Origin of the sequence: Pseudooceanicola spongiae (assembly GCF_014899185.1) — a bacterium.
Lineage (GTDB): Bacteria > Pseudomonadota > Alphaproteobacteria > Rhodobacterales > Rhodobacteraceae > Pseudooceanicola > Pseudooceanicola spongiae.
The window spans coordinates 3,449,227-3,505,137 of record NZ_CP045201.1; the positions used below are offsets into that span (position 1 = coordinate 3,449,227).

At 65.4% G+C, this 55,911-nt stretch carries 56 protein-coding genes (2 of these 56 cut by a window edge); 28 read left to right on the plus strand and 28 right to left on the minus strand.

Going from position 1 to position 55,911, the window contains the following annotated elements:
• Positions 1–596: the 5' portion of an aldehyde dehydrogenase family protein gene (locus tag F3W81_RS16220; protein WP_193080247.1), read on the minus strand. 850 nt of this gene lie to the left of the window's left edge; only the first 596 of its 1,446 coding nucleotides appear in the window; its start codon is at positions 594–596; its stop codon lies off the left edge, out of view.
• A 265-nt stretch (positions 597–861) separates the two neighbouring features.
• On the opposite strand from F3W81_RS16220, the gene F3W81_RS16225 reads away from it, so the two are divergent.
• The 3 genes from F3W81_RS16225 (at position 862) to F3W81_RS16235 (ending at position 3,585) form a co-directional block, all read left to right on the plus strand.
• Entirely contained in the window at positions 862–1,515 is a 654-nt protein-coding gene (locus tag F3W81_RS16225) for a peroxiredoxin (protein ID WP_193080249.1), read from the plus strand.
• Between the two features lie 77 nt (positions 1,516–1,592).
• Positions 1,593–2,723 carry a capsular polysaccharide export protein, LipB/KpsS family gene (locus F3W81_RS16230; RefSeq protein ID WP_193080251.1) on the plus strand — a complete coding sequence of 377 codons (1,131 nt, stop codon included), beginning with the start codon at positions 1,593–1,595 and terminating at the stop codon, positions 2,721–2,723.
• Complete coding sequence (locus tag F3W81_RS16235; protein WP_193080253.1) at positions 2,716–3,585, plus strand: glycosyltransferase family 8 protein; 870 nt, start codon at positions 2,716–2,718, stop codon at positions 3,583–3,585. Before F3W81_RS16230 ends, F3W81_RS16235 begins: the two co-directional genes overlap by 8 nt.
• Here the strand turns inward: F3W81_RS16235 and F3W81_RS16240 are convergent.
• The 7 genes from F3W81_RS16240 to dapB form a co-directional block, all read right to left on the minus strand.
• Complete coding sequence (locus F3W81_RS16240) at positions 3,582–4,661, minus strand: rhamnan synthesis F family protein (protein ID WP_193080254.1); 1,080 nt, start codon at positions 4,659–4,661, stop codon at positions 3,582–3,584. The genes F3W81_RS16235 and F3W81_RS16240 overlap by 4 nt on opposite strands.
• 122 nt (positions 4,662–4,783) lie before the next feature.
• A complete protein-coding gene (gene pnp / locus F3W81_RS16245; protein ID WP_193080256.1) occupies positions 4,784–6,913 on the minus strand; it encodes a polyribonucleotide nucleotidyltransferase in 2,130 nt (709 codons plus the stop codon).
• A 413-nt stretch (positions 6,914–7,326) separates the two neighbouring features.
• Positions 7,327–7,596 (minus strand): 30S ribosomal protein S15, encoded by a 270-nt coding sequence (rpsO, locus tag F3W81_RS16250; RefSeq protein ID WP_193080258.1) that lies wholly within the window; start codon positions 7,594–7,596, stop codon positions 7,327–7,329.
• A gap of 214 nt (positions 7,597–7,810) precedes the next feature.
• On the minus strand, positions 7,811–8,323 hold the full coding sequence (locus F3W81_RS16255) for a DUF1643 domain-containing protein (protein ID WP_407692486.1): 513 nt from the start codon (positions 8,321–8,323) through the stop codon (positions 7,811–7,813).
• Between the two features lie 11 nt (positions 8,324–8,334).
• Positions 8,335–9,249, minus strand: coding sequence for a tRNA pseudouridine(55) synthase TruB (gene truB / locus F3W81_RS16260; protein WP_193080262.1), 915 nt, complete (start codon positions 9,247–9,249; stop codon positions 8,335–8,337).
• Between the two features lie 128 nt (positions 9,250–9,377).
• A complete protein-coding gene (locus F3W81_RS16265; protein ID WP_226941714.1) occupies positions 9,378–9,782 on the minus strand; it encodes a dihydrodipicolinate reductase in 405 nt (134 codons plus the stop codon).
• 216 nt (positions 9,783–9,998) lie between these two features.
• A complete protein-coding gene (gene dapB / locus F3W81_RS16270; RefSeq protein WP_193080264.1) occupies positions 9,999–10,829 on the minus strand; it encodes a 4-hydroxy-tetrahydrodipicolinate reductase in 831 nt (276 codons plus the stop codon).
• Between the two features lie 154 nt (positions 10,830–10,983).
• Between dapB and rbfA the strand changes: the two genes are divergently transcribed.
• Together rbfA and F3W81_RS16280 are read left to right on the plus strand one after the other, a co-directional pair.
• Positions 10,984–11,406 (plus strand): 30S ribosome-binding factor RbfA, encoded by a 423-nt coding sequence (gene rbfA, locus F3W81_RS16275; RefSeq protein ID WP_193080266.1) that lies wholly within the window; start codon positions 10,984–10,986, stop codon positions 11,404–11,406.
• An 8-nt stretch (positions 11,407–11,414) separates the two neighbouring features.
• A complete protein-coding gene (locus F3W81_RS16280; protein ID WP_193083962.1) occupies positions 11,415–12,173 on the plus strand; it encodes a phosphodiester glycosidase family protein in 759 nt (252 codons plus the stop codon).
• A gap of 50 nt (positions 12,174–12,223) precedes the next feature.
• Here F3W81_RS16280 and F3W81_RS16285 read toward each other — a convergent pair whose 3' ends face one another.
• Complete coding sequence (locus F3W81_RS16285) at positions 12,224–12,436, minus strand: DUF1674 domain-containing protein (protein ID WP_193080268.1); 213 nt, start codon at positions 12,434–12,436, stop codon at positions 12,224–12,226.
• Between the two features lie 63 nt (positions 12,437–12,499).
• Between F3W81_RS16285 and F3W81_RS16290 the strand changes: the two genes are divergently transcribed.
• The 7 genes from F3W81_RS16290 (at position 12,500) to F3W81_RS16320 (ending at position 21,280) form a co-directional block, all read left to right on the plus strand.
• Positions 12,500–13,867, plus strand: a complete 1,368-nt coding sequence (locus F3W81_RS16290; protein ID WP_193080270.1) for an RsmB/NOP family class I SAM-dependent RNA methyltransferase — start codon at positions 12,500–12,502, stop codon at positions 13,865–13,867.
• Between the two features lie 118 nt (positions 13,868–13,985).
• Complete coding sequence (locus tag F3W81_RS16295) at positions 13,986–15,731, plus strand: heparinase II/III family protein (protein WP_193080272.1); 1,746 nt, start codon at positions 13,986–13,988, stop codon at positions 15,729–15,731.
• Positions 15,732–15,756: 25 nt separating this feature from the next.
• Positions 15,757–17,355 carry a bifunctional phosphoribosylaminoimidazolecarboxamide formyltransferase/IMP cyclohydrolase gene (gene purH / locus F3W81_RS16300; RefSeq protein WP_193080274.1) on the plus strand — a complete coding sequence of 533 codons (1,599 nt, stop codon included), beginning with the start codon at positions 15,757–15,759 and terminating at the stop codon, positions 17,353–17,355.
• Between the two features lie 8 nt (positions 17,356–17,363).
• Entirely contained in the window at positions 17,364–17,834 is a 471-nt protein-coding gene (lspA, locus tag F3W81_RS16305) for a signal peptidase II (RefSeq protein ID WP_193083963.1), read from the plus strand.
• A 53-nt stretch (positions 17,835–17,887) separates the two neighbouring features.
• Positions 17,888–18,400 (plus strand): DUF3035 domain-containing protein, encoded by a 513-nt coding sequence (locus F3W81_RS16310; RefSeq protein ID WP_193080276.1) that lies wholly within the window; start codon positions 17,888–17,890, stop codon positions 18,398–18,400.
• A 223-nt stretch (positions 18,401–18,623) separates the two neighbouring features.
• Positions 18,624–19,973: a M16 family metallopeptidase gene (locus F3W81_RS16315; protein ID WP_193080277.1), complete on the plus strand. Its 1,350-nt coding sequence runs from the start codon at positions 18,624–18,626 to the stop codon at positions 19,971–19,973.
• Entirely contained in the window at positions 19,970–21,280 is a 1,311-nt protein-coding gene (locus tag F3W81_RS16320) for a M16 family metallopeptidase (protein ID WP_193080279.1), read from the plus strand. The genes F3W81_RS16315 and F3W81_RS16320 overlap by 4 nt, the downstream gene beginning before the upstream one ends.
• A 60-nt stretch (positions 21,281–21,340) precedes the next feature.
• Here the strand turns inward: F3W81_RS16320 and F3W81_RS16325 are convergent, their stop codons facing one another.
• A complete protein-coding gene (locus F3W81_RS16325; RefSeq protein ID WP_193080280.1) occupies positions 21,341–22,339 on the minus strand; it encodes an asparaginase in 999 nt (332 codons plus the stop codon).
• Positions 22,340–22,501: 162 nt separating this feature from the next.
• On the opposite strand from F3W81_RS16325, the gene F3W81_RS16330 reads away from it, so the two are divergent.
• Both F3W81_RS16330 and rlmN read left to right on the plus strand, forming a co-directional pair.
• On the plus strand, positions 22,502–23,035 hold the full coding sequence (locus tag F3W81_RS16330) for an invasion associated locus B family protein (RefSeq protein ID WP_193080282.1): 534 nt from the start codon (positions 22,502–22,504) through the stop codon (positions 23,033–23,035).
• A gap of 225 nt (positions 23,036–23,260) precedes the next feature.
• Positions 23,261–24,403 (plus strand): 23S rRNA (adenine(2503)-C(2))-methyltransferase RlmN, encoded by a 1,143-nt coding sequence (gene rlmN, locus F3W81_RS16335; protein ID WP_226941985.1) that lies wholly within the window; start codon positions 23,261–23,263, stop codon positions 24,401–24,403.
• A gap of 75 nt (positions 24,404–24,478) precedes the next feature.
• Here the strand turns inward: rlmN and arsB are convergent, their stop codons facing one another.
• From arsB to F3W81_RS16365, 6 genes are read right to left on the minus strand one after another with little or no spacing between them, the layout of a single operon-like run.
• Positions 24,479–25,537: an ACR3 family arsenite efflux transporter gene (gene arsB, locus F3W81_RS16340; protein WP_193080286.1), complete on the minus strand. Its 1,059-nt coding sequence runs from the start codon at positions 25,535–25,537 to the stop codon at positions 24,479–24,481.
• The gene (gene arsJ, locus F3W81_RS16345; protein ID WP_193083965.1) at positions 25,534–26,730 is read right to left on the minus strand and encodes an organoarsenical effux MFS transporter ArsJ; all 1,197 of its coding nucleotides are present in this window, start codon (positions 26,728–26,730) and stop codon (positions 25,534–25,536) included. Before arsJ ends, arsB begins: the two co-directional genes overlap by 4 nt.
• Positions 26,731–26,783: 53 nt before the next feature.
• On the minus strand, positions 26,784–27,782 hold the full coding sequence (locus F3W81_RS16350; protein ID WP_193080287.1) for an ArsJ-associated glyceraldehyde-3-phosphate dehydrogenase: 999 nt from the start codon (positions 27,780–27,782) through the stop codon (positions 26,784–26,786).
• Positions 27,779–28,549 carry an arsenate reductase/protein-tyrosine-phosphatase family protein gene (locus F3W81_RS16355; protein WP_193080289.1) on the minus strand — a complete coding sequence of 257 codons (771 nt, stop codon included), beginning with the start codon at positions 28,547–28,549 and terminating at the stop codon, positions 27,779–27,781. Before F3W81_RS16355 ends, F3W81_RS16350 begins: the two co-directional genes overlap by 4 nt.
• A gap of 55 nt (positions 28,550–28,604) precedes the next feature.
• Positions 28,605–29,243, minus strand: a complete 639-nt coding sequence (locus F3W81_RS16360; protein ID WP_193080291.1) for a ChrR family anti-sigma-E factor — start codon at positions 29,241–29,243, stop codon at positions 28,605–28,607.
• Positions 29,243–29,806, minus strand: a complete 564-nt coding sequence (locus tag F3W81_RS16365) for a sigma-70 family RNA polymerase sigma factor (protein WP_319022267.1) — start codon at positions 29,804–29,806, stop codon at positions 29,243–29,245. Before F3W81_RS16365 ends, F3W81_RS16360 begins: the two co-directional genes overlap by 1 nt.
• Before the next feature lie 208 nt (positions 29,807–30,014).
• Between F3W81_RS16365 and F3W81_RS16370 the strand changes: the two genes are divergently transcribed.
• The 7 genes from F3W81_RS16370 (at position 30,015) to F3W81_RS16400 (ending at position 37,118) form a co-directional block, all read left to right on the plus strand.
• Entirely contained in the window at positions 30,015–31,307 is a 1,293-nt protein-coding gene (locus F3W81_RS16370; protein WP_193080293.1) for an NAD(P)/FAD-dependent oxidoreductase, read from the plus strand.
• Positions 31,304–32,062: a DUF1365 domain-containing protein gene (locus tag F3W81_RS16375; RefSeq protein ID WP_193080295.1), complete on the plus strand. Its 759-nt coding sequence runs from the start codon at positions 31,304–31,306 to the stop codon at positions 32,060–32,062. Before F3W81_RS16370 ends, F3W81_RS16375 begins: the two co-directional genes overlap by 4 nt.
• Positions 32,062–33,216, plus strand: a complete 1,155-nt coding sequence (locus F3W81_RS16380) for an SAM-dependent methyltransferase (protein WP_193080297.1) — start codon at positions 32,062–32,064, stop codon at positions 33,214–33,216. Before F3W81_RS16375 ends, F3W81_RS16380 begins: the two co-directional genes overlap by 1 nt.
• Positions 33,209–33,721 carry a chalcone isomerase family protein gene (locus tag F3W81_RS16385; RefSeq protein ID WP_193080299.1) on the plus strand — a complete coding sequence of 171 codons (513 nt, stop codon included), beginning with the start codon at positions 33,209–33,211 and terminating at the stop codon, positions 33,719–33,721. Before F3W81_RS16380 ends, F3W81_RS16385 begins: the two co-directional genes overlap by 8 nt.
• A 6-nt stretch (positions 33,722–33,727) precedes the next feature.
• Positions 33,728–34,963 carry an MFS transporter gene (locus F3W81_RS16390; RefSeq protein WP_193080300.1) on the plus strand — a complete coding sequence of 412 codons (1,236 nt, stop codon included), beginning with the start codon at positions 33,728–33,730 and terminating at the stop codon, positions 34,961–34,963.
• Between the two features lie 54 nt (positions 34,964–35,017).
• Entirely contained in the window at positions 35,018–35,761 is a 744-nt protein-coding gene (locus F3W81_RS16395; protein ID WP_193080302.1) for an SDR family NAD(P)-dependent oxidoreductase, read from the plus strand.
• A gap of 214 nt (positions 35,762–35,975) precedes the next feature.
• Positions 35,976–37,118 carry an MFS transporter gene (locus tag F3W81_RS16400; RefSeq protein ID WP_193080303.1) on the plus strand — a complete coding sequence of 381 codons (1,143 nt, stop codon included), beginning with the start codon at positions 35,976–35,978 and terminating at the stop codon, positions 37,116–37,118.
• Between the two features lie 5 nt (positions 37,119–37,123).
• Here the strand turns inward: F3W81_RS16400 and F3W81_RS16405 are convergent, their stop codons facing one another.
• The 6 genes from F3W81_RS16405 to F3W81_RS16430 are packed head-to-tail and all read right to left on the minus strand — an operon-like array spanning position 37,124 to position 43,530.
• Positions 37,124–37,900, minus strand: a complete 777-nt coding sequence (locus F3W81_RS16405; RefSeq protein WP_193080305.1) for a maleate cis-trans isomerase family protein — start codon at positions 37,898–37,900, stop codon at positions 37,124–37,126.
• Positions 37,891–39,201 carry a TRAP transporter large permease gene (locus F3W81_RS16410; RefSeq protein ID WP_193080306.1) on the minus strand — a complete coding sequence of 437 codons (1,311 nt, stop codon included), beginning with the start codon at positions 39,199–39,201 and terminating at the stop codon, positions 37,891–37,893. Before F3W81_RS16410 ends, F3W81_RS16405 begins: the two co-directional genes overlap by 10 nt.
• 7 nt (positions 39,202–39,208) lie before the next feature.
• Complete coding sequence (locus tag F3W81_RS16415) at positions 39,209–39,760, minus strand: TRAP transporter small permease (RefSeq protein WP_193080308.1); 552 nt, start codon at positions 39,758–39,760, stop codon at positions 39,209–39,211.
• Between the two features lie 11 nt (positions 39,761–39,771).
• Positions 39,772–40,785: a TRAP transporter substrate-binding protein gene (locus F3W81_RS16420; protein ID WP_193080310.1), complete on the minus strand. Its 1,014-nt coding sequence runs from the start codon at positions 40,783–40,785 to the stop codon at positions 39,772–39,774.
• A gap of 38 nt (positions 40,786–40,823) precedes the next feature.
• A complete protein-coding gene (locus F3W81_RS16425; protein WP_193080312.1) occupies positions 40,824–42,323 on the minus strand; it encodes an aldehyde dehydrogenase in 1,500 nt (499 codons plus the stop codon).
• Positions 42,324–42,357: 34 nt separating this feature from the next.
• On the minus strand, positions 42,358–43,530 hold the full coding sequence (locus F3W81_RS16430) for an FAD-dependent oxidoreductase (protein WP_193080314.1): 1,173 nt from the start codon (positions 43,528–43,530) through the stop codon (positions 42,358–42,360).
• Positions 43,531–43,676: 146 nt separating this feature from the next.
• On the opposite strand from F3W81_RS16430, the gene F3W81_RS16435 reads away from it, so the two are divergent.
• Both F3W81_RS16435 and F3W81_RS16440 read left to right on the plus strand, forming a co-directional pair.
• On the plus strand, positions 43,677–44,507 hold the full coding sequence (locus tag F3W81_RS16435) for a GntR family transcriptional regulator (RefSeq protein ID WP_193080316.1): 831 nt from the start codon (positions 43,677–43,679) through the stop codon (positions 44,505–44,507).
• A gap of 18 nt (positions 44,508–44,525) precedes the next feature.
• Entirely contained in the window at positions 44,526–45,137 is a 612-nt protein-coding gene (locus F3W81_RS16440; protein ID WP_193080318.1) for a cysteine hydrolase family protein, read from the plus strand.
• 20 nt (positions 45,138–45,157) lie between these two features.
• On the opposite strand, the gene F3W81_RS16445 is transcribed toward F3W81_RS16440, so the two are convergent.
• Together F3W81_RS16445 and F3W81_RS16450 are read right to left on the minus strand one after the other, a co-directional pair.
• On the minus strand, positions 45,158–46,018 hold the full coding sequence (locus F3W81_RS16445) for an isocitrate lyase/PEP mutase family protein (RefSeq protein ID WP_193080320.1): 861 nt from the start codon (positions 46,016–46,018) through the stop codon (positions 45,158–45,160).
• On the minus strand, positions 46,015–46,827 hold the full coding sequence (locus tag F3W81_RS16450; protein WP_193080322.1) for a GntR family transcriptional regulator: 813 nt from the start codon (positions 46,825–46,827) through the stop codon (positions 46,015–46,017). Before F3W81_RS16450 ends, F3W81_RS16445 begins: the two co-directional genes overlap by 4 nt.
• 151 nt (positions 46,828–46,978) lie before the next feature.
• Between F3W81_RS16450 and F3W81_RS16455 the strand changes: the two genes are divergently transcribed.
• The 5 genes from F3W81_RS16455 (at position 46,979) to leuD (ending at position 52,089) form a co-directional block, all read left to right on the plus strand.
• On the plus strand, positions 46,979–48,007 hold the full coding sequence (locus tag F3W81_RS16455; protein WP_193080323.1) for a Bug family tripartite tricarboxylate transporter substrate binding protein: 1,029 nt from the start codon (positions 46,979–46,981) through the stop codon (positions 48,005–48,007).
• A gap of 74 nt (positions 48,008–48,081) precedes the next feature.
• Positions 48,082–48,558: a tripartite tricarboxylate transporter TctB family protein gene (locus F3W81_RS16460; protein WP_193080324.1), complete on the plus strand. Its 477-nt coding sequence runs from the start codon at positions 48,082–48,084 to the stop codon at positions 48,556–48,558.
• Positions 48,559–48,579: 21 nt separating this feature from the next.
• The gene (locus tag F3W81_RS16465; RefSeq protein WP_193080326.1) at positions 48,580–50,079 is read left to right on the plus strand and encodes a tripartite tricarboxylate transporter permease; all 1,500 of its coding nucleotides are present in this window, start codon (positions 48,580–48,582) and stop codon (positions 50,077–50,079) included.
• 13 nt (positions 50,080–50,092) lie between these two features.
• Positions 50,093–51,463 (plus strand): 3-isopropylmalate dehydratase large subunit, encoded by a 1,371-nt coding sequence (gene leuC / locus F3W81_RS16470; protein WP_193080327.1) that lies wholly within the window; start codon positions 50,093–50,095, stop codon positions 51,461–51,463.
• On the plus strand, positions 51,460–52,089 hold the full coding sequence (gene leuD / locus F3W81_RS16475) for a 3-isopropylmalate dehydratase small subunit (protein ID WP_193080328.1): 630 nt from the start codon (positions 51,460–51,462) through the stop codon (positions 52,087–52,089). The genes leuC and leuD overlap by 4 nt, the downstream gene beginning before the upstream one ends.
• A 33-nt stretch (positions 52,090–52,122) precedes the next feature.
• Here the strand turns inward: leuD and ugpC are convergent, their stop codons facing one another.
• The 4 genes from ugpC to ugpB all read right to left on the minus strand — a co-directional run.
• Positions 52,123–53,169 (minus strand): sn-glycerol-3-phosphate ABC transporter ATP-binding protein UgpC, encoded by a 1,047-nt coding sequence (gene ugpC / locus F3W81_RS16480; RefSeq protein ID WP_193080329.1) that lies wholly within the window; start codon positions 53,167–53,169, stop codon positions 52,123–52,125.
• 2 nt (positions 53,170–53,171) lie between these two features.
• On the minus strand, positions 53,172–54,020 hold the full coding sequence (gene ugpE / locus F3W81_RS16485; RefSeq protein ID WP_193080330.1) for a sn-glycerol-3-phosphate ABC transporter permease UgpE: 849 nt from the start codon (positions 54,018–54,020) through the stop codon (positions 53,172–53,174).
• A 13-nt stretch (positions 54,021–54,033) separates the two neighbouring features.
• A complete protein-coding gene (gene ugpA / locus F3W81_RS16490; protein ID WP_193080331.1) occupies positions 54,034–54,918 on the minus strand; it encodes a sn-glycerol-3-phosphate ABC transporter permease UgpA in 885 nt (294 codons plus the stop codon).
• A gap of 102 nt (positions 54,919–55,020) precedes the next feature.
• Positions 55,021–55,911 carry the 3' portion of a sn-glycerol-3-phosphate ABC transporter substrate-binding protein UgpB gene (gene ugpB, locus F3W81_RS16495; RefSeq protein ID WP_193080332.1) on the minus strand. Its footprint extends 429 nt past the window's final position, so 891 of the gene's 1,320 nt are visible here — the last part of the coding sequence; its start codon lies off the right edge, out of view; the stop codon is at positions 55,021–55,023.

Sequence of the window (55,911 nt, forward strand, 5' to 3'; positions counted from 1 at the left end):
ACACCGGCGGGGATCCCCGCCTCGTGCATCATCTCGGCAAAGAGCATGGCGTTGAGGGGGCTTTCCTCGGAGGGTTTCAGCACCATCGTGCAGCCTGCGATCAGGGCCGCGATGACCTTGAGCGTGATCTGGTTCATCGGCCAGTTCCAGGGCGTGATCAGCGCGCAGACACCGACGCCTTCATAGACGATGCGGTCGTTGGGGGCGTGATCGCCGAGCGGGCGGATGAACTGGAAATTTTTCGCCGCCGTCAGGAAGTTCTTGGTGTGGCTGTAGCCCGCGCCCCATTGCGAGGCGGTGGCCATGTCGATGGGCGCGCCCATCTCGGTCGAGATCGCCTCGGCCATGTCACCCTGGCGGGCCTTGTAGATCTCAAGAAACTTTTCGACCAGCGCGATACGCTCGGCCGGGTCACGGCGCATCCAGGTGGGGAAGGCGGCCTTGGCGGCGGCGACGGCGGCATCGACATCGGCAGCAGAGCCGAGCGAGATCACACCGCAGGGTTCCTCGGTCGAAGGGTCGATGACGGCGCGGTCATTGGCGTGCACCGGGTCAACCCAGGTGCCGTTGATGTAGAACTGGCGTTTCTCGATCATGGTCATACTCCGATCATAATGCGGCACAAATTCCGCCATGCGGGCGTCAATTTCGTGCGATCGCAGTTAATGTGGCACCGCCGGGGAAAAAGGGCAAGCTGTGCCGCAGGTCTTTGAGGCCTGCGTCGATGCACAGCCGCCCCGGCGCAGGCGACGTAGGGGCACGCTTGGCCATCGGGGTGCGGGCCGGGCCTCAGGACAGGGGGTGCAAAGGGGCACCGGAGGGCCTAGGTATGGATCAACCGCATTTAAACCGGAGGATATCATGGCTCTGCGTATCAATGACATTGTACCTGACTTTACCGCTGAAACCGATCAGGGGACGATCCATTTCCACGACTGGATCGGCGACAGCTGGGCGATCCTGTTTTCCCACCCGAAGGACTTCACGCCCGTCTGCACCACCGAATTCGGGGCCGTGGCGCAGCTGGCGCCGGAGTGGGAAAAGCGCGGCACCAAGGTGATCGGCATCTCCGTCGACAGCGCCGAGCAGCACAAGAAATGGAAGCGCGACATCGAGGCCTTTGCCAGTGTCCCGGCCAATTTCCCGATCATCGCGGATGAGGGGCTGGAGGTCAGCAAGGCCTTCGACATGCTGCCCGCCGATGCCTATCTGCCCGATGGGCGGACCCCGGCGCATTCGGCCACGGTGCGCAGCGTCTTCATCATCAGCCCGGACAAGAAGCTGCAGCTGAGCATGACCTATCCGATGTCGGTCGGGCGCAATTTTGCCGAAGTTCTGCGCGCGCTCGATGGCCTGCAAAAGACCTATGGCGCGCCGGTGGCGACGCCTGCTAACTGGCAGGTCGGTCAGGACGTGATCGTGGCGCTGTCGCTGGATGACGCTGCGGCGACCGAGAAATACGGTACCCTCGACAAGAAACTGCCCTATCTGCGGTTTGCCAAGGACAAGAGCTGATCACACGCGCCAGACGTTCCGCTCAGGGGTGTCAGCCATAAGGGGGGCGGGCCAGGATTGGCCCGCCGGGGACTTGAATGTTCGTAAAACTCGACACTGGCGTCGTGCGCCATTTCGACACGGCCCTTGCGGGCGAGGTGGACAGCATTGCGACCTCCAGCCGCGAGGTCTATCGCCGCCTTGCCGCGCTGAAGGGGGCTGCGTTTGCCCGCCGCGCGTTGTGGCAGGCGCTGACGGCTGACAAGTCCGATATCCGTCCGCTGATCGAAGGCAATCTGACGCGCAAGCGAATCCGCTTGCCAAAGGTGTTCGGCAATCCGGTGATCGGGGGCATTTACGGGGCCATCAAGCGGGTGCAGGCGCATCTGCTGCGCAGCTTGCTGCGGGCCGAGTTCGAGACGGTGCGGCAGGATCGCGTGGCGATTGTCTATAACGGTTCGAACTACCCCGAGTCGGTGCTGGCAGAGGTGACGGCGGGCCATCCGCGGGTTTTTGTCGAGGCGGGGTTCTTTCCCGGCACGCTGCAGATTGATCCCCGCGGCCTGAACGGTGCCAATTCGGTTCCGCGCGACGCGGCCTTCTACCTTGAGAGCGATCAGGATTTTGCGGCGGGTGGTCTGCCGGAGGCGGTGAACAACCGCCCCTCCAAGGGCAAGTTCGCGCCGGTCGACTTGCAGCCCGGGTTTGTGTTCGTGCCATTTCAGGTGCCCTCGGACATGCAGGTGACGCTGCATTCGCCGATGGTGCGCGATATGGAACAGTTTCTGGATGTGGTGATCGCCGCCGCCGAGGCGAACCCGGATGAGACCTTTGTCATCAAGGAACACCCGAGCTTCAAGCGCTCGGTCATCGGGGCGCGGCCCGAACATCCTCGGGTGATCTTCGCCAATGGCAATGTCACCTCAGAGATGATCGCGCAGGCGCGGGCGGTGCTGACGCTGAACTCTACCGTGGGGATCGAGGCGCTGCTGCTGGACAAGCCGGTGATTACGCTGGGCGCGGCCTGCTACAACATCGACGGGCTGGTGCTGCATGCCGAGGGGGCTGAGGCGCTGAACGCGGCGCTGGCGCGGCGCGACTGGCGGCCCGATGGGCGGCTGCGGCGGCAGTTCATCGGTTACCTGTGGAACCACTACCTTGTGCATGGGCGCTACGATGATCTGCCGGTCGATCTGGCGGCGCAGCTGGAAAGAATCGCCCGTGGCTGAGCCTGTGCAGATCGCGCTGGCGTCGGATCGCAACATGATCGACGCGGCGCTCGTGGTGATCGGAACGGCGGCGCGCCATGCTTCGGTGCCGCTACGGGTACACTTCATGGGGCGCGGGCTGAGCCCGCAGGACTGGGCGCGCATCGCCCGCATCTGCGAGGTTGGCGGCGCCGAGCTGGTGCGCCATGAGCTGAGCGATGCGATGCTGACGGGCGCGGTCCAGCGCAAGGCCGAGATTTCGCTGGTCGCCATGGCGCGGCTGTTTCTGCCGGGGCTGGTGCGTGGCCGTGTGCTCTACCTCGATTGCGATGTGCGGGTCGCGGCGGATATCGCGACGCTGGTCGTGCAGCCGTTGAACGGCGCACTGATGGGGGTGGTGCGGGACTTTCTGGTGCTCGACCGGGTGCGCCAGCAGGGCGCGGAGAGCCCCAGACTGCGCGACCATTTCAAGGTCATGGGCGAGGTGCCGGTGACCGAGTACTTCAATTCGGGCGTGCTGGTGATGGACTGCGATGCGATCAACGCGCAACCGGGGCTGGCCGGGGAGATGACGGATGTGGCGCGCGCCAGTACGTTTCCGCTGTCCGATCAGGATTATCTGAACCTGCTGTTCGCCGGACGGACGCAGTTCCTGCCGCTGGGCTGGAACGCGATCTGGGGGCGCAATGCCTATCACGCGAAGGCCGTGCGCCAGATGGACTGGCTGCCCGAGGCCGAGCGTGACACGCGCGCCCGCATCATCCACTACACGGGGCCGAAAAAGCCGTGGAAGCCGGTGACGCTTTCGGCGGTTCTGCGGGGCCGGGGGCTCGAGACGCTGCGCTACCGGCAGGCGGCGCGACAGGTTTTGCGCCAGCTCTAGGCTTTGTCCCAGCCCAGCACTTCGCGCTGAATGACGGGGTCAAGCTCGGCCAGGATCTCGGGGCTTTCGCGCAGGATGGCGCGCTGGCGAATGAATTCCGGCTCTCGGATCTTCTTGAGGATCGGCATCCGCATGGTCTGGATGCAGAGCAGCGGATGGTCATCGACCAGCCGGGTGACGAAGGACTGCGATTTCAGCACCTCGCGGGCGTGATCGCGAAAGGCCGCGTCTTCCATGTCGCCGCCGAGCAGCGCGTTCAGGCTGTCACTGCCACGGCTGGGCTTTTCCAGATGCAGGCGCAGAACGGTGCGGAAGTCGGCGGTGGGCAGGGCGAGCAGCGCCTCGATCACGCTGGCGGGGCGATAGGCGGCATTGATCGCCGCGCCATGCGCCACGAAATATTCGCTGAGGCCGATTTCAAAACGGCGCACCACGAGGCGCTTGTTCTGATAGAGCGGCAGCTTTTCCCAAAAGCCGCGGAAATCGGCGGAATTCAGCAGGCTGCCGGAAAAGCGATAGAAATAGGACTGAATGTGGGTCCGGTGTTTCTTGAACTGGTTCTGATACATGAACAGGCCAAAGATTTCTTCGGGCGCGCTGCGGGCATCTTCAATAAGCGTGCAATCGGGCAGGGTGGGAAACCAGATGGAATCGTTCAGCACGAATAGCGTATTGACCGGTGCGACATTATTCAGAACCCAAAGAACACCTTCGCGATAACCGCCAAAATCATAACCCAGATTGGGGCGTTCGATCAGGGTCATGCAGAGCGGCTTGAGCCGCGCAAAATCGCTTGGGTCAAAGCAGTGGTTGGCCACGAGAACGGTGGAAATGCCACGGCTTTTCAGATGCTCAAGCGTCAGGAACAGCGAGTCGAGCAAACCGTCGGGCTGATAGATCAGGACAACGGCGCATTCGTCGGTCGCGACAACCTCACCGGCAAAGACGTGAACATTCCCGGCCCGGCGCAGATCGTGATAGCGCCGCCGCCACGGGGCAATTGCGTGTTGCAGATAGTTGCGGATCGACAGCGGAATGCGCCTGATTTCGCGCTTAATTTTCCAGCCCGGTACCATATTGAGTTTTCGCTCCGCCAAAGTCGTATCGTGCAAAAGAACTTTATGCTTTTAATACCGCGGTTCGAAAAAAGTAAGGGGCCTTGCGGCCCCCTACAAAATCACAGGAGAAGTGTTGCCGATTACTCGGTAACTTCTTCCGCAGATTCTTCGCCGGTGGTCTGATCGACCATTTTCATCGACAGGCGCACCTTGCCGCGATCGTCAAAGCCAACCAGCTTGACCCAGACGTCCTGACCTTCTTTGAGGACATCGGACGGGTGGTTCAGGCGACGGTTCTCGATTTGCGAGACGTGCACGAGGCCGTCACGCTTGCCGAAGAAGTTCACGAAAACGCCGAAGTCGACGATCTTCACGACCTTGCCTTTGTAGATCTTGCCTTCTTCCGGCTCGGCCACGATCGAATAGATCATGTCGTAGGCCTTCTGGATGGCTTCACCGTTGGCGGAGGCGATCTTGATCACGCCATCGTCGTTGATGTCGACCTTGGCACCCGACAGCTCGACGATTTCGCGGATGACCTTGCCGCCGGACCCGATGACTTCACGGATCTTGTCGGTCGGGATCTGCATGGTTTCGATCCGCGGTGCGTGCACCGAGAATTCGCCCACGCCGGACAGCGCCTTGTTCATCTCGCCCAGGATATGCAGACGGCCGGCTTTGGCTTGCGCCAGGGCTTTCTGCATGATCGCGGGGGTGATGCCCTGCACTTTGATGTCCATCTGCAGCGACGTGATACCGTCTTCGGTACCGGCCACTTTGAAGTCCATGTCGCCGAGGTGATCTTCGTCGCCCAGGATGTCGGTCAGGATGGCGTAGGAGCCGTCGTCTTCCATGACCAGACCCATGGCCACACCGGCAACCGGTGCTTTCAGGGGAACGCCTGCATCCATCATCGACAGCGAACCGCCGCAGACCGACGCCATCGAGGAGGAGCCGTTGGATTCAGTGATCTCTGACACGATGCGGATCGTGTAGGGGAAATCGGTCGAGGCGGGCAGAACGGCCTGAAGGGCGCGCCATGCCAGTTTGCCGTGGCCGATTTCACGACGACCGGGCGAACCCACGCGGCCAACTTCGCCAACCGAATACGGCGGGAAGTTGTAGTGCAGCATGAAGTTGGATTTGAAGTTGCCGTGCAGCGCGTCGATGAACTGCTCGTCATCGCCGGTGCCCAGAGTGGTCACGACGAGGCCCTGGGTTTCCCCACGGGTGAACAGAGCCGAACCGTGCGTGCGCGGCAGGATGCCGGTTTCGGCAACGATATCGCGGACCTGATCGGTGGCGCGGCCATCGATACGGCGGCCGTGCTTGACGACATCCCCGCGCAGAACGCCGGATTCCAGCTTCTTCAGAGCGGAGGGCAGGTTGCCATCCGCCAGCTGCTCTTCCGAGAGCGTCGCCTTGATCGCGTCCTTGGCAGCGGCAACAGCGGTTGTGCGCTCCTGCTTGTCGAGGATCGCATAGGCCGAGCGCATCTTGTCTTCGCCAGCGGCTTTCACGGCGTTGTAGAGCGCCGAGTAATCCGGGGGGGTGAAGTCGAAGGGCTCTTTCGCGCAGTCTTCGGCCAGGTCGATGATCATGTCGATCACGGGCTGGATCTGTTCATGCGCGAAGGTCACGGCGCCGAGCATCTCTTCTTCGCTCAGCTCGTAGGCTTCGGATTCGACCATCATGACGGCGTCTTTGGTGCCGGCGACAACCAGATCGAGACGCTGCTCGGGGTTGTTGCGCAGGCCCTGCATGTCGTCGACACTCGGGTTCAGCTTGTATTCGCCGTTGGAGAAACCAACGCGGCAGCCAGCGATCGGGCCCATGAAGGGGGCGCCAGAGATCGTCAGCGCGGCCGAGGCAGCGATCATGGCAACGACGTCGGGGTCATTTTCCAGGTCGTGGCTCAGGACGGTGCACATCACCAGGACTTCGTTCTTGAAGCCGGGGACGAACAGGGGGCGGATCGGACGGTCGATCAGACGCGCAGTCAGCGTCTCTTTCTCGGTGGGACGGGCTTCGCGTTTGAAGAAGCCGCCCGGCACTTTACCGGCCGCATAATATTTCTCTTGGTAGTGCACAGTGAGGGGGAAGAAATCCTGGCCCTCTTTCTGTTTCTTGGCGAAAGTCACGTTGGCCATGACCGACGTTTCGCCCAGGGTGGCGATGACCGAGCCATCCGCCTGACGAGCAACCTTGCCCGTTTCCAGTGTCAGCGTCTCGTCGCCCCACTGAATTGATTTCGTCGTAACGTTGAACATCAGCGTATCCTAACTGGAAGCACTCCCGGGCCCTCCCGGGTCTTCCGTTTTGCATGGCGGCCCCATTGCCGCCGACCCCAATCATCCTTCGCTTCACGGCGCGGGGGTCTTCGCACCACGTCTCAGATGTTGCGCGCATACACGGGATTGCAGCTTTTGGGAACCAAAATTCTCGTGCCCCACAGTCCTCAGCGCCTTATTTCTTATGGCCCGAAGCCGGATCGGGCGCCCGCGCGGCAGGGACGCCCCACAGGCCCTCAGGCGTGTGGCGCGGTTTCGCAGCACTCGCTCAGGGGTGTCCGGGGTGCGCCGCCCCCGCCCGCAAACGAAAACGCCCGCCTCCTGAGAGACGGGCGTCGGGTCGTTCAGCCCGCACGGGATCCCCGAAGGTACCCCGGCGCGGCCCTGTCCGCTTAGCGGCGCAGGCCCAAGCGTTGGATGAGGTCGGTATAGCGCGCCTCGTCCTTGCCTTTCAGGTAATCCAGCAGTTTGCGGCGCAGAGCGACCATTTTCAGAAGGCCACGGCGACCGTGGTTATCTTTCTTGTGGATCTTGAAGTGCTCTGTCAGCGTGGCAATGCGCGACGACAGGATGGCAACCTGGACTTCGGGCGAACCGGTGTCGCCTTCCTTGGTTGCGTATTCCTTCATCAGGCGGTTCTTGTCTTCGACGGTGATCGACATCGGGATCTCCTTGATTAAGGGTGGGGGCTCAAGCCGGGATGTCGTCCAGCAGGGTCCATGGAGGCATCACCCGACCCCCGGCAGAAACCGGACCTCGGGCGATTGCGCGCAGATAAAGGATTCGCCCCCCGATAGGAAGCCTTTTCTGCGCCGCGCCCCAGCCTGCAAGCGCGCCCTGCATGTTTCCCTGTCGGAAATATCCCCGCCGGAGGCATCACCGCCAGTCCAGCAGCGCCTGCGCATAAGCGACGTAAAGCGGATGCCGCGGGTGCCCGTCTTTCGTCAGCCCGAGGTGGCGCAACGCCACTCCGCTGCCGCGCAGCATCCCGGCCACCTCCGCGCCGCGCCCCAGATGCGCGCCGTGCACACCCCAACCACACAGGATCACGCCGCTCTCGCCCACCCACGCCGCGCCTTCCAGCAGAGCGGCGTCATTGGCCGGCCCCACCGGGGCCGTGGCGCGTTTCAGCAGGGCGGGCGAGGTCTCGCGCCAGCCGAACAGGTTGCAGACCCGAAACCCGCCGAAGCCGAGCGCGCGGGCGCGCCGTTCGCAGCGCTCGACGGTGGGATCGTTCTGCGCCTCGGTGGCTTTCGACGGATTGAGCATCACGTAGAGGATACGCGGCCCCGCCGCCCATTGCCGCGTCAGCGCGTAGCGGTAGCCCTCGCAGGGCGAATAGAGCGCTGCGCTCAGGGTCTCACCTGCCTGCGCGCGGCGCTCGATCAGCCCGTCAGCTCTCATCCCTGCGTCAGATTGAAGACGCGGGTCGGGTGCAGCTCTCCGGCGCGATAGGTGCCGACGGCGACGGGGGTGCCCTCGAAGCTCGCCCAGCATTCATCGCCGAACTCGACGGAGGAGGTCAGCACCATGCCGGGATTGCCGTGGCGCAGACGGGCCGCGCCCTCGGCTGTGGCGCGAACCTCGGGCAGATCGGTCAGGCCCAGCTGCAGCGGCAGCAGATGCGCGTCCAGTTCGGGCGTGCGGGCATTGGCCTCGATATGGGCAAAGGTCACACTGTCGTCGACATCGAAGGGCCCGGACCAGGTGCGGCGCAATTCGCGCACATGGCCATAACAGCCGAGCGCTTCGCCGAGGTCACGGGCGATGGCGCGCACGTAACCGCCCTTGCCGCAGACCATCTCAAGCGTGACGTGATCTGCGTCGGGGCGCTCAAGGAAAACGAGGCTGTCGACGAACAGGGGACGGGCCGCAATCTCCATCTCCTCGCCCTCGCGGGCCAGCTTATAGGCGCGCTGGCCGTCGATCTTGACGGCCGAGAACTGCGGCGGCACCTGCATGATGTCGCCGATGAAGGGCGCCAGCGCGGCCTCGATTTCAGCGTCCGTCGGGCGCAGGTCGCTGGTGGCGGTGATCTCGCCTTCGGTGTCGTCGGTGTTGGTGGCCTGGCCGAGGCGCACGGTAAAGACATAGGCCTTCAGCGCGTCGGTGATATAGGGCACGGTCTTTGTCGCCTCGCCCAGAGCCACGGCGAGAACGCCGGTTGCTTCGGGGTCGAGGGTGCCGGCGTGCCCGGCCTTGTTGGCGTCAAAGGCCCAGCGGACCTTGTTGACGACGGCGTTGGAAGTGATCCCGGCGGGTTTGTCGATCACCAGCCAGCCGGAGATATCGCGACCTTTGCGTTTGCGTGCCATGTCGCCCGTCCTTGTGCCTGCTGCGAATGCTGTCGAAGGCCGGTCAGGTAAAGGGCGCGGCGCAGGACGTCAAGATTTCTGAGCGTCTGCGCGGCGGAGGGGAGGGAAGAGCCGCGCTCTGCCGCGCTTCAGCGGATGCGCAGGTCAGCCGTGTCGCCCTTGCCCTGATCCGCGGTGAAGCGCAGCGTGTTGGCCATCAGGCCGACGGTCTGGCAGTTCAGTTTGAACTCGGTCGAGCCCCAGGACATGGAGCGGCAGAAATAGCCGTCCTTCCAGGTCCAGGCGCCGGTGACGCTGCGGCCAAAGGCGTTGCCGCGGATCGAGCCGTTGGGCCGCACCTGCAGTGTGACGCCAAGGTTCTTGAGATCGGACTTCCCGACAAGAGAAAGAAACTCCGCCTGCGTCTTGATCCGCTGGAAGCCATCGGCGCGGGCGTCGCCAAACGACATGCCTGCGCTGAACACCAGCAGGAAGCCCAGCAACAGGGCGGCGGAAAATTTGCGTGTCAGGACTCTCATTTCGAAGATACGCATGAAGTGGGTCATTGGTTCATTCTGTCTGGCTGATTTTCAATCCGCTTGCCGGACCGCACCCATGAGGGGCGCGGGCGACAGGGGGAGCGGGGGGCCACCTTTCCCATAGAGATAGGCCGAATTCACGCAAGTCGCGCCATATTCAGCATTCAGACATCAACGTATCGTTAACAGCAGGTGACGTAAAGGCAGCGGCCCGTGAATGGCTCCTGCCGCTCAGTCGTTCAGGCCCAGCACGTCGAGCATGTTGTAGGCCCCCGGTGCCTTGTCCTGCCCCCAGATCGCGGCCTTGAGCGCGCCCGTGGCAAAGACGCTGCGATCCTCGGCGACGTGGCGCAGGATCAGCCGTTCGCTCTGCGAGGCAAACATCACGTCATGCTCACCGATGATCGCCCCGGCGCGGATCGCGGAAAAGCCGATATGCCCGGATCCGCGCGCGCCGGTGATGCCGTCACGGCCCCGGTCGGCGACGTCCTCAAGGGTGACGCCGCGGCCTTCGGCGGCGGCCTCGCCCAGCATCAGCGCGGTGCCGGAGGGGGCGTCGACCTTGCGGTTGTGGTGGTATTCGATGACTTCGATGTCGAAATCGGCGTCCAGCGCGGCGGCGACCTTTTTCGTCAGCAGGGTCAGCAGGTTGACGCCAAGGCTCATGTTGCCGGCGCGCACGATCACGGCGTGATGGGCGGCGCGGTTGATCGCGGCGATATCGTCAGCGCTGAGGCCGGTGGTGCCGATGACATGCACGGCGCGGGCCTGCGCGGCGAGGCCGGCAAATTCGACGGTGGCGGAGGGCGCGGTGAAGTCGATCACGGCCTGCGCCTTGGCGAAGGCTTCAAGCGGGTCGTCGGTGACGGTGACGCCGACGGCGCTGCCCCCCATCGCCTCGCCCACGTCGCGGCCGATCCAGTCGTGTCCGCTGCGGTCAAGGGCGCCGACAAGGCGCACGCGGTCGCTGGCCAGAACGGTGCGGATCAGCATCTGGCCCATGCGCCCCGATGCCCCGGTGATGACGATTCCGGGTGTGGTGGTGTTGGCCTCAGCGCTCATGTCCTGCGTCCCTGTCTGTACTGGTGTCTGTGCTGTGCAATTGCGGCCTTCCTACCCTGTGGCCCTGCGGGCGGTAAAGCCATTCACGTCTATGCGGGCGGGGGTCAATATGAGTTGACTTGGCAAACGCCGCGCAAGGCTCTAGATGCAGGCCATGAGCAAGAACAGTTTTCAAGATGGCTCCGGCCATTCACAGCGGCAGCTTCGCATCGGCGAGACTGTGCGCCGGGCGTTGTCCGAGGTGCTGCAGCGTGGCGATATCCACGAGCCGGACCTGAACCGCCTGTCGATCACGGTCGGCGAGGTGCGCATCAGCAACGACCTCAAGATCGCGACGGCCTATGTCATGCCGCTGGGCGGGGGCAACGTCGACGAGGCGATTGCCCTGCTGGCCAAGAACAAGGGCGAGATGCGGCGCATCATCGGCAAGAAGCTGAACCTGAAGTTCACGCCGGATCTGCGGTTTCGCCCCGATGACACCTTTGATCGGCTGGATGAGTCGCGCCGCCTGTTCTCGGATGAGACGGTGCGCCGTGATGTCGCAGCCGGTGACGAGGCTTCGGAGGGGGACGAGTAGCGCCCGTGCTGCTGCGTGTCCTGCCTCTCGCCCTTGCGGCCATTCTGGCGCTGCTGGCGCCGCCCGCCGCGCGGGCGCTTGAGTGCAGCAATCAGAGCTACGCCGGAAATCGCTATACCCTGTGTTCCGTCGCGCCTGAGCGTGACGAGCTGCGGCTGTTTCTCTATGACCCAGGCGGCAAGCCTTATGGTGATTTCGACGCGGTGAACGCGCGGCTTGCGGGCGAGGGCAAGCAACTGTCCTTTGCCATGAACGCCGGCATGTATCACGAGGATCGTGCACCGGTCGGCCACTACGTCGAGGACGGCACCGAGCTGATGCGCGTCGTGCCGAACGAGGGGCCGGGCAATTTCGGGCTGCTGCCGAACGGGGTGCTCTGCCTGAGCGCGCACCGTGCCCGCGTCTACGAGACGCTAAGGTTCGAGAAAGAGCATCCGAAGTGCCGCTATGCCACGCAATCCGGCCCGATGCTGGTGATTGACGGCGAATTGCACCCACGTTTCCTGCCCGACGGCACCTCGCGCTATATCCGCAACGGGGTGGGCACCAGCGCCGACGGCAAGCGCGCGGTCTTCGTCATCTCGCGCAATGCCGTCAGCTTTCACGAATTCGCCAGCTATTTCCGCGACGGGCTGAAGCTGCCGCAGGCGCTGTTTCTGGATGGCAATATTTCGCGCCTGTACGCGCCCTCGCTGGGGCGCAACGACTGGGGCCGTCAGATGGGCCCGATTGTCGGTGTGGTCGAGGACAAGCTCGCCGCTGAGTAGGGCGGGGCAGGCGGGCGCTGAGGCGCCCTGACCTGATTTCAGACGTCTTTTCAGAAGTCGATGGCGAGGCCCTTGCTCTCCCAATCGCCATAGCGCACCGGCTCGGGGCCGTTGCGGCCACCGTATTCCTTGGCGCGGGCTTTTTCCTCGGCGTCCATTGCGGCGCGACGCTCGGCGGCTTCGGCCAATGCGCGCTGGGCGGCAGGGGGCAGGTCGGTTTTCGGCTCTGCAATCTCGGCCTGTGGTGTCTGGTCCTGTGACATGGATGTTCCTTTCGGCTGAAGCCATGTTATACGCGCGCCCTGATCCGTCGCAAGGAGGCTGCCATGCCCTCTCATCGCTCGACCCCGCCGCGCAAGGGCAATCCACGCGGCAACCGCCCGAATTCCGACGCGGCCGCCGCGCCCCGGCGCGAAACGCCACAACGCATCCCCTCGGCGCGCGAAGCCGCCGTGCGGATGCTGAACGAGGTGCTGGGAGACGAGCCGCGCCTGCTGTCGGACCTGCGCGAGGCCCCCTGGCTGTCGCGCCTTGACCCGCCCGAACGTGCCCGCGCCCTGCGGCTGGCGACAGAGACCCTGCGCTGGCTGGAGCGCTGCGACCGGATGCTGGCGAAACCGCTGCAAAAACAACCGCCTCTGCCGGTTCTGAACATCCTGCGCCTCGGCACATATGAGCTGGGCACGGGGGGGGCTGCGCATGGCGTGGTCAACGATCTGGTGCAGATGACCAACAATCTGCCGCAGCTGGGCCACCTGAAGGGGCTGGTCAACGCCGTGCTGCGCAAGATCTCGGACGCCGGGGAAGAGCAGTGGAACAAGCTGCGCAATCCGCGTCTGCCGGACTGGCTGCGCGGCCCGCTGGTCGAGGCTTACGGCGCTGAGCGTCTGCTGGCTTTCGAGGCCGCTCATGCCGCCGGTGCCGCGCTGGACCTGACGCCGCGTGACCCTGCGAGCGCGCCCGAGTGGGCGGAAAAGCTGAACGGGACGCTGTTGCCGACGGGGTCGATTCGCCTTGAGGCGGGTGTGCAGGTTTCGGCTCTGCCGGGCTATGACGAGGGCGCGTGGTGGGTGCAGGATGCCGCCGCCGCGCTGCCTGCGGTGCTGCTGAACGCCCGGCCGGGCGAGCGGGTGATCGACCTTTGCGCCGCGCCGGGGGGCAAGACGCTGCAACTGGCAGCGACGGGGGCCACGGTCACCGCGCTGGATATTTCGGCGCACCGGCTGAAGCGGCTGGAGCAGAACCTGACCCGCACCGGCCTTGCCGCCGAAGTGCTGGCGGGCGACGCGCTGGAGGTCGAGGGCGCATATGACGCGGTTCTGCTGGATGCGCCCTGTTCGGCCACCGGCACCATTCGTCGCCACCCCGATCTGCCGGTCGCCCGCGATGGCGACGAGATCGGAGAGCTGATCGGCCTGCAGGAGGCGATGCTGGAACATGCGCTTGGCCTGCTGGCCCCGGGCGGGCGGCTGGTGTTCTGCACCTGCTCGCTGATCCCGGACGAGGGCGAATGCCATATCGAGGAGGCGCTGCTGCGCCACCCCGGCCTCAGCGTTGATCGCAGTGCGCTGGATCATCCCGGCATCGACCCCGCCTGGATCACCGAAGAGGGCGGCCTGCGCCTGACGCCTGATAACTGGGCAGAGCTTGGCGGGATGGACGGCTTCTATATGGCTGTGCTGCGCAAAGACTGATCTGGTGCTGCCTCTGCGGCCCGTGTTCCGATTGTCGCATGACAGGGGCAGGGCCGCAGGCTAGGCTGTTGCAGGACGCCGCCAGAGCGTCCGTGGTTGAGCGACAGAGGCCAAGCAGATGGCAGTATCCAACGCCCATGCAACCCGCGCGGAACGGGTCCTGAACCGGCTGCATGCCTGGCGGGCGGTGCGTGCGAAACCCGCCACGGCCTTCACCTCGCAACCCGAGCCGCGCACGGTGGGCAGTTTTGCCCGTGGCCGACAGCTGATGGCGGGGAATTTCCTGTTCGCGGGCAGTCTGGTTGAGGCGGCAGGCACCTCGATCTGGGATATCGAGGCGCCCGATTACAGCTTTCTTGAGGAACTGCACGGTTTCGGCTGGCTGGATGATCTGGCCGCTGTGCCTGACCCTGCCACGCGGGAGCGCGCGCAGGCATGGACCTGGGACTGGATCGCGCGGTTTGGCCGTGGGCGTGGCCCCGGCTGGGTGCCCGACCTTGCGGGGCGGCGGCTGATCCGCTGGATCAACCACGCGCTGTTCTTGCTGCGCAATCAGCCCTCGGAGGCCTCAAAAGTCTATTTCCTCAGCCTCGGGCAGCAGACGATCTTCCTCGCGCGGCGCTGGCAGGCGGCGCGCCCCGGTCTGCCCCGGTTCGAGGCGCTGACCGGGCTGATCTACGCTGGCCTCGCCCTGCGCGGGATGGAGGGGCACGTCGGCGCGGCGCAAAAGGCGCTGGAGCGTGAGGCCGCTGATCAGATTGATGCGCAGGGCGGGCTGCCGACGCGCAATCCCGAGGAATTGCTGGAGGTTTTCACGCTGCTGAGCTGGGCCGCCGCTGCGCTGGAGGAGGCCGAGATTGCCGTGGGGCGCGAACATCTGGCGGCGATCCAGCGCATTGCCCCGACGCTGCGCACCCTGCGCCATGCCGATGGCAGCCTCGCGCGGTTTCATGGTGGTGGGCGCGGACCGGAGGGGCGGCTGGATCAGGCGCTCGCGGCCAGCGGGATCAGCCATGCCCGACCAGAGGGGCTGTCGATGGGCTATGCGCGGCTGTCGGCGGGGCGCACCAGCGTCATCGTCGATGCCAGCGCGCCGCCGAAGGGACGCGCCAGCCTGAACGCCCATGCCTCGACCCTCGCGTTCGAGCTGACCTCGGGGCGGCGGGCGCTGGTGGTCAACTGCGGCTCGGGCGAGAGTTTCGGGGCCGAGTGGCGCAGCGCCGGGCGTGCCACGCCCAGCCATTCGACGCTGGTGCTGGATGCCACCTCCTCGGCGAAACTGGCGACGCGGCGCGCGCCTGAGCTGGAGGACGGCCCGAAGCAGGTGCCGATGGAGATGAGCCATACGCCCGAGGGCGTGCAGTTCGAGGGCGGGCATGACGGCTATCTGCGCGCGACGGGCCTGACCCATGCGCGGCGGCTGGAGCTGTCGTTCGACGGGCGCGACCTGAGCGGGCAGGACATGCTGCTGTGTCTGGAGGAGGCGGACCGCAAGCGCTTTGACAAGCTGATGGACGCGCGTGGGCTGCAGGGCGTGCCGTTCGCCATGCGCTTTCACCTGCATCCGGAGGTCGAGGCGCAGCTGGACATGGGCGGGTCCGCCGTGTCGCTGATCCTGAAAAGCGGCGAGATCTGGGTGTTTCGCCACGACGGGGCGCAGGAATTGACGCTGGAGACGTCGGTTTTTCTGGAAAAGGACCGAATCACACCGCGTGCGAGCAAACAGATAGTTCTCTCTGGCCGCGCTTTGGAGTATGCGACCCGCATTCGCTGGTCTTTCGCCAAGGCTCAGGATACTCCCGTCAGCGTGCGGGATCTGAACCGGGAAGGCGAAGACCCGGCGTTGCTGAGCCACCTGACCTGACCAAGCTGCTGGATTTGATGTACCGATGACCGACACAAACGCACTCCACCCCGTGCGCCGCGCGCTTATTTCCGTTTCCGACAAGTCCGGGCTGATTGACCTGGCCAAGGCGCTGACTGGGCGCGGGATCGAACTGCTCTCGACCGGGGGCAGCGCGAAGATGCTGCGCGAGGCCGGGCTTGAAGTGCGCGACGTCGCCGAGATCACCGGCTTTCCCGAGATGATGGATGGCCGCGTCAAGACGCTGCACCCTGCCGTGCACGGTGGCCTGCTGGCGCTGCGCGACGATGCCGCTCACGTTGAGGCGATGAACACCCACAATATCGGGGCGATCGACCTGCTGATCGTCAACCTCTACCCGTTTGAGGAAACCGTCGCCAAGGGCGGCGATTATGACGACTGCATCGAGAATATCGACATCGGCGGCCCGGCGATGATCCGCGCCGGTGCCAAGAACCACAAGTTCGTCAACGTCGTGGTCGACACCGCAGACTACCAGCCGCTGCTGGACGAGCTTGAGGCGAACGATGGTGCGACCTCCTACGCCTTCCGTCAGAAACTGGCGCTGACTGCCTATGCGCGCACCGGTGCCTATGACGCGGCGGTTTCGGCATGGATGACCGGCGCTCTGGCCGAGGTCGCTCCGCGTCGCCGCGCCTTTGCCGGCACGCTGGCCCAGACGCTGCGCTATGGCGAGAACCCGCACCAGACGGCGGCCTTTTATACCGACGGCTCGAACCGCCCCGGTCTGGCCAATGCCGTGCAGGTGCAGGGCAAAGAGCTGAGCTATAACAACATCAACGACACCGATGCCGCGTTTGAGCTGGTCTCGGAGTTCCTGCCCGCGAACGGCCCGGCCTGCGCGATCATCAAGCACGCCAACCCTTGCGGCGTGGCGCGCGGCCAGACCCTGCGCGAAGCCTATATGCGCGCCTTTGACTGCGACCGCACCAGCGCCTTCGGCGGCATCATCGCCCTGAACGAAACGCTCGACGAAGAGACCGCCGCCGAAATCAGCGAGATCTTCACCGAAGTCATCATCGCGCCCGGTGCTTCGGATGCGGCGAAGGCTTTGCTGGCCAGCAAGAAGAACCTGCGCCTGCTGCTGACGCCCGGTCTGGCCGATCCGACGACCGCTGGCCTGATGTTCAAGCAGGTGTCGGGTGGGTTCCTCGTGCAGGACCGCGACAACGGCCATATCGACATGGACGATCTGCGGGTGGTGACGAAACGCCAGCCCTCGGAAAAGGAAATGGCCGATATGCTGTTTGCCTGGAAGGTCGCCAAGCACGTCAAGTCCAACGCCATCGTCTACGTCAAGGACGGCGCGACTGTTGGCGTCGGCGCAGGCCAGATGAGCCGTGTCGACAGCTGCCGCATTGCCGCGCAGAAAAGCCGCGACATGGCCGAGGCGATGGGCCTGGCCGAGCCGCTGACCATTGGTTCGGTCGTGGCGTCGGATGCGTTCTTTCCCTTCGCCGATGGTCTGCTGACTGCGGCTGAGGCGGGCGCGACGGCGGTGATCCAGCCCGGTGGCTCGATGCGCGATCAGGCGGTGATCGATGCGGCGGACGAGGCGGGTCTGGCGATGGTTCTGACCGGCATGCGTCACTTCCGGCACTGAGGATCATGATGCGCACTGTCTTCTGGGCCGGTTTCTGGGTGTTTCTGCTCGATCAGCTGACGAAATATCTGGTCGTGCATGTGATGAACCTGGCGCTGGTGCAGGAGGTCGTGGTGATCCCCGGCCTGCTGCATTTCCGCATGGCCTGGAATTACGGCATCAACTTCGGTCTCTTCGCCAGCGACGGGGCCGATGCGACGCGCTGGATTCTGATCGGGGTCGCGGCGCTGATCAGTGGCGGTGTGCTGTTCTGGGTGCAGCGTGAAAGCCCGCGCTGGATCGGCCGCGTTGCCGCAGGTCTGGTGATCGGCGGGGCGCTTGGCAATGTGGTGGACCGGTTCCTTTACGGGGCCGTGGCCGATTTCGTTAACGTCAGCTGCTGCGGGTTCAACAACCCCTATGCGTTCAACGTCGCCGATGTGGCGATCTTTCTGGGCGCTGCCATGCTGGTCTTTCTGCCTGCGGATAAAGAGGCGTGACCTCGGTCGCGCGATGCGATAATCCTGCGCCAGATACAAAGGGGGTTGCCGGTATGATGGCACGGGGTCTGATCCTGACGACAGTATGCGTTCTGCTTGCAGGCTGCAGCGACGGAACGACTCTGCGCGGTATGCGCAATACCAGCGCCGGGCCGGAAGAATTCAACGTCGCACCAACGCGCGAGCTGGAAACGCCGGACAACCTTGCCGCGCTGCCTGTGCCGACGCCGGGCGGGGCGAATCTGGTCGACCAGACGCCGAAAGCTGATGCCGTTGCGGCCCTTGGGGGCAACCCGGCAGCGCTGAACGGCACGGCGGTGGCTGCGGCCGATGGTGCGCTCGTGTCCTACGCGGGGCGCGCCGGCATCGACGCCAGGATCCGCCCGACGCTGGCCGCCGAAGATCAGGCGTTCCGCGAGCGTGAGGCGCGGTTCTCGCGGCTGCGGCTGTTCGGCTCTGACCGCTACTACATGGCCTACCAGAAGCAGACTCTGGATGCGCAGGCCACGGCGCGCAAGTTCCGCCGTGCCGGTGTACCGACGCCAAGCGCGCCTCCGGGCAGATGACCCGCTGAGGCGGTGAGACAGGCAATGATCCGCGCAGGGGGCCCGCCAGCCCGCTGCGCGTTTTTCGTTGTTTCCCCTGTCGCGCGCGTTAACCGGGCGTTAGCCATGTTGGTGGCAGGCTCTGCCGGGCTCTCACAACGCAGTGAGAAGCCTGTCATGCGCTTGAAGCGGCGGGTCTGCGCCGTATGTTCGCCCTATGACCGATCAGTCGAGAGGAAAGCCGATGCTTCGAAGGTTTGCCGTCGGGGCATTGACCCTGACAGCCCTGACCACGCCCGCGATCGCCCAGCAGACAGTCTCTGACCTTGTCACCGACTTCACGCTGGATAATGGCATGCAGGTCGTCGTGATCGAGGATCACCGCGCCCCCGTCGTTGTCCAGATGGTCTGGTATCGCGCCGGCTCTGCCGATGAAAAGCCCGGTGTCTCGGGCATTGCGCACTTTCTGGAACACCTGATGTTCAAGGGCACAGACAGTTTCGGGCCGGGCAAGTTCTCGGCCACCGTGGCGGCCAATGGCGGCACGGACAACGCCTTCACCAATTACGATTTCACCGCCTATCACCAGCGCGTCGCGGCGGACCGCCTGCCGCTGATGATGGAGATGGAAGCTGACCGCATGACGCATCTCAACCTCGACGAGGACGCGATCAAGACGGAACGGCAGGTGATTCTGGAGGAGCGCAGCATGCGCACCGACTCCAATCCGCAGGCCCTGTTCGGCGAGCAGACGCGCGCGGCGCAATACCTCAACCATCACTACGGCATCCCGGTCATCGGCTGGCGTCATGAGATGGAGCAGCTGAATCTGCAGGAGGCGGAGGACTTCTACAAGATGTACTACGCCCCCAACAATGCCACGCTGGTCGTCGCTGGCGATGTCACCCCGGACGAGGTGCACAAGCTCGCCGATCAGTACTATGGCGTGATCCCCGCCAACCCCGACCTGCCCGACCGCGTCCGCCCGCAGGAACCCGAACAGCGGGCCGAGCGGCGGGTGATCTTCAAGGATGCACGGGTGGCGCAGCCCTATGTCAGCCGCACCTATCTTGCGCCCGAGCGTGACCACGACGATCAGAAACCGGCGGCGGCGCTGGTGATGCTGGCGCAGCTGCTGGGCGGGGGCCAGTCTGGCTATCTGACCGACAAGCTGGTGTTCGAGAAGAAGATCGCCACCTACACTTCGGCCTTCTACAACGACACCTCGCTGGACGACACGAACTTTGGTGTCTACGCGGTGCCCGCACCCGGTGTCTCGCTTGAAGATGCCGAGGCTGCGCTGGACGATGCCCTTGCCAGCTTCATCAAGGATGGAGTCGACCCGGCTGCGTTGGAGCGGATCAAGATGCAGGTCCGCGCAAGTCAGGTCTATGACCGGGATGACGTGGCGGGACTGGCGCAGATGTATGGCGCGGCGCTGAGCCAGGGTCTGACCGTCTCTGATATCCAGGCCTGGCCCGAGATCCTGCAGGAGGTGCAGCCCGATGACATCATCGCGGCGGCCAAGCAGGTGCTGAACAAGGATCACGCCGTCACCGGCTATCTGATGTCCGACAAGGAGGTGACCCAATGATCCGCTTCGTTCTGCCCGTCGTTCTGGCGCTGAGCGCGTTTCAGGCCCATGCCGAGATCAAGATCCAGCAGGTCACCAGCCCCGGCGGTATCTCGGCCTGGCTGGTCGAGGAGCACTCGATCCCCTTCACCGCGCTCGACATGCGTTTCGCCGGGGGCGCGGCGCTGGACGAGGCTGGCAAGCGCGGTGCGACCTATCTGATGTCGGGCCTGCTTGAGGAAGGCACGGGCGACATGGACGCCCGCGATTTCGCCAAGGCCGAGGATGCGCTGGCCGCCAGCTATGGCTATTCCGCCAACTCTGACAGCATGTCGATCTCGGCCCGCTTCCTGAGCGAAAACCGTGACGAGGCCGTCGACCTGCTGCGCCGCAGCATTGTCGAGCCGACCTTCTCTGAGGATGCCATCGCCCGCGTCAAGGATCAGGTGCTGTCGGGGATTCGCGCCGATGCCGAGGATCCCTCCAGCATCGCCTCCAGTAAATTCGATGCGCTGGCGTATGGAGATCACCCCTATGCCACGGCCATCGAGGGCACCGAGGACAGCGTTGCGGCCCTGACCCGCGACGATCTGATGACCGCCAAGAACAATGTGCTGGTCAAGGACCGCGTCAGCATTGCCGCCGTTGGGGACATCACCCCCGAACAGCTGGGGACGCTGCTTGATTCGCTGCTGGGCGCTCTGCCGACTGGCGGCGCGCCATTGCCCCAGACGGTAGACCTGTCGCTGACACCGGGCGTCACCATCGTGCCTTACGACACGCCGCAGGCTCAGGTGGTCTGGGGGCAGAAGGGCCTCGGGATGGAAGATCCCGATTTCTTCGCCGCCTATCTGCTGAACACGATCCTCGGCGGCGGGGGCTTTGAAAGCCGCCTGATGCATGAGGTGCGTGAAAAGCGTGGGCTGACCTATGGCGTCTATTCCTATCTCGCCGACCGTGATTTCGCCGATCTCTGGGGCGGGTCCGTCGCCTCGGCGAATGACCGCGTGGCCGAGTCGATCAGCGTCATTCGCGACGAATGGGCCCGCATCGCCAAGGACGGCGTCACGGAGGAGGAGCTGGACAGCGCCAAGAAATACCTGACCGGCGCCTATCCGCTGCGCTTTGACGGCAATGGCACCATCGCCAGCATCCTCGTCGGCATGCAGCACGACAACATGCCGATCGATTATCCCGCGACGCGCAACGACAAGGTCAACGCGGTCACGCTGGAGGAAATCAACCGTGTCGCGCGCGAACGCCTGCACCCCGACCAGCTGCGCTTTGTCGTCGTCGGCAAGCCGGTGGGTCTCGACCCTGTCAACTGATCCGCACCAAACGAAAAAAGGGGGGCCGCGTGCCCCCCTTTTGCTGTCCGAAGCCCTGTTTTACGCCGGAAAACCGGGCGCGGGCCGGATCACGCCGGTGTCCACGCCGCGCCGGTTCAGCATCGGCACGTTCATCCGTTTGCGCGCCGCCGGATGGTTCGGATCCAGCACGCCCAGATTCGCCAGAATCGCGGTGATGGCGCATTCGCTGGCACGCGTCCCGCCATCGAGAATTTTCAGCGCCACGCCCAGACCCAGCTCAGGGATGATGGCGACGAACACCGCTTCGGCCCCGGTCTTGATCGCGACGCGGCCATTCATGGCGCGCATCAGCTCGGTGCAGGCGCGGGTCTCGCCCGCCACCATCTCGGGGAAGGCGGCCATGGCGCGGGTCAGCCGCGCGGCGGCCTTTTCGCGCACCGAGCTGCCGTTATGCGCATTGGCAAAGAACGCCATGGCGCGCGCCAGACCGGTCACCGTGGTGGCAAAGTTCGGCGCCGAACAGCCGTCGATGCCATAGCCGGGGCTGTCCATGCCGGTGACGCTCTCAAACGCCTCGCGCACAGCCTTTTGCACCGGGTGATCCGGCTCGACATATTCCGAGCCGCCGCCGAGATGCCGGTTCAGCGTCAGAAAGCCCGAATGCTTGCCCGAGCAGTTGTTGTGATACTGGCATGGGCTCGAGTCGGTCTTGATCAGCGCATGCAGCGCCGGGATATCGTCGGGCATCTGCGGGCCACAGCGGAAATCCTCGTCCGTCATCCCCATATCGGCCAGCCAGCTTTGCACCGCGTCGGTATGGATCGCCGCGCCATTGTGCGAGGCGCAGGACAGTGCCAGTTGCTTTTCGCTGAGACCTGCGGCGTCGGCGGCCCCTGATTCCACCAGTGGCAGCGCCTGCAGCATCTTGCACGACGAGCGCGGCAGGATCAGCGCATCCGGGTCGCCCCAGGCGCGAATGACCGCTCCGTGCGTGTCAACGATGGCTGCGTGACCGTAGTGAACGGACTCGCAGAACGGCCCGCGCCAGACCTCAACCAGTTTCTCTGCGCCGGTCATGATAACTTCCCTTTGATTTGTGCGGTTTCTTGCCAATCAGCCTTTCGCATGTGGCAGATTCCGCGCTAATAATGCAATGTCGAGATCGCGAGACAGCCCCGAGAGATGGCGACTAGGCCACGGGGGCACGGCAGAGGCAAGGACGGCTTGGAGGCTGGACAGATGACATTTGGGAAGTTGGGTGCGGCAGTCGCCGTGATGGCGTTTGCGGCAGCCGGTGCCACGACAGGTGCCATGGCACAAACGGTCAGCGAAAATCAGGTCGCCGCCAAGACGGACTGGAGCGTTTTCGAAGAACCCGATCCCAAGGAATGCTGGGCGGTGTCTGAACCGAAGAAAACGGTCAATTCGAAAGACGGCAAACCGATCGAGGTGCGCCGCAGCGAAATCCAGTTGATGGCGTTCTTCCGCCCCGGCGCGGATCTCACGGGGCAGATCGCCTTTACCGGCGGCTATCCCTTCGCGGATGGCTCGACCGTCAACATGGCGATCGGCGACAACAAGTTTGAGCTCTACACCCAAGGCGAATGGGCCTGGCCGGGTCCGGGCGACGATGCCAAGATCCTGGCGGCCCTGCGCGGCGGCACCGATGCCGTGCTCAGCGCACGTTCGGGTCGTGGCACGCAGACCAAGGACACCTTCTCGCTGATGGGCTTCACCGCCGCAGTCGAGGATGCGGCCAAGCGCTGCAAATAAGCGGTCAGGCGCGGGTTTTAGCGTCAGCCGCAGACCAGATATGTAGGGCAGGGGGTGTGACAGTGTCACGCGCCCTGTTTTCATGTGGATAAGAATCCCCTATATGGGCAGACTTCCAGCAGGAGCCCGATCATGACCGCCACGACCGACAGCACCCCGACCAGCCAAGCGCCCGACCTCCAGACGACCCGCAGCACCCCTGCGGCGCCGATCACGCAGGATGTCATGACGATCCCGCGCAAGCTGCCCGAGGGACCGGTGAACCTTGTCGGCCTGACGCGCCCGGCCCTGCTCGAGGCGCTGATCGCCGCTGGCACGCCCGAAAAACAGGGCAAGATGCGGGTCAATCAGGTCTGGCAATGGCTCTATCACTGGGGCGTGCGCGACTTTGCGAAGATGACCAACCTGTCGAAGGACTACCGCGCCCTGCTGGCCGACAACTTCGTCATCGACCTGCCCGAGATCGTGTCCAAGCAGGTCTCCTCCGACGGCACCCGCAAGTACCTCGTGCGCATCGCCGGCGGTCACGAGGTCGAGGTGGTCTATATCCCCGAAACCGACCGCGGCACGCTGTGCATTTCCTCTCAGGTCGGCTGCACGCTGACCTGCTCGTTCTGCCATACGGGCACGCAGAAACTGGTGCGCAACCTGACGCCGGGCGAAATCGTCGGCCAGGTCATGCTGGCGCGCGACGACCTTGGTGAATGGCCCGTCCCCGGTGCGCCTCGGGACGAAACCCGCCTGCTCTCCAACGTCGTGTTGATGGGCATGGGCGAACCGCTTTACAACTTCGACAACGTGCGCGACGCGATGAAGATCGCGATGGACCCCGAGGGCATCTCGCTCTCGCGCCGCCGCATCACCCTCTCCACCTCCGGCGTCGTCCCCGAAATCGCCCGCGCGGCCGAGGAAATCGGCTGCCTCCTCGCGGTCTCCTTCCACGCTACCACGGACGAGGTCCGCGACAAGCTGGTGCCGATCAACAAGCGCTGGAACATCGAAACCCTGCTGAACACCCTGCGCGACTACCCGCGCCTGTCCAACTCCGAACGCATCACGTTTGAATATGTGATGCTGAAAGACGTCAACGACAGCGACGCCGACGCCCGCCGTCTGGTCAAGCTGATCAGCGGCATCCCCGCCAAGATCAACCTGATCCCCTTCAACGAATGGCCCGGCGCCCCCTACCAGCGCAGCGATCAGGACCGCATCAAGGCCTTCGCCGATGTCGTCTACAAAGCCGGCTACGCCAGCCCGATCCGCACCCCGCGCGGCGAAGACATCATGGCCGCCTGTGGCCAGCTGAAATCGGCGACAGAGCGCGCCCGCAAATCCCGCAAGGACATCGCGCAAGAGGCGGGGCTCTAAAGACCCCCGCCGCCACCGGCCTCCCCGTCATCTTGCCTGTAAATACTTCCGCCGGAGGCTGGCGCGCAGCGCCAATCAGGCCTTGCGCACAGCCTTCGGTTTCGGTTTTGCCCGTGCCCGCTTCGGCTTGGGGAATCTTGCTTGCGTCCGGTTGGCGAACCAGACCAGCGACAGCATCACCGGCACCTCGACCAGCACACCGACCACGGTGGCCAGCGCCGCTCCCGAGTTCAAGCCGAACAGGCTGATCGCCACCGCCACCGCCAGCTCAAAGAAATTCGACGTCCCGATCAGCGCACAGGGCGCCGCGATCTTGTGCGGCACCTTCATGGCAAAAGCCGCGCCATAGGCGATGGCGAAGATCCCATAGCTCTGGATCAGGATCGGCACTGCGATCAGCGCGATGATCAGCGGATCATAGAGGATCACATCCCCCTGCAACCCGAACAGGATCGCCACCGTTACGATCAGCCCCCCAATCGACACCGGCTTCATCTTGGCTGTGAAGGCGGCAATCGCCTTCGCGCTCCCCAACCGCCGCCGTGTCAGGATGCCCGCTACCAAGGGCGCGGCGACAAACAGCAGCACCGACAGGATCAGCGTGCTCCAGGGCACGACGATATCCGTGACCCCCAGCAGGAAGGCCACCAGCGGCGCAAAGGCCACCACCATGATCAGATCGTTCACCGTCACCTGCACCAGCGTATAGGCCGGATCGCCCTTGGTCAGGTTCGACCAGATGAACACCATCGCCGTGCAGGGCGCCGCCCCCAGCAGGATCAGCCCGGCGATATACTCTGGCGCCAGCTCTGCCGACACGATCGGCGCATAGATGTGGTTGAAGAACAGCACCGCCAGCGCCGCCATGGTGAAGGGCTTGATCAGCCAGTTCACCACCAGTGTGATCACCAGCCCCTTCGGCTGCTTCATCACGCCCGAGATCGCCCCCGGATCGACCCCGATCATCATCGGATAGACCATCGCCCAGATCAGCACCGCCACGACAAGGTTCACATGCGCCACCTCGGCGCCCGCGATCAGGTCGAACAGCCCAGGCATCACGCTGCCGAGGCCAACGCCGATGGCAATCGCCAGCACGACCCACAGGGTCAGGTATCTCTCAAACAGGCTCATCTGCGGGTGTCCTTCTCTTCAAGCCGCCCCGCGCCATAGCGACTGAGCAGCAGCATCACCGCCGCGGTGGCCAGACAGGCAGGCAGCCCGCCCAGCTGATAGCTGAGGCCCGACAGCAGCGTGCCCAGCAATCGCCCCGCAGCATTGGCCATGTAGTAGAAACCCACGTCCATTGTCACCCGCTCGCCCGAGGTAAAGGCGAGGATCAGGTAGGAATGCAGCGACGAATTCACCGCAAAGACCGCTCCGAACACCAGCAGCCCCGCGACGATCACCCCCGTCAGCCATGGCGCAGGCTCGCCCGCCGCGCAGACCAGCACCGCCAACAGCGCCGGCACCGCCACCAGCGCGGACACCCAATGACGGGCCGAGGCGACGAGGTCGCCTTCGGACCGGCTTTTCGCCCTGAGCAACCTCGGCGCCCAAGCCTGCACCGCGCCATACAGGATCGTCCAGACGGCCATGAAGCTGCCAATGGCAAAGAAGGCCGCGCGGTTGCCCGCCTCGGTCCCGTCAGACAGTACCGCGTAGAAATAGATCGGGATGCCGACGACGAACCAGACATCGCGCGCGCCGAACAGGAACACCCGCGCAAAGCTCAGCCAGTTGACGTTTGTGTCCTTGGAGAAAACCTCGGAAAACTTCGCCCCCTTGCGCCCCTTCGGCAGCCCCTCCGGCATCCAGAGCGCCACGGCGGCGAGGATCAGCGCCAGCACCAGCGCCATCCCCAGCACCGAGCCGGTGAAGCCCACGACCCCCAGCAGCACCGCGCCGAGCAGAAAGCCCGCGCCCTTTACCGCGTTCTTCGACCCCGTCAGCACCGCGACCCAGGCGAACAGCCCACCCTGACCCGCAGGCGCCAGCAGCTTGACCGCGGATTTCGACGACATCTTCGCCAGATCCTTGGCCACGCCGGACGCGCCCTGCACCGCCATGACATAGGCGACCGATCCCCAAAGGCTCCACGCGGGGTCGAGCGCCGCCAGCGCGACCAGCGCCAGCACCTGCAAAGCAAGCCCGGCATAAAGCGTCCGCGTCAGCCCGAACCGCGCCGCGATCCACCCCGCCGACAGGTTCGTCACGACCCCCGCCACCTCATAGAGCACAAACAGATAGGCCAGCTGCACCGGCGAAAAGCCAAGGCCATGGAAATGCAGCAGCACCAGCATCCGCAGCGCCCCGTCGCTGAGCATAAAGGCCCAGTAGGCGGCGGTGACGGCGATATAGGCGGACAGGCCAGCCGGTCTCACAACGCGTCGCCGACCATGCGGGCGACGTCGATCAGGCGATGCGCATAGCCCCACTCGTTGTCATACCAGGCATAGATCTTCACCTGCGTGCCGTTGATCACCATGGTCGAGGGCGCGTCGATGATCGAACTGCGCGGGTCATTGACGTAATCCGCCGAAACGAGCGGCCGCGTCTCGTACCCCAGAATCCCGCGCAATGGCCCCTCGGCAGCGGCCTTGAGCAGCGCGTTGACCTCCTCGACACTGGTGGCGCGCTCCACCTCGAAGACGCAATCGGTGAGGGAGGCATTCAGCAGCGGCACCCGCACCGCATGGCCGTTCAGCTTGCCGGTCAGTTCGGGATAGATCAGCGTGATCGCCGTGGCGCTGCCGGTCGTCGTCGGGATCAGCGAATTCAACGCCGAACGCGCCCGCCGCAGATCCTTCGCGGGGCGGTCCACCATGGTCTGCGTATTGGTCACATCGTGGATCGTGGTGATCGAGCCGTGCCGGATGCCCAGCCCCTCATGGATCACCTTCACCACGGGGGCGAGGCAGTTTGTCGTGCAGCTCGCCGCCGTGACGATCCTGTGCTGATCCGCGTCGTAATCGTGGTTGTTCACGCCATAGACGATATTGGCGGTCGGCCCGTCCTTGACGGGGGCCGAGACGATGACCTTCTTCACCCCGGCCGCGAAATAGGGCGCCAGCGCGGCCTCGGTCTTGAATTTGCCGGTGCAGTCGATAACCACGTCGACACCCTCCAGCGGCAGGGCGGCCAGTTCCTTGGTGCCGATAAAGGGCAGGCGGGTGCCGTCGATGGTGACGCTGGTGTCATCCGCCGAAATCTCGGCCCGCCAGCGGCCATGCACCGTGTCGAACTCCAGCAGATGCGCATGCATCGCGGCGTCGCCGGTGGCATCGTTGATCCAGGCGATCTTCGCGCCGCTTTCCAGCAGCGGGCGCAGCGCCAGCTTGCCGATGCGGCCAAGTCCGTTCAGGGCGTAGGTGGTCATGCGGGTACTCCGGTATGGGCTATCGCGTCGAGGCCGCGCTGCAGGGCAGCCCGGTCGTGCGTGTCAACGGCCAAGGAAAGGAAAGCTGTGAGGCGCTGGTGCAGCGCGGCATAGGTCTGTTGAAAATCGCCCAGAGTCACCGGGTCGGGCAGACCCCAGTGGCTGGTCAGGGGCTGGCCGGGAAAGGCCGGGCAGTCCTCGTTCGCGGCGCGGTCGCAGAGGGTCAGCACGACGTCGACCTGTTCAGGCACCGCGTCAAAGCCCTTGCTGTGCAGGCCGTCCGTGTCGTGCCCCTGTGCGCGCAGCACCTCAAGCGCGAGCGGATGCGGCGCCCCGGCGGGCTGCTTGCCCGCGGAATGGACCGCAAAGCGCCCTGCGCCGAGGTCGCGCAACAGTGCCTCGGCCATCAGTGAACGGGCGGAATTTCCGGTGCACAGGAACAGCACGCTGCGCGGCGCGGCCAGAGGCGCAAAGCACAGCTCCGGTCGGCTGCGGCAGCAATCGGCAAAGAGGTGGTTCAACATCATCGCGGCCGAGCCTACCTCGGCTCTGTAACGCAGCGATGTGCCCAGGCGGTCCTGCGTGATCAGCGCCGCCTTGCGCAGCGCCGAGAGGTAGACCGAGAGGGTAGAGTTCTTCAGCCCCGTTGCCTCCGCGATCTCGCCAGCAGGCAGAGCATCGGGGTAGCGGCGCATCAGCAGCCGCCAGATGCGCAGGCGTTGCGGGTGTCCAAGGGTGGCAAGTTGCGCGGCGAGTTCTATTTCCATATTTCATGAAATAGGGGAGGGGCCGCCGCCGCGCAAATGAAGCTTTTGTAACGCCTCAGATGCGCAGGAAGGGCTGCGCCAGCCTCGGCAGGATCGAGTTGAAGCGCAGCCGCGCATCCGTCGCCGCAAGGCAGATGCAGGGCGCGCCTGCGTCGGCGGTCGGCGTATGCTCCAGATCCTCGTTCGCGACCTCGACGTCACCGACGCGGAACTGCCCGGTCTCATCGCTGAACGCCCCCGACAGCACCATCGTCAACTCGATCCCGCGGTGGCCGTGATCCGGCACCGCCATACCGCCGGGGATATAGAGCAGGCGGACCGAGCCCTTGCCATCCTCAAACAGGATCTGCTGGCGCACGCCGCCGCCGGCCGAGCGCCAGCGCGGTGGCTGGTTGCCAAGGGCTGCGGCGATGGGGCCGGGGTAGATGTCCATCCGCGGCACAGGCGCGGCCTGCACGGGCGCTTCGTCGAGACGGTCCATGACGCGGGCCAGCAGGTCGCCCTCGATCGGCAGCTCTGCACTCGTCGCCTCAAGCGCGGCACCGGCCAGCGTCTCATGCGCCTCAAGCGCCGCACGGCAGTCGTCACACATCGAGACATGCGCCGCGACGACCATCTCGAAGGCCGGCGGCAGGGTACCGGCGACATAGCCGGCAATCATTTCTTCGGGGATATGATGTGCAATCGCGCTCATCAGTTTCGCAAGTCCTTCAATTCATGCCTCAGACGGTCCAGCCCAAGGCGGATACGCGATTTGATCGTGCCCATCGGCAGGCCGGTTTCGGTCTGTATTTCCCGGTGCGTCAGGTCGCCGACATAGGCGCGCACGATCAGGTCGCGTTGTTCGGGGCTGAGGCGGCTCAGTGCCTCTTTCAGCTGGCCGGCCTCCTGCTCAAACGCGAGCAGATGGCCGGGATCTTCTTCGGGGCGCGTCTGCGTCTCGATCTCTTCGGGCAGCGGGCGCTGCGCCTTGCGGGCAATGTCGATCTGACGGTTGCGCGCAATCTTGTAGATCCAGCCAGAAACCTGCGAGCGCGCAGGATCAAACTGCGCCGCCTTGTGCCAGACCGCCAGCATGACGTCCTGCACGATATCCTCGGCCGCCGCCGCGGGCACCCCCGAACGCATCAGCATCCCCTTAATCCTCGGGGCATAAAACCCGAAGAGCCTGGCAAAACTGGCGCGGTCGCGCTGGTCGCGCACGGCAAGCATCCACTCGATCTGTTCTGTCCGGTCCGTGTTCTGAACTTCGGCCAAATTCGCTCTGCCTTTCCGCGTCGCGGCACACGTCCCCCGAAAGCGGGGGCGCATCTGGAATAGTGTCGCAGGCATTGGGTCAGGGTTCAACATATGCCAGTTACGCAGGCCATCTCAGACCGGATCACAAATTTTTATTTGTGATAGGAGTGAACTGTTCGGTGCCCAGCGCCGTACCTTTAACCAACACGTCATACAGGGAGCGACCATGTCATTCGACGCGCTATCGATGCGACCCCAGCGTATTGCCATCATCGGCGGTGGTATTTCCGGGCTGGCTGCGGCCTATATGTTGTCGCCGCACCACCGGGTCACGCTGTATGAGGCCGAGGCGCGTCTGGGCGGCCATGCCCGCACCGTGATGGCAGGTCTGCACGGTGATCAGCCGGTGGATACCGGCTTCATCGTCTTCAACTACGCCAACTATCCGCATCTGACGGCGATGTTCCGCGACCTCGACGTGCCGGTCGAGAAAAGCGATATGAGCTTTGGCGCCACCATCAACAACGGCCAGGTCGAATACGGCCTGCGCGACATTGCCGCCGTCTTCGGGCAAAAGCGCAACCTGCTGCGCCCCGGCTTTGCCCGTATGGTGCGCGACATCCTGCGCTTTAATGCCCGGGCTGAGGCGACGGCGCGCGACGACACCATGACCGTCGGCGATCTGATGGCCGAGCTGCGCCTCGGGTCGTGGTTCCGCGATTATTACCTCAAGCCGATCTGTGGCGCGATCTGGTCGACCCCGCCCGAGGGCATCACCGCCTTTCCGGCCCGCTCGCTGGTGCAGTTCTTCCGCAATCACGCGCTGCTCTCGGCGCAGGGGCAGCACCAGTGGTGGACGGTCAGCGGCGGCTCGATCGAATACGTCCGCCGGATCGAGGCCTTCCTGCGCGCCAGTGGCACCGAGATCCGCACCGACGCCGCCATCCGCGCCGTCACCCGCGACGGTCTGCGCCCCGAGGTGCATATCGAAGGGGCCGAGCCTGAGGCCTATGATCAGGTCATCCTCGCCTGCCACTCCGATCAGGCGCTGCGCCTGCTGGCCCAGCCGACGGCTGTCGAACACAGCGCCCTTTCCAGCGTCGGCTATCAGGACAACCACATGATCCTGCACCGCGACGTCAGCCAGATGCCGCGCCGCAAGGCCTGCTGGTCGTCCTGGGTCTACAAGGCCGACACCACTGCGCAACAGAGCCAGATTGGCGTCACCTACTGGATGAACCGCCTGCAAAACATCGACGAAAGCGATCCGCTGTTTGTCTCGCTCAACCCCTGCCAGTCGATCCCGGACGACCTGATCTACGATCAGAAGACCTTCCGCCACCCGGTCTTTGACGGCCCCGCCGTTCGGGCTCAAAAGCAGATCCAAGCGATGCAGGGCGAGAACAACACCTGGTTCGCCGGGGCATGGCTGCGCCACGGGTTTCACGAGGACGGCTTTGCCAGCGCGGTGCGCGTCGCCCGTCAGCTGGACCCGGCCCTTGCGATGCTGCGGACATGACCTTCGCCCCGCAACAGATTTCCGGCCAGACGGTGCACGCCCGGCGCGGCGCGATTGCCCACAGTTTTCGCTACTCCGTCGACTATGTGCTGATCGACCCCGACAGCGACCAGACCCCGCTGCTGTTCTCGCGCAATGGCTTCAACCTCGCCTCCGTGCAGGACCGCAACCATGGCGGCCTGCGCGGCCACGGGCGCGGCGTTGTCTGGGCGCGTGAGGTGCTGGCCGAACGTGGGCTTGCCGCCGTGCGCATCAGCCAGATCCTGTTGCTGACCCAGCCCGGTTTCCTCGGGGCGCTGTTCAACCCCGTCTCCTTCTGGCTGGTCTATGAAAAGGCCGCCCTGATCGCTGTAATTGCAGAGGTCAACAACACCTTCGGCGACCGTCACAGCTATGTCTGCGCCCACCCTGGCTTCGCGCCGATCAGCGCCGAGGATCACCTCGGCGCGCGCAAGATGATGCATGTCTCGCCGTTTCAGGACGTCGCGGGGGACTATGACTTCCGCTTCGATATCCGTGACGACCGCGTCGCCATCTTCATCAACCACGGCAACGGACCAGAGGGGCTCTATGCCACGCTCACCGGCCCACGCCGCCCGCTGACCAGCGCCGGCCTGCTGCACTCCGCCCTATGGCGCCGCCCCCTCGGGGCGCTGCGCACCGTCGCGCTGATCTATTGGCAGGCGATCCGCCTGAAACTGAAACGCGCCCCCTATCGCACCCGTCCGGCCCCCCCGGCTGAGGAGATCTCCTGATGCCCATCCTGACCAACCGCCTGAAGTCCGAGTTCCTGAAAAGCTGCGAGGTGATCGAGACCGGCCGCCTGCGCCTGATCACCCCCGAAGGCGACGTGCACACCTTCGGGCACAGCGGCATCGAGGCCGAGATGAAGATCAACGACTGGTCCGCGATTTCTGCCGCCCTCGCGCGCGGCGACGTCGGTCTGGGCGAGGCCTATATCGAGGGTCTCTGGGATACCCCGTCGATCGAGGCGCTGACCATTCTGGCGCTGAAGAACCTCGACCAGTTCCGCAAATATGCCTACGCCAGCCCCTGGCAAAGCTTCAAGTTCCGCACCATCGACCGCCTGCTGCGGGCCAATTCGCGCACCGGCGCGTCCAAGAATATCCGCGCCCACTACGATGTCGGGAACGAGTTCTTTCAGCTTTGGCTCGACCCCTCGATGACTTATTCGTCGGCGTTGTTCAGCCCCGGCGACATGGACCTGGGTCGCGCCCAGATGCGCAAGTACGATCGTATCCTCGACCGCGTCGAGGGCGAGCGTCTGCTCGAGATCGGCTGCGGCTGGGGCGGTTTTGCCGAACGCGCCGCAGGGCAGGGGCGGCATGTCACCGGCCTGACCATCTCACCCGCGCAGAAGGGCTACGCCGACGCGCGCCTTGACGGGCAGGCCGAGATCCAGCTGCGCGATTACCGCGACAGCGACGGCAAGTTCGACGGCATCGTCTCGATCGAGATGATCGAGGCGGTGGGCGAACGCTACTGGCCGACCTTCTTTGCCACGCTGAAGGACCGCCTTGCCGATGGCGGCCGCGCCGTGGTGCAGGCGATCACCGTGCCCGACCGCTATTTCCCGACTTACCGCAACAGCTCGGATTTCATCCGCCAGCACTCTTTTCCCGGTGGCATGTTGCTCTCGGATGGGCAGATCGCGCGGGCGGCGAAGAATGCGGGCCTGACCGTCACCGACAGCTTCGCCTTTGGCCACGACTACGCCCAGACCTGCCGCACATGGCTGGCCCGGATGGAGGACGAGGCCCGCCGTATCGAAAAGCTCGGCTATGGCGAGGCGTTTCTGCGCAGCTGGCACTACTACCTCGGCATCTGCGCCGCGTCTTTTGCTGTCGGGCAAACCGACGTCGTTCAGGTGGAGCTGCGCCATGCGTAAGACCCTCGCCCTTCTCCTCGCCCTGCTGGCAGGCCCCGCCTTCGCCCAGCAGGTGCCGCCCGATGCCGCCCGCATCGTCTCGCCCGCCCAGCTGCTCGGGCAGGCGCGGTTCACATGGCTCGGCATCCACATCTATGACGCGAACTTGTGGAGCAACGCGGCCCCCTTCGCATGGTCGTCGCCGCTGGCGCTGCAGCTGACCTACGCCATGGGCATCGACGGCGACGACCTGCTCGACACCACGATGAAAGAGATCACCCGGATCGAGGGCGCCAGCGCCGACCTGCCCCAGCTGAAACAGGTGCTGGCCAAATGTATGGGCACCGTGGCCGAGGGCGACAGCTACACCGCCGCCTCGGCCAGCGCCGACCGCCTGACGATGTGGCTGAACGGCACTCAGACCTGCGATGTCACCTATCCCGGCGTCAAACAGCGCTTCCTTGGGATCTGGCTGGCCGACAACAGCCGCAGCCCGGACCTGTCGCGCCAGTTGCGCGGCAGCTAGGCCCCGATGCAACCGCTCAGACGTTGGCGGATTCTGCCTTTCGCCGCCATGCTCTCGGTGGCGGGGTTGCCGCTCTATATCCATCTGCCCCGGTTCGCGGGGGCTGAGCTCGGCCTCAGCCTGTCGACCGTCGGCGTCATCCTGATCGCCATACGCGTGCTGGATTTCGGCCAGGACCCGGCGCTCGGCTGGATGGTCGACCGCTGGCCGCGCGCCCGCCCCCTGTTCGCCGCGCTCGCCTGCGCGGCACTGGGCCTCGGCTTTTTGCTGCTGTTTTCCGTGCCGCCGCCCATCGCGCCGGTGCTCTGGGTGACGCTGCTGCTGGTGGTGATCTTCACCGCCTACAGCCTCGCCACCATCCTGCTCTATGGCCAGACCGAGGCAATAGCGGCACAGGAAGGCCCCGGCGGCACTGGCCACCTCGGAGTCGCCGCATGGCGTGAAACCGGGCTGGTCCTCGGCGTGCTGGTCGCTGCCGCTGCCCCCAGCCTGCTGGCGCTGCTGGCGGGTGATGATCTGACCTATCCGCTGTTCGGCCTGCTGATTGCGGCGCTGGCGCTGGCGGGGGGCTGGTGCGCGCGCCCGCTCTGGCGGCTCCGCGCGCCCAAGTCCGCGCCCCTGACGCTCAGCGCGCTGGTCGCCTCGGGCGGGGTGTCGCTGTTGCTGCTGGCCTGCCTGAACGCCTTGCCGACCGCGCTGACCTCGACCCTGTTCCTGTTCTTTGTCGAGGACCGCCTGCGCCTGCCCGATCTGGCGGGGCCGTTCCTGATCCTGTTCTTCCTGTCGGCGGGGGTGGCAGCCCCGCTCTGGGCGCGGGCGGCGGCGCGCTTTGGCAACTGGCCGGTGCTGGTCAGTGGCATGACGCTGACGATCCTCGCCTTTGCCGGCGCGGGGCTGCTGCCCGTGGGCGCCGCCCTTGGTTTTGCCGTGATCTGTGTCGCCTCGGGTGCGGCGCTCGGCGCGGATCTGGTGATTCTGCCGGTGCTGTTTTCCACCGCTCTGGCGCGGGCGGGTCTGTCCAGCGGTCAGGCCTTTGGCCTCTGGTCGATGGCCACCAAGCTCTCGCTCGCCCTCGCAGCCGTCGCCACCCTGCCGTTGCTGCAATCTTATGGATATGTCCCGGGCGGCGAGAACACGCCGAAAGCCCTGCAGGTTTTAAATATTTCTTACGCGATTTTACCATGCGGTATGAAACTGATTGCGCTACTCGCCGTTCTTACTAGACGGGTGCCGGTGATCTGAGACCGTGTTGTTTCGCTCAGGCCACATTTTAGTGTTTTTGGAAGGATAGCGGCCATGGCCCCACGTAGTCTGCAGGGCAAGACGTACTGGATCATCGGCGCAAGCGAAGGTCTGGGCCGCACGATCGCGCGGGAAATGTCGCGGCTTGGGGCGCAGGTCATCCTGTCTGCCCGCACCGAAGACCGTCTGAAGGATCTCGCCGCAGATATCCCGGGCGCACAGGTGTTGCCGATGGATGTCAGCGATCTCGACTCGGTCAAGGCGGCGGTGGAGGTCGGCTCCAAGGCGGATGGTCTGATTTACTGCGTCGGCCAGTATGACCCGATGACCGCGCAGGAGTGGAACCCCGACAAGGCGGAACAGATCTGCGAGGCCAACTTCATGGGGGCCATGCGGGTGCTCGGGCGCACCGTGCCCGGCTGGGCGGCGCGCGATTATGGTCATATCGTGCTGATCGGATCGCTGGCGGGGTTCAAAGGCCTGCCCGGTGCCATCGGCTATGGTGCCAGCAAGGCCGCGCTGCGCCACCTTGCCGAAGATATGTATATCGATCTGCAGGGCACCGGCGTCCAGGTGCAGGTGGCCAACCCCGGGTTCATCCGCACCCGCCTGACCTCGAAGAACGAATTCTCGATGCCGCAGCTGATGGACCCGCAGGAGGCCGCCTATTACGTCATGGGCCTGATCCGCGATCCCGGAACGCGGCAGATCAGCTTTCCTCGGCCCTTCGCCTGGGTGTTCACCGTACTGGGCCGGATTTTGCCCTTCCGTCTTTACGCCAGGATCGTCTCTGACTGAGGCACGCACTCAGGCACCCGCGGCGCTGACACCAGTCCCGCCGCACCAGATCAGGCCCGCACCAAATTGCGGGCCTTTTTCATGCGCTCCACGTTCAGCTCCTCTGGCGGGCAACGGCCCTAAGCCGCAAATCGGCGTTGAGATCCCTGCGCGCTCCGGTCTAGGTAAGGCGCTGAGATCCCCCGTGACTTTCCTTGATCCAAAAGGGTGCGCCATGACAAAGCTGCTGACCCCGCGCCGCTCGGTCTGTGCGGCCTTTGCACTGAACGGTTTGCTGCTGGGCGCATGGGCGTCGCGCGTGCCCGCCGTCGTCGAAAAACATGGGCTGAGCGAATCCGGCTTTGGCATCCTGCTGCTGGCGATGGGGGTCGGCGCGCTGGTCTCCTTTCCGCTGGCGGGGCGGCTGGCGGATGGCTTTGGCGCGGTGCGTCTGACGCGCTGGATCATGCTCGCCTATCTGACCACGCTGATCCTGATCGGCCTTGCGCCCACGGTGCCGCTGCTCGGCGTGGCGCTGTTCTTCTTCGGGATGAGCCACGGCGCGATGGATGTCACGATGAACAGCTGGGCCAGCGAGGTCGAGAAGCATCTGCGCCGCTCAATCATGTCGTCCTTTCACGCGATGTGGAGCCTCGGGGCCGGTCTGGGCGCGGCGACGGGCTTTGCCGCGACCAGCTGGGATCTGTCGATCGCGGCGCATTTCCCGCTGGTGGCGCTGCTTGGGGCGGGGCTGCTTGCACCGCTGACGCGGGCGCACTGGACCTCGACAACCCGGCCCCACGACCGCAGCGCCCCGGTCTTTGCCCTGCCGCGCGGCCCGCTGGTGCTGGTCGGCGTGATCGCCCTGTCCGCCGGGCTGGGCGAGGGGGCCCTCGCGGACTGGAGCGCGATCTTTCTGGCCGATGTCACCGGCGCCGGGCCGTCGCAGGCGACCCTTGGCTATGCGGCCTTCTCCGTCACCATGGTGGCGATGCGGCTGTCGGTGGACCCCCTGATCACCCGTCTGGGGCCTGCGGTGGTGGCACGCGCGGGGGGGCTGGCGGCCGCGCTCGGCATCGCCATTGCGACCGGGTTCGCCACGCTTCCCGCCGCGCTGCTGGGCTTCGTGCTGATGGGGGTGGGCTATGCTGCGCTGGTGCCTCTGGCCTTCAGCCGCGCCGCCGCCGATCCCGTCGTGCCGCCGGGGCAGGGCATCGCCTCGGTCGCGACGCTGGGCTATGGCGCGATGCTGCTCGGCCCGCCGGTCATCGGCTTCGTGGCCGAGGTCAGCTCCCTGCGTCTGGGCTTCGTGCTGCTGGGCGGTTTTGCCCTGTTGGTCGCGCTGGTCGCACCGGTGCTGCGGCGCGCCCCCGCCTGAGCGGCTCAGGCGGGCGGATACATCAGCTTCAGCCGGTCTTGCCAGCGCGCTCCGCTCAGCCAGTCGGGCAGATCGGTCGCGCCCAGCGATTGCCAGTCGCGCGCCTGTACGGCCGCCCAGACCAGCGCGACATTGCACGAGATCGCCGGGATCAGCCCCTCCGCATGGCCCGCCAGCATCGGATAGAGCGTCGCCATCCCGGTGCCCAGCATCAGCACCGCATCCGCGCCACTGGCCGAAAGCTCGCGGTAGGCCGCCAGAACGCCATTGCCGGTCATGGCATAGATCGGGTGAAAGGCGTCTGTCTCCAGCGCCGGGCCGGTCTTGGCCACCACCTCGAACCCGAAACTCTCCCAGTAGGGGGTCGAGTGCCTGTTCAGGCTCTCGGGGTAGGGCGTCAGCAGGGCGATCTTTTTCGCCCCCATCAGCCGCAGCGCCGCGACCGAGGCCAGCGCCGCCGTCAGGAACGGCTTGCCGTGGCTGCTCTGCACCTCGTCGACCAGCCGGGCCTCGGCCTCTGCCCCGATCAGGTAGGATGCCCCGGTGCAGGCCGCCGCGATCACGTCGATCGGCGCATTGGCGAACTGGCCCGAGGTGGCGTTGAACTTGCCGGTGTAATCGACCAGCCGCGCCTCGATACTGTCCAGCGAGGAGGTCAGCCGCGCGTTCAGCATCGACCAATGCGGCGGCAGCAGCGCCCAAAGCTCGGGCTCAACCGTGGTATTGGCCTGAGGGGTCAGCACGCCGATGGTGCCGGCGTTGCCGTATTCCTTCACAGCCATCCCAAGACTCCCGGTAGCCAGAGGCTGAGCGCCGGGAACAGGATCAGGACGACCAGCCGGGCGATGTCAGCAAAGATGAAGGGCACGACGCCCCGGAAAATCGTGCGCAGCGGCAGGTCATGGGCCATGCCGTGCAGCACGAAGACGTTGATGCCGATGGGCGGGGTGATCATCCCCAGCTCGATCACCACGATATTGACCACGCCCCACCAGATCGGATCGTAGCCGAGGCCGATGATCAGCGGATAGACGAAGGGCAGGGTCAGCACCATCGCAGCAATGGTGTCGAAGATTGCGCCGAGGATCAGGTAGAAGACCATCAGCAGGCACAGCACCAGCAGCGGCGGCAAACCAAGGCTCTGGATCCATTCGACCGTGGCCGAGGGCAGGCCCGACAGCGTCGCAAAGTAGGAAAACACCGAAGCCCCGATGATCATCACGAAGATCATGCCCGTGTTGGCGGCTGTATCGCCAAGCGCGGCGAGGAACTTGCGCACCGTCAGGCGACGCCGGAAGATCGCCAGCAGCAGCGACACGGTGGCCCCGACAGAGGCGGCCTCGCTGACCGTGAAGATGCCGGAATAGATCCCGCCGGAGACGATCACGGCCAGCAGCACCACTGCCCAGCTCTGCGCCGTGACGCGCTTTCGCTCGGGCCAGCTGGTCCGCGCGCCCACCGGGGCGGCGTCGGGGTTGCGGCGCACCACGATGTAGACGGCGGCGAAATAGAACACGACCGCCAGAATGCCCGGCACCATCGCCGCCAGAAACAGCGCGATGATCGAGTTTTCGGTCAGGATGGCATAGAGGATCATCACCACCGAGGGCGGGATGATCATCCCCAGCGTGCCCCCCGCCGCGATGGAGCCTGCGGCCAGCGACTTGGCATAGCCGCGCGCCAGCATCTCGGGCAGGGCGATGCGCGCCATGGTGGCGGCGGTTGCGACCGACGACCCGCAGATCGCGCCGAACCCGGCGCAGGCGCCGATGGTGGCAAAGACCAGCCCGCCGCGCTTGTGCCCAAGATAGACATAGGCCAGCTTGTAGAGCTCGCGCGACAGCCCGCCGATATGGGCCAGGTTGCCCATCAGCAGGAACATCGCGATCACCGCAAAGCCCTCGGACGCCATGGAGGAGGACGGCTCGGTCGCCAGCAGCGTCAGCGCCGGGCCGAAGCCGATGATCAGGCCGCAGCCGACCACGCCGATCACGCCCATGGCGATGCCGACGGGCACCTGCAGCAGGATCAGCACGAACATCGCCGCAAGGCCCAGCAGGCCTGTGGTATAGGGGTCGGACATCATGATCTCACTTTGCCTCCAGGTCGGACATCACGTCCTCGTCGTCGCGCAGGGTGGCAAGCGCGGGCAGCTCGCCGCAGCGCAGCGTGGCGCGGATCCACTCCAGCGCGACATAGGCCTGCACCGGCACGCAGACGGCCATCACGGCGGTGGTCACATACCACCAGGGTGCCAGCGCCAGCCCGATGGTGCGGGTGGTGCGCCCGCCGTGTTCGAACTGGCCGGTCAGCCGGATGAACTGCCAGGTCAGCAGCGCAAAGAACACCAGCGTCACCACCGCGCCAAGCGCCTCAAGCGCGGCATGCACCCGCGGCCCGCCAAAGGTGCCGAAGACGCGCACCGTCACATTGGTCTGGCGCAGCAGCCCTGCCGGAAAGCAGCTGGCAATGACGAGGGGAAAGACCACCTCGCCATAATCCGAAAAGCCCGAAATCCGGGGCAGCCAGAGATAGCGCGCCGCCCCGTCGTAGGTGATCAGCAGCGCCATGATCACAAGGCCCGAAAACCCGATGAAGGCCGCGGTTTGCGTGATCCGGTCAAGTTTTTGGGCCGTGGTCATGGCGCGCTCCATCAGTTCTGGGTCCGCATCTCGGCCAGCAGGTCGAGGGCGGCGTCATAGACGGCCTGACCATTCGGCGTCGCCGCGATCCAGGCGTCGTGGATCGGCTTCACCGCTTCGCCGTAAGCCGCCATCTGGTCCTCGGTTGGCACCACGATGGCGATGCGTCCCTCGGCTTCGACCTCCTTGCGGATCTCCTCACCAGCGCCGGCATAGGCGTCGCCCCCGGCCTGGGCAAAGGCCGCCCCGCCGTGCTTCATCACGATCTCCTGCAGCGCGGGTGGCAGGCTGTCCCATTTGCGCGCGTTCATCAGCAGCAGGAAGGGGATCGCCCCGGCGGGCACCTCGATGGCCTCGCTGACCAGCGGCAGCGACTTGAAGGTCTTCATGCCGGTCCAGCCCTGAATGGCGCCGTCAACCGTGCCCCGGCTCAGCCCTTCGTTGAACTCGGCCGAGCTCAGCGTCTGCGGCGCCGCGCCAAGGCTTTCCAGCCATTTCGCCTGAATCGCCCCGGCCGAGCGGATCTTGAGGTTCGACAGCCCCTCCAGCCCGCCAACCGCGTCCTTCATGAACAGCGCATTCGGCTCAGCCGCGAAAAAGCCGACGACATGCACGCCGTCAAAGCCCGTCAGCAGCCCCATCTCGTTCAGCTTCCAACCGACGAGAGAGGCCTCCTGCGCCGTGCGGAACAGGAACGGCAGCTCGAACAGCCCCATCTCGGGGAACTGCCCCGAGGTGTAGCCGGGCAGAACCCAGGTCACATCCGCGACGCCGTTCTGGACCAGCTCGAACTGCTTGAACGGGTCCTTGCCCAGCGTGCCGCCCCAGAAGGGCTGCATGCGCACGCTGTCCCCGGCTTCGGCCTGCACGGCCTCCAGCCAGGGCTTGATCACCTTGGCGACCCCGGTGCTCTGTTCCGGCACGAACGAGCCGACCTTGATGCTGTCCTGTGCCAGCGCCGGGCTGGCAAGGGACGACGCGAGCGCAACAGCCAGCGTGCTGGCGAGTGTTCTGAAGTGCAACATGACGTGAAACTTCCTTTTCCCTGTTGGTGTGATGGATCTTAATCCGCGCCCGCCCCGAACCTTCTGAGGGTCGGTGGCGTGGTCGGAAGGGTCGTGGTCTTTTCTTCGGTGTAGAACGCCTCGCAGGCGGCCCCACCCTCGCGGCCCACGCCGGAGGTCTTGTAGCCCCCGAAGGGCGCGCGCAATTCGCGCATCATCGGCGTGTTCACCCAGACCACGCCCGAGCGCAGGCGCGGCGTTGTCGCCATCACCGTCGGCAGGTCATCGGACCAGACATAGCTGACCAGCCCGAAGGCCGTGTCGTTGGCAATGGCCACGGCCTCGTCGGCGGTGTCGAAGGGCAGGAAAGTGGCGAAGGGGCCAAAGATCTCGTCCTGCGCACAGCGATCCGCGTTGGAACTGGCACAGACCGCCGTCGGCGCGATGAAATAGCCCTCGCCCAGATCGTGGCGGCGCGCGCCCCCAGTCAGCAGCCGCCCGCCATCGCCGCGCGCCGCATCGACAAAGCTCAGCACCCGGTTCATATGCGCCAGCGAGGCCAGAGGCCCCACCTCGGTCGCATCGTCCAGCGGATCACCGACCCGGACCTGTTCGGCCCGGGCGCGGAACTTCTCGGTGAAATCGTCAAAGATCGACCGCTCCAGCAGAATCCGCGACCCCGCCAGACATTGCTGCCCGTTGTTCGAAAAGATGCCCTGCAGCGCGCCATCCAGCGCGCGCTCCTGATCGGCGCTGGCAAAGATGATATTGGCGGATTTGCCGCCCAGCTCCATCGTGCAGGGCACAAGGTTGCGCCCCGCCGCCGACATGATCGAACGCCCGGTTTCGGTGCCGCCGGTAAAGCTGATCAGATCGACGCCGGGATGCGCCACCAGTGCCGCCCCGGTCACCGAACCCCGCCCGTTCACCAGATTGAGCACGCCCTCGGGCAGCACCTCCTGCAGCAACGCGACCAGCCGCGCCAGCGCCAGCGGCGTCTGCTCTGAGGGTTTCAGCACGCAGGTATTGCCGAAGGCCAGCGCCGCCGCGATCTTCATCGTCGCCAGCGCCACCGGCGCATTCCACGGTGCGATCAGGGCCGCAACGCCCACCGGCTCGCGCGTCACCGTGGTCAGATAGCCCTCGGTCTGGGTATAGCTCTGCCCGGCGGACTGGCTGATGTATTCGGCAAAGAAGCGAAAGTTGTAGGCCGCGCGCACCATGTGCCGGGCGCGCAATTCCCGCAGCACTAGCCCGGTCGCGGCGCATTCCAGACGCGCCAGCTCATCGACATTGGCCAGGATCGTGGCGCGGCAGGCCTCCAGCACCTCGATGCGCTTGGCGACGCTCAGCGTCGGCCAGGGGCCCGTGTCAAAGGCCCGGCGCGCGGCGGCAACAGCGTGATCCACCGCTGCGCCGTCATCCTCGGTCAGCGTCGAAATCTGTGCCCCCGTCGCCGGATAGAAGACGGGAATGTCGATGCCGCCGCCGCTGCTGGCGGTGCCGTTGATCAGGCCGCCGACGCGGGCGGGCGGCTGGATTGGCAACTCAAAGCTCATCGCTCATCTCTCCTCTTGCGGTACAGCGGCGCGCTCATGTCAGCGCCTCGGCGCGGCGCAACCCGGTGATCATGGAGGAGCGCATCAGAAAGGCCTTGGCGCGCTCGGCGTCCCCGGCAATGGCGCGCAGGTTCTCCAGCTGGGCCAGACGCTCCTGCGTGTCGGTGGTGTTCATGCGGCGGCGGTTCTCATCGGCCTGCGCCAGAATGTCGTCGCGCGCGATGGGGCGGCGCTGCGCCTCGTAGGCGTCCAGCAGCGCCGCATCCGCGCCCTGCGCGACCGCGATCAGCTTGTCGGCCAGATTGAAGACGTCGTGAATACCGCCGTTCATGCCCATCCCGCCCTTGGGGCTGTTCAGATGCGCCGCATCCCCGGCGAGGAACATCATGCCCTGCCGATAGGTCGAGGCGACGCGCCGGTGCACCCGGTAGACCCGCTTTTCGACGATATCGATATCGCCCGCATCGGGGATGACACTGCGCGTCTGCGCCCGGATCGAGGCGTCGCTAATCGCGTCTTCGACGTCCTGATCTGTCTCGGGGTGCAGCGACACGCGCCACAGATCAGGCAGGCGCAGCAGCGAATAGGTGCCGCCCGGCTTCCAGATGTAGTTGACGCCCGACAGCCCCTCCAGGTGATCCTCGAAGGCAAAGGTCGTGGTCACCAGAATCGTGTTCTCGGGATAGGTCGCCCCCTCGAACCCCGCGCCGATGGCCTTGCGCACGACACTGCGCGCGCCGTCACAACCGACCAGCGCCCAGCCCTCATGCGCCTCGCCATTGACGCTGAGCGTCACGCCGTCGCTGTCCTGAGTGACCTCTCCGACCTCGGCGTCAAACACCACCGTGCCCTCGGGCAGCAGCGCGTACAGTGCCCGGCTCAGCTCGGCCTGACGGCATTGCAGGCGATAGGGGTGGTCGGTCTCGCCCGCCAGCACACCCAGATCGAACTCGGCCTTCTCGCCCGTCGCGTGCATCCGGATCTGCCACGTCGGCGTGATCCGTCCCTTGGCGATCAGCGTCTCGGTGATGCCCGACTCCGCGAACATGTCCAGCGTCGGGGGATGAAAGGTCGAGGCGCGCAGCTGATCGGAAATCTCGCTCTCTGCCTCGAAAACCTTCACCGGCAGTCCCGCAGACACCAGTCGCCACGCCAATGTCAGCCCGACCGGCCCCGCACCCACGATGAGTATTGTCTTCTTCGCCACGTCTCATGTCCCCTCAGGAAGCAGGCCTGCTTCCATGTCTTGAATTGATATAATGATATACCAATAGGTCATTTAAATTGGTATATAGATATATCATTGAGTCAATGATTAGAGTGCAGCTGCCTGACAGAATTTATGGAAGCGACGTGACAGCCCAAAAAAGCCCCACTCTCGATCCCAGCTCGCCCGTGCCGCTGTATCAGCAGCTCTATGTGCTTTTGCGCAGCCAGATCCACGCCGGCCCGCTGGCCCCCGGCGACAAGATCATGGGCGAGGCAGAGCTTTGCGCCGCCTTCGATGTCTCGCGCATCACGGCCAAGCGGGCGCTGAACGAACTGGCCGACAGCGGGCTGGTGGTGCGTCAGCGTGGCCGGGGCACCCGCGTCTCGGATCGCATTCCGCCGCGCCCGATCAAGTCCAGCATCGACGGGCTGCTGGAAACCGTTGGGCAGATGGGGCGCACCACTTCCGTCAAGGTGCTCTCCTCCGGCCTCACCCTCGCCCCGCCCGAGGTGCTGTCGCGCCTTGCTCTGGCACCGGGCGCGCGCGCCATGCAGGCCCTGCGCGTGCGTTCGCTCGGCGATCAGACGCTGTCCTATGTCGAGACATGGGTCCCCGAGGATATCGCCGCGCTGGTCGAGGGGCAGGATGCCTCGCGCACGCCGCTGCTGTTGCTGCTGGAGCAGGCCGGTGTGCCTGTCAGTGCCGCGACCCAGACGATCACCGCGACGCTGGCCGATGCCACCTCGGCCGCCGCGCTGAACATTCCTGCCGGTGCGCCGCTGATCGACACCCGCCGCGTCGTCTATGATTCCTCGGACCGCCCGGTCGAGTTCATCAAGGTGCTCTACCGCCCCGAACTCTATCAGTTCGAAATGTCGATGCGCCGGGTCCAGAGCGACACCGGGCGCGCCTGGATTTCCGACCAGCCCGACGCGCGTGGCACCCCCAAAGATCCCCCTCCCGAAAGCCCCTGACCCCGAAAGCCCTTCAAGATGCCCCATGATTTCGACCTCAGCCGCACCGCCCTGCTGACCATCGACCTGCAGAACGACTTTCTGCACCCCGAGGGCGCCTATGGCCGCGCCGGGCAGGCCAGTGACGAGATCGCCGCGCTGCCCGCCCGTGTCCTGCCCGTGATCGAGGCGATGCGCGCCCGGGGTGGCAGCTATGTCTCGGCGCAGTTCACGCTGGTGCCGCGTCATGACGGCGACCCACTGATCGCGCCACACCTCAAGACCCTGAGGCCGTTTCTGGGGCGCGGTGACTTTGCCCCCGGCAGCTTTGGTCACGATCTGGTCGACAGCCTGCAACCGGCGGATTTCACGGTGGAAAAGGTCAACTACTCGGCCTTTTACCAGACCCGGCTGGAATATATCCTCAAGGCCATCGGGGTCGATACGCTGATCGTTGGCGGCATTGTCACCAACGGCGGCGTCGCCAGCACCCTGCGCGATGCGCATCTGCGCGGCATCCATACGATCCTGCTGTCGGACGGCTGCGCCACCTTCTCGCCCAAGGTCCACGAGGCAACGCTGATTTCGCTCGGCTCGGTGACCGAAATCATGACCTGCGCCGAGGCAGCGGCGATGATCACCGCTGCCTGACACCCCTTAAGGCCGCCGCATCATTCGTAGGTCGCGGCGGTCTCCAGCATCTCGGGCAGGCCGATCACCTCGTTGAGCTCGTCAAACAGCGCCATGCGGTCCTGAAACGGTGCGTTGCTGCCATTGGCCTTCAAGCTGGCGTAATAGGCCTGCCCCTGCCGCAGCATGGCGCGGGCGATTCCGCCGGGAAAGATCACCAGCCGGAAGCCGCGCGCATGCAGCGCCTCGGCCGAGCCCATGGGCGTCTGCCCGCCCTCGACCATATTGGCCAGCAACGGCAGCCGCCCGGCAAAGCGTTCGGCAATCTGCGCCATATGCTCAAGCGAGCGCGGCGCCTCGATGAACAGCACATCCGCTCCGGCGTCCGCATACATCCCGGCCCGCTCCAGCGCGGCTTCAAAGCCCTCGACCGCAATGGCATCGGTGCGCGCGATGATCTGAAAGCGGTCGGACTGGCGGGCATCGACGGCGGCGCGGATCTTGCCGACCATCTCCTGCGCCGGGATCAGCTTCTTGCCCGCAAGGTGGCCGCAGCGCTTGGGAAAGCTCTGGTCTTCCAGCTGGATCGCCTGCGCGCCCGCGCGCTCGAACCCGCGCACCGTGCGCTGCACGTTCATCGCATTGCCGAACCCTGTGTCGCCATCCACGATCAGCGGCAACCCGACGCGATCCGTGATCAGCTCGATCGTGGCAATCACCTCTGAGACGGAGACGAGGCCGATATCGGGCCGCCCCAGCCGGGTATAGGCAATCGAGGCGCCCGACAGGTACAGGCAGTCGAACCCGGCCTGTTCGGCCAGCAGCGCGGTAAAGGGGTCATACACCCCGGGCGCCACGATGCCGCGTGCGGGGTCGGCCAGAAGGGTTTTCAGATCAGTCATGTGTCGGCTCCGCTCGTGCTGTCTTTGGAGGTCCAGAAATCCGCCGCCTTGGTGTGGCTGCGGTCATATTCCATCTCGTGTTCATAGGTGTCGGGGCGGTAGAGGCCGTTGATATATTCGACCACCTCGCCCGCATCGTCGTAGACCAGCCGGCGCACCGACAGCAGCGCCTCGCCCACCTCGATGCGCAGCAGCTGCGCGACTTCGGGGGCGGCCAGCTTGGCGGTGATCGCCTGACGGGCGCTGGCGATGCGATGGCCCGCGCGCTCGATCAGGCGCAACAGCGGCGTGCGCTGCATTTCCTCGGGTGTGAAGCTGCGCCCGATCGCCTCGGGCAGCCAGGTGGTGAGGTGGCTGAACGGCACCCCGTCCAGGCTGCGCACCCGTACAGCGCGCTGCATCACCGTGCCGACGGGCTGCCCCATGGCGGCGCAGATATGCGGCGGCACGACGTCATAGCTCAGCGAGACAAGCGCCACATCCGTCTGCAGGCCAAGCGCCAGCAGGTTCTCGATATTGCCCGACAGGCTGGCCGTGACGGGCGAGGGGCGGCCTACGTCGCGCGCAAAGGTGCCACGCCCGCGCTGCCGCTCGACCCGGCCTTCCTGCGACAGCCGGTCCATCGCCTTGCGGATGGTGATGCGCGAGACGTCAAAGCGCGCCGCCAGCGCCAGTTCGCCCTGCATCGGGGCATCGCCGGAATAGACGCCCTCCTCGATCTCCTGGCGCAGGATCAGATAGACGCGGTGATGCTTCGGCCAGGGGCTGTCCTCGCTCGTATGGCCTGCGGCGGCGCGCGCATCTGTCATGGCTTTTCCTTCAGGACATACCCGTTTCAGGCGATTGTTACCCAATCATTCCCCCGAACCCAAGTCCAAATGTTATATTGACATGACATTAAGACTTGATAGCTTCAGCGGCGACCGGGCCCCAAGCCCGTGCACGTCTAGGGAGGACATCATGCAGAGATTTTCAGGCGCCGCGCGCCGCCGTTTCATCACCTTCGCCGCTTCGGCCTTTGGCGCTGTGGCGCTGGGCGCGACCAGCCTCGCCGTCATGCCCGGTGCCGCCCGCGCCGCAGACGACTGGCCGCAGGACCCGATCACCATCGTCGTGCCCTTCAAGGCCGGTGGCTCGGCGGACCGCATGGCGCGCACGCTGGCCGAACCGATGGGGGCCGAGCTTGGCGTGCCGGTCGTGGTGGAAAACCGTCCCGGTGGGGCAGGCGGCCTCGGCGCGACCTACGTCAGCCGTCAGGACCCCGACGGCAACACCCTGCTGCTGATGCAGGCGACGCCCTACCTCGCCAATGCGATCCTGGTCGGCGGCGCCCCGGTGAAGTGGGAGGATTTCGCCTTCCTCAACGCCCAGTGGAACGACTACGCCATCGTCGCCGTGCACAAGGACAGCCCCTACCAGACCTTCGCCGATCTGGTCGAGGCGATGAAGGAGCCGGGCAAGGTCTCCTCCGGCATCATCTACGCCAATGGCGGCCACCTGCAGACCCTCGTCGCGATGGAGGCGCTGGGCATCCCCGACGCCAACGTCCGTTTCGTCACCTATGACGGCGGCGCACCGCTGCGCACGGCCCTCGCCGGCAATCAGGTCGATTTCGAGGTCCTCGCCGCCAATGGGGCGGATGCGGTCATGGACAGCCTGCGTGTGCTCGCCGTGGTCAATGACACCAACCCCGACAACATGGACGCGCCCCTGCTCAACGACGCCCTGACCGCGCTGGGGGCCGAGCCGACCGCGATCATCGGTGGCAATATCACCGGCCTGCTGGTGCCCGCCGCCTTCGAGACGGACTACCCGGAGCGCTATTCCAAGCTGGTCGCGGCCTACAAGACCGTCGTCGAATCGGCTGAATACAAGGACATCGCTGCGCAGTCCGGCCTCGGCTCCGATTGGGTCGGACCAGAGGCCAGCCAGAAGCTGATCGACGATGCCTATCAGGCGCTGTCCAAGCTCAGCGACGTGGTGAACTGATCCCACGCCGCGCCCCATGACCGCTGCGCCGGGCCCACCCCGGCGCAGCACACCACCCGAGCAGGACCAGACAGATGGCACACCCGACAGACCCCGACACCTCCGCCCCCCGCCGCCGCTGGGGGCCTCTGGTCTTTGCCGCGCTGCTGGCGCTGGCCATGCTTGTCTACGCATGGTCGGTGATGGGGATCGCCCGCGGGCTGACCGACTGGCTGCTGATCCTGCCCGTGGCGCTGATCGGCGCGGTGGCCGCCCTCTGGGCCGGTGTCGCCGACATGAAGCCCCTCACCGGCCTCGCCAAAACGGTCGAGCGGACCTGGGGCGAGGACACGAAGCCGATCCTGCTGCTGGTGCTGACCGGCGCCTACGCCTGCGCCGCGCCCTTCGCCGGATTTGATGTCGGCACGGCGGTATTCATCCTGCTGGCGCTGCTGCTGCAGGGCGAACGCAGCTGGTGGAAACTGGCGCTCGCCTCTCTCGCCGGGGCCGCACTGATGACCTGGATCTTCACCGATCTGCTCAGCGTGCGCCTGCCGACCCTGCTTTTCTGACGACCCCCCGGGAGTCCCCACATGCTCGACCTCACCGCGCTTTCCGATGCTTTCACGCTGCTGGGCAGTGATCCTCTGGCCTGGCTGGTGGTGATCCCCGGCCTGCTGATCGGCCTGATCTTCGGCGCGATTCCGGGCCTGTCGATCTCCATCGCCATGGCGGTGTTCCTGCCCGCCACGCTATACATGGATTTCCTGCCCGCCATCCTGTTTCTGACGGCGATTTTCACGGGCGGCGGCTTTGGCGGCGCGGTGCCCGCCATCCTGATGAACATCCCCGGCACCTCCAGCGCCGTCGCCACAGCCTTTGACGGCTACCCCATGTCCCAGCAGGGCCGTCACGGAGAGGCGCTTGGCGCCGGGCTGGTCGCCTCGGCCATCGGCACGCTGTTCGGCTACATCATCCTGCTGTTCCTCGTCAGCCCCGTCGCCTCCTGGGTGCTGCAACTCGGCCCGACCGAGATGCTGGTGGTGGCGATCTGGGGCCTGCTGCTGATCGCGGTGCTGAACGATTCCTCGGTGGCCAAGGGGCTGGCGGCGGGGATGCTTGGCATCCTGATCAGCACCATCGGCTATTCCGACACCGGGCTGATGCGCGGCACCATGGGCTCGATGTACCTGCTCGACGGCATCCCCGCGATCCCGGCGCTGATCGGCCTGTTCGCCGCGTCCGAGCTGATCAACATGACCGGCCGCGACTACCTCGTTGCCGACCGCGAGATGCGCAAGATGCGGCTGCGTCCGATCCTCAGCGGCGCGGCCGACACGCTGCGCAACTGGCCGAGCGTGCTGCGCGGCTCGGCCCTCGGCACGCTGATCGGCATCATTCCCGGCGTCGGGGCCAGTGTCGCAAACCTTGCCTCCTACGCCGCCGCCAAGCGGCTGTCGGATGACCCCGCCAGCTTCGGACGCGGCAACATGGACGGCGTCGTCGCCTCCGAATCGGCCAATTCCTCGTCCGAGGGCGGCGGCATGGTGACGCTGCTGGCGCTCGGACTGCCCGGCGGCGCGGGCACGGCGATCCTGCTTGGCGCCTTCGCGATGCACAATGTCACCGGCGGGCCACGCTTCATCTCGCAGAACACCGATGTGGTCTATGCGCTGATCCTCGGCAATATCGTCCAGGCGATCCTGCTGCTTGGCGTCGGGCTGGTCTTCGTCTTCCTCGCCAGCTCGATCGTCAAGATCCGCCTCAGCTACCTGATCCCCTTCGTGCTGTCGGTGTCGATGATGGGGGCCTATGCGATCACCGGCTCGATGGTCGGCCCGTTCACCGTGGCGGGGGCAGGGGCGCTCGGCTGGGTGATGCGGCGCTACGGCTTTCCCGTCACCGCCACCGTCGTCGGCCTGCTGATCGGCCCCATGGCCGAGGGAGAGCTGACGCGCTCCTGGCAGATCTCGGGTGGCGATCCGGCGTTTCTGCTGACCCGCCCGATCACGCTGGTGATGCTGGCGATCCTCGCAGTGATCCTGAGCGTGCTGCTGCTCAGCCGCCGCCGTGGCCGCGCCCTCAGCGCCTGAGAAGGACACCCCAATGACCCATCCCCGCACCACCGTCGCCAAGATCTGGGACGCCCATCGCATCCTGTCGGACGCGGGCTCTGACCTGCTCTGGATCGACCGGCATTACCTGCACGAAGGCAGCCACCACGCCTTCGCCCGCCTGCGGACGGGCAACCGCCCCCTGCGCCATCCAGAGCTGACGTTCGGCGTGGCAGATCACTACGCCCCCTCGGCGCAGGCCCGCGCGACCGAGGTCACCGGCACCATGATCGCCCGCCTGCAGCGCAACACGTCCGATTTCGGCGTCGACAGCTTTGGCATGGGCGATCCGCGCCGGGGCATTGTCCATGTCGCCATGCCCGAACAGGGGCTGACGCTGCCCGGCCTCAGCATCGTCTGTGGTGACAGCCATACGGCAACGCATGGCGCTTTCGGAGCCTTCGCCTTTGGCATCGGCGCCTCCGAGGTGGCGCATGTGCTGGCGACCCAGACCCTCTGGCAAAAGCCGCCGCCCGTCATGCGCATCCGCGTCACCGGCACCCTGCCGCAGGGCACCACGGCCAAGGACCTCGCGCTGGCGATCATCGGCCAGATCGGCACCGGCGGCGCGACCGGGCACGCAGTGGAATACGCCGGCCCCGCCATCGCCGCCCTCAGCATGGAAGAGCGTATGACGCTCTGCAACATGACGATAGAGATGGGCGCGCGCTCCGGCCTCGTGCCCGCAGATCAGACCACCTTCGACTGGCTCAAGGGCCGGCCCATGGCCCCCACTGGCGCAGATTGGGACGCCGCCGTGGCCGAATGGCGCACCCTCGCGCCGGACGAAGGGGCCACCTATGACCGCGATGTCGCGCTGGACGCGGGCACGGTCGCGCCGATGGTCACATGGGGCACCAGCCCCGAACAGGTCGCTCCGGTCACCGGGCGCATCCCCGCCGATGCCACGCCCGACTCGCTGTCCTACATGGGCCTCACGGCGGGCGCTCAGATCGACAGCATCGCCATCGACCGCGCCTTCATCGGCTCCTGCACGAATGGCCGTCTGGCCGATCTGCAGGCCGCGGCACGCATCCTCAAGGGCCAGCGCGTCGCCGTCCCCCTGCTGGTCTCGCCAGGGTCCGAGGCGGTCGCGCGGCAGGCCGAAGCCTCCGGCCTTGCCGATATCTTCCGCGCGGCCGGGGCCGAGTGGGGCGCCAGTGGCTGCTCGCTCTGCGTCGGCATGAACGGCGATCAGGTGGCGGCGGGCGAACGCTGCGCCTCGACCTCCAACCGTAACTTCCGTGGCCGTCAGGGCCCCGGCGCGCGCACCCACCTGATGAGCCCCGAAATGGTCGCCGCCGCCGCCCTGACCGGGCGCATCACCGACGCCCGCGCCCTGTCCGCAAAGGCCACACCATGACCCCGATCACCACCCTCACCGGCACCGCCGCCGCCCTGCCGCGCGCCAATGTCGACACCGACCAGATCATCCCGGCCCGCTTCATGAGCCGGTCGCGCACCGATGGTTATGGCGATCAGTGCTTTCACGACCTGCGCTTTGACGAAGCCGGCGCGCCGCGCGCCGACTTCCCGCTCAACGACCTCGCTCAGGCGCCGGGGATCCTCGTTGCGGGCGACAACTTTGGCTGTGGGTCCTCAAGAGAGGCCGCAGTCTATGCCCTGCTCGACTACGGCGTCGCCGCCGTCATCGCGCCCAGTTTCGCCGATATCTTCCGTTCCAACGCGGGCAAGAATGGCCTGCTGACCATCGCGCTGGACGCGGAGACGGTGCAGAGCCTGACCGACATGCTGACCGATCAGCCTGCCATGCCCGCCGACATCGACCTGCCCGCGCAGCGCCTGACCATTGGCCCCCGTCAGCTGGACTTCGACATCGACGCCCGCCTCAAGCACCGCCTGATCAACGGCCTCGACGACCTTGCTGCGACCCTGCAGGACCTGCCCCGGATCGAGGATTTCGAGGGCCGCTATTACGCCGCCCGCCCCTGGGCGATCCCGCAAAAGCAAACCGCCGCGCAGGGTTAGCCCCCACGCGGCGGTGTCGCAAAGCCCGAAAGTTCAGGCCAGCCGCATCCCATCCGCGCCGAACAGATGCAGCGCCTCCGGCGGCGCCATCAGCGCCATCTCGTCCGACAGCGCCTGACCCGAGGGGAAGGCCGCGATCAGCCGCTCTCCCGCGCAGTCGAAATGCCCCAGACGCTGCGATCCCAGCTCCTCGACGTAGCGCAGATGCACCGGCAGCCCGCCCGTGGTGCCCGCTGGCGCCGCGCGCAGGTCCTCCGCGCGCACACCCACCCGGACCGGGCCCTGGTGGCTGTGCGGCAGCGTCAGCGACGCCCCGGCAATGCTCAGCGCGTGGCCCTGCATCACTCCGTCCAGCAGGTTCATCGCAGGCGAGCCGATGAACTCTGCCACAAAAGTCGAGGCCGGGCGCTGGTAGACCTCCAGCGGCGTGCCGATCTGTTCCACCTTGCCCGCGCGCAGCACCACCAGCCGGTCGGCCAGCGTCATCGCCTCAAGCTGGTCGTGCGTGACGTAAACCGAGGTCGTGCCGAGTCGCTTTTGCAGGCTGCGGATCTCGCCGCGCATGCTGACGCGCAGCTTGGCGTCGAGGTTGGACAGCGGCTCGTCGAACAGGAACACCGAAGGTTCGCGCACGATGGCGCGCCCCATGGCAACCCGCTGACGCTGACCGCCCGACAGGGCGCGCGGCTTGCGCTCCAGGAAATCCCCGATCTCAAGGATCTTGGCCGCCTCATCAACACGGCGGTTGATCTCGGCCTTGGCCATGCGGCGGTTGCGCAAGCCATAGGACAGGTTCTCGCGCACCGACATATGCGGATAAAGCGCGTAGTTCTGGAACACCATCGCGATGTCACGCTCAGCCGGTTCCAGCTTGTTGACGACCCGGTCGCCGATGCGGATGGTGCCATCCGTGACCGTCTCCAGCCCCGCGATCATGCGCAGCAGCGTGGACTTGCCGCAGCCTGACGGGCCGACCAGCACGAGGAACTCCCCATCCGCCACGTTGATGTTGACGTCACGCACCGCGCTCGCGCCGCTGTCGTAGGTCTTGCCGAGGCTCTCTAGCGTCAGAGTGGCCATGGTTATTTCTCCGTCTCGATCAGGCCCTTCACGAAGAGCCTTTGCATGAACACCACGACAGCCACGGGCGGCAGCATTGCCAGCACCGAAACGGCCATGATGTAATTCCACATTGGGGTGCCGTCTTGCACGTCGGTCATCCGCTTGATGCCCGAAACGATGGTCGTATAGCTGGGGTCCGTGGTGATCAGCAGCGGCCAGAGGTACTGATTCCAGCCGTAGATGAACAGGATCACGAACAGCGCTGCGATGTTGGTCTTGCTCAGCGGCAGCAGGATGTCGCGAAAGAACTTCATCGGCCCCGCACCATCAATCCGCGCCGCCTCCACCAGCTCGTCCGGCATCGTCAGAAAGACCTGACGGAACAGGAAGGTCGCCGTGGCCGAAGCGATCAGCGGGATCGACAGACCGGCATAGCTGTTCAGCATCCCGAGGTCCGCAATCACCTTGTAGGTCGGCAGAATGCGCACCTCGACCGGCAGCATCAGGGTGATGAAGATCATCCAGAACGCCAGACCCCGGCACGGAAAGCGAAAGTACACGATCGCAAACGCCGAGGTGATCGAGATCACGATCTTGCCCACCGCGATCATCAGCGCCATGATCATCGAGTTGCCCAGCATCAGCCAGATCGGCTGCGAGATCTGCGACGACACGCCCCCCCGCAGCACCGCCGAATAGGTCTCGACCATGTTGTGGCCGGGCAGCATCGGAATGACCCCGGACATGAACGCCCCGCTCTCGTGGGTCGAGGCGACGAAGGCGATATAGACCGGCAGCGCCACGACGATGACGCCGAGGATCAGCACCGCATGGGCCAGCACATTCAGCCAGCGTTGATTTTCAACCATTGCTCTGGCCCTCTCAGTAATTCACGCGCCGCTCGACAAAGCGGAACTGGATGACGGTCAACAGGATGACGATGCCCATCAGCACCACCGATTGCGCAGCAGAGGAGCCGAGGTTCAGACCCACGAACCCGTCCTGATAAACCTTGTAGACAAGGATGTTGGTCGATTGCGCCGGTCCGCCCTCGGTGATCGCGTCGATCACGCCGAAGGTGTCGAACATCGTGTAGACGATGGTGACCACCAGCAGGAAGAACGTCGTCGGCGACAGCAGCGGCAGGGTGATCGTCCAGAACCGGCGCACCGGCCCCGCGCCATCAATCGCCGCAGCTTCGCGCAGACTGCCCGGAATCGCCTGCAGCCCGGCCACGAAAAACAGGAAGTTGTAGCTGATCTGCTTCCACGCCGAAGCGATGACGACCAGCGTCATGGCATTGCCCCGGTCCAGCGCATGGTTCCACTTATAGCCCACGGCCTCCAGCAGATAGGGCAGGATGCCGATGGTGGGGTTGAACATGAACCACCACAGCACGCCCGCAATCGCCGGCGCCACGGCATAGGGCCAGATCAGCAGCGTCGAATACAGCCGCGCACTGCGCAGCATCCGGTCGACCGCCAGCGCCAGGATCAGCGCGGCCCCCATCGACAGCGCTGCGGTCGACAGGGCAAACACCACCGTCACCTTCAGCGAATTCAGATAGCTCGGGTCGTGGAACAGATAGCGATAATTCTCCAGCGCCACGAAGGTCGTCTTGATGCCAAAGGCATCCTCGCGCAGGAAACTCTGCCAGATGGCCTGCCCGGCCGGCCAGAGAAAGAAGATCGCCGTGATGATCAGCTGCGGGGCCAGCAGCAAATAGGGCAGCCCCTTCGCCCCAAAGATCGCGCGTTTGTTCTGCATGTCGGATATCACTTGTTGCGCCGCTTGCCTGAAACGGCCCTGAAACGGCAATGACCCGCGCCGGAACTGGCGCGGGTCGGGAATGCTCAGGTCAGGACCTGATCAGTCGTTGGCGGCTTCGAACTGACGCAGCAGCTCATTGCCACGGGCGTCAACCTGGTCCAGCGCGGTTTTCGCATCGACGTCACCGGCCAGCAGGGCCTGGAACTCTTCGTCGATGATGCCACGGATCTGGACGTAGTTGCCAAAGCGCAGACCTTTGGAGTTCGCTGTCGGTGCGTTCAGCGTGATCTGCTTGATCGCCACGTCGGAGCCGGGGTTGGCCTCGTAATAGCCCTGTTCCTTGCCCAGCTCATAAGCGGCGCTGGTGATCGGCAGGTAGCCCGAGAACTGGTGCCAGTCGGCCTGAACCTCAGCCGAAGACAGGTAGCTGAAGAAGTTCGCAGCCGCCTTGTACTCGTCGCTGTCGTGGCCTTGCAGAACCCACAGGGTCGCGCCGCCGATGATCGAGTTCTGCGGTGCGCCGTCAACGTCTGCGTAATAGGGCAGCATGCCGAAGCCGACGTCGAACTCTTTCGCGTTGGCCATGACACCGGCGCGGCTTGCGGAGGAGTTCATGTACATCGCGCATTCCTGCGCATAGAACTTCGGCGCCGCATCGTCACCGCCGCCCGGGCCACCGTATTGGAAGACACCGTTCTTCTGCCATTTGGCCAGGTTTTCCCAATGCTTGACCTGCGCGGGGCCGTTGACCGTCAGCTCGGCGTCCAGACCGCCAAAGCCGTTTTCCTTGGTACCGATCGGCTGGTTGTGCCAGGCCGAGAAGTTCTCAAGCTGCACCCAGCTGATCCAGCCAGTGGTAAAGCCGCAGTTGGCCGCGCCGCTGTCCATGATCTTGGTCGAGAAGGCTTCGACATCTTCCCAGGTCTTGGGGGCAGTGTTCGGGTCCAGACCGGCTTTCTCGAACACGTCCTTGTTGTAGTACAGGATCGG

Bases quoted from the DNA above. Each gene is read 5' to 3' on its own strand.
- F3W81_RS16225 (WP_193080249.1), top strand. From the start codon at position 862: ATGGCTCTGCGTATCAATGACATTGTACCTGACTTTACCGCTGAAACC.
- F3W81_RS16230 (WP_193080251.1), top strand. From the start codon at position 1,593: ATGTTCGTAAAACTCGACACTGGCGTCGTGCGCCATTTCGACACGGCC.
- F3W81_RS16240 (WP_193080254.1), bottom strand. From the start codon at position 4,661: ATGGTACCGGGCTGGAAAATTAAGCGCGAAATCAGGCGCATTCCGCTG.
- pnp (WP_193080256.1), bottom strand. From the start codon at position 6,913: ATGTTCAACGTTACGACGAAATCAATTCAGTGGGGCGACGAGACGCTG.
- rpsO (WP_193080258.1), bottom strand. From the start codon at position 7,596: ATGTCGATCACCGTCGAAGACAAGAACCGCCTGATGAAGGAATACGCA.
- truB (WP_193080262.1), bottom strand. From the start codon at position 9,249: ATGGCACGCAAACGCAAAGGTCGCGATATCTCCGGCTGGCTGGTGATC.
- F3W81_RS16265 (WP_226941714.1), bottom strand. From the start codon at position 9,782: ATGCGTATCTTCGAAATGAGAGTCCTGACACGCAAATTTTCCGCCGCC.
- dapB (WP_193080264.1), bottom strand. From the start codon at position 10,829: ATGAGCGCTGAGGCCAACACCACCACACCCGGAATCGTCATCACCGGG.
- rbfA (WP_193080266.1), top strand. From the start codon at position 10,984: ATGAGCAAGAACAGTTTTCAAGATGGCTCCGGCCATTCACAGCGGCAG.
- F3W81_RS16285 (WP_193080268.1), bottom strand. From the start codon at position 12,436: ATGTCACAGGACCAGACACCACAGGCCGAGATTGCAGAGCCGAAAACC.
- F3W81_RS16290 (WP_193080270.1), top strand. From the start codon at position 12,500: ATGCCCTCTCATCGCTCGACCCCGCCGCGCAAGGGCAATCCACGCGGC.
- F3W81_RS16295 (WP_193080272.1), top strand. From the start codon at position 13,986: ATGGCAGTATCCAACGCCCATGCAACCCGCGCGGAACGGGTCCTGAAC.
- purH (WP_193080274.1), top strand. From the start codon at position 15,757: ATGACCGACACAAACGCACTCCACCCCGTGCGCCGCGCGCTTATTTCC.
- lspA (WP_193083963.1), top strand. From the start codon at position 17,364: ATGCGCACTGTCTTCTGGGCCGGTTTCTGGGTGTTTCTGCTCGATCAG.
- F3W81_RS16310 (WP_193080276.1), top strand. From the start codon at position 17,888: ATGATGGCACGGGGTCTGATCCTGACGACAGTATGCGTTCTGCTTGCA.
- F3W81_RS16315 (WP_193080277.1), top strand. From the start codon at position 18,624: ATGCTTCGAAGGTTTGCCGTCGGGGCATTGACCCTGACAGCCCTGACC.
- F3W81_RS16320 (WP_193080279.1), top strand. From the start codon at position 19,970: ATGATCCGCTTCGTTCTGCCCGTCGTTCTGGCGCTGAGCGCGTTTCAG.
- F3W81_RS16325 (WP_193080280.1), bottom strand. From the start codon at position 22,339: ATGACCGGCGCAGAGAAACTGGTTGAGGTCTGGCGCGGGCCGTTCTGC.
- F3W81_RS16330 (WP_193080282.1), top strand. From the start codon at position 22,502: ATGACATTTGGGAAGTTGGGTGCGGCAGTCGCCGTGATGGCGTTTGCG.
- rlmN (WP_226941985.1), top strand. From the start codon at position 23,261: ATGACGATCCCGCGCAAGCTGCCCGAGGGACCGGTGAACCTTGTCGGC.
- arsB (WP_193080286.1), bottom strand. From the start codon at position 25,537: ATGAGCCTGTTTGAGAGATACCTGACCCTGTGGGTCGTGCTGGCGATT.
- arsJ (WP_193083965.1), bottom strand. From the start codon at position 26,730: ATGCTCAGCGACGGGGCGCTGCGGATGCTGGTGCTGCTGCATTTCCAT.
- F3W81_RS16350 (WP_193080287.1), bottom strand. From the start codon at position 27,782: ATGACCACCTACGCCCTGAACGGACTTGGCCGCATCGGCAAGCTGGCG.
- F3W81_RS16355 (WP_193080289.1), bottom strand. From the start codon at position 28,549: ATGGAAATAGAACTCGCCGCGCAACTTGCCACCCTTGGACACCCGCAA.
- F3W81_RS16360 (WP_193080291.1), bottom strand. From the start codon at position 29,243: ATGAGCGCGATTGCACATCATATCCCCGAAGAAATGATTGCCGGCTAT.
- F3W81_RS16370 (WP_193080293.1), top strand. From the start codon at position 30,015: ATGTCATTCGACGCGCTATCGATGCGACCCCAGCGTATTGCCATCATC.
- F3W81_RS16375 (WP_193080295.1), top strand. From the start codon at position 31,304: ATGACCTTCGCCCCGCAACAGATTTCCGGCCAGACGGTGCACGCCCGG.
- F3W81_RS16380 (WP_193080297.1), top strand. From the start codon at position 32,062: ATGCCCATCCTGACCAACCGCCTGAAGTCCGAGTTCCTGAAAAGCTGC.
- F3W81_RS16385 (WP_193080299.1), top strand. From the start codon at position 33,209: ATGCGTAAGACCCTCGCCCTTCTCCTCGCCCTGCTGGCAGGCCCCGCC.
- F3W81_RS16390 (WP_193080300.1), top strand. From the start codon at position 33,728: ATGCAACCGCTCAGACGTTGGCGGATTCTGCCTTTCGCCGCCATGCTC.
- F3W81_RS16395 (WP_193080302.1), top strand. From the start codon at position 35,018: ATGGCCCCACGTAGTCTGCAGGGCAAGACGTACTGGATCATCGGCGCA.
- F3W81_RS16400 (WP_193080303.1), top strand. From the start codon at position 35,976: ATGACAAAGCTGCTGACCCCGCGCCGCTCGGTCTGTGCGGCCTTTGCA.
- F3W81_RS16405 (WP_193080305.1), bottom strand. From the start codon at position 37,900: ATGGCTGTGAAGGAATACGGCAACGCCGGCACCATCGGCGTGCTGACC.
- F3W81_RS16410 (WP_193080306.1), bottom strand. From the start codon at position 39,201: ATGTCCGACCCCTATACCACAGGCCTGCTGGGCCTTGCGGCGATGTTC.
- F3W81_RS16415 (WP_193080308.1), bottom strand. From the start codon at position 39,760: ATGACCACGGCCCAAAAACTTGACCGGATCACGCAAACCGCGGCCTTC.
- F3W81_RS16420 (WP_193080310.1), bottom strand. From the start codon at position 40,785: ATGTTGCACTTCAGAACACTCGCCAGCACGCTGGCTGTTGCGCTCGCG.
- F3W81_RS16425 (WP_193080312.1), bottom strand. From the start codon at position 42,323: ATGAGCTTTGAGTTGCCAATCCAGCCGCCCGCCCGCGTCGGCGGCCTG.
- F3W81_RS16440 (WP_193080318.1), top strand. From the start codon at position 44,526: ATGCCCCATGATTTCGACCTCAGCCGCACCGCCCTGCTGACCATCGAC.
- F3W81_RS16445 (WP_193080320.1), bottom strand. From the start codon at position 46,018: ATGACTGATCTGAAAACCCTTCTGGCCGACCCCGCACGCGGCATCGTG.
- F3W81_RS16450 (WP_193080322.1), bottom strand. From the start codon at position 46,827: ATGACAGATGCGCGCGCCGCCGCAGGCCATACGAGCGAGGACAGCCCC.
- F3W81_RS16455 (WP_193080323.1), top strand. From the start codon at position 46,979: ATGCAGAGATTTTCAGGCGCCGCGCGCCGCCGTTTCATCACCTTCGCC.
- F3W81_RS16460 (WP_193080324.1), top strand. From the start codon at position 48,082: ATGGCACACCCGACAGACCCCGACACCTCCGCCCCCCGCCGCCGCTGG.
- F3W81_RS16465 (WP_193080326.1), top strand. From the start codon at position 48,580: ATGCTCGACCTCACCGCGCTTTCCGATGCTTTCACGCTGCTGGGCAGT.
- leuC (WP_193080327.1), top strand. From the start codon at position 50,093: ATGACCCATCCCCGCACCACCGTCGCCAAGATCTGGGACGCCCATCGC.
- leuD (WP_193080328.1), top strand. From the start codon at position 51,460: ATGACCCCGATCACCACCCTCACCGGCACCGCCGCCGCCCTGCCGCGC.
- ugpC (WP_193080329.1), bottom strand. From the start codon at position 53,169: ATGGCCACTCTGACGCTAGAGAGCCTCGGCAAGACCTACGACAGCGGC.
- ugpE (WP_193080330.1), bottom strand. From the start codon at position 54,020: ATGGTTGAAAATCAACGCTGGCTGAATGTGCTGGCCCATGCGGTGCTG.
- ugpA (WP_193080331.1), bottom strand. From the start codon at position 54,918: ATGCAGAACAAACGCGCGATCTTTGGGGCGAAGGGGCTGCCCTATTTG.